The sequence below is a fragment of the Mycobacterium neumannii genome (genome assembly GCF_048452905.1).
In the GTDB taxonomy this organism is placed as follows: Bacteria; Actinomycetota; Actinomycetes; order Mycobacteriales; family Mycobacteriaceae; genus Mycobacterium; species Mycobacterium neumannii_B.
In genome coordinates this window covers 1-57239 of the sequence record NZ_JBCGVF010000004.1, presented here as the reverse complement: position 1 = coordinate 57239, position 57239 = coordinate 1, and the positions used below count along the sequence as shown (strand labels likewise).

Annotated in this window: 52 protein-coding genes and 3 pseudogenes (1 of these 55 running past the window's edge); 33 read left to right on the top strand and 22 right to left on the bottom strand. The window is 66.6% G+C overall.

Features of this window, described 5'->3' with window-relative positions; genetic code table 11:
• Window positions 1-3570: pseudogene (locus AAHH99_RS16590) on the top strand (non-ribosomal peptide synthase/polyketide synthase) (its annotated part extends 28734 nt beyond the left edge of the window); the annotation flags it as partial.
• Window positions 3571-3679: 109 nt separating this feature from the next.
• Here AAHH99_RS16590 and AAHH99_RS16585 read toward each other — a convergent pair.
• From AAHH99_RS16585 to AAHH99_RS16570, 4 genes are all read right to left on the bottom strand, one after another.
• A complete protein-coding gene (locus tag AAHH99_RS16585; RefSeq protein WP_418769706.1) occupies window positions 3680-4333 on the bottom strand; it encodes a methyltransferase family protein in 654 nt (217 codons plus the stop codon).
• Between the two features lie 158 nt (window positions 4334-4491).
• Window positions 4492-4845 carry a hemophore-related protein gene (locus AAHH99_RS16580; protein WP_418769705.1) on the bottom strand — a complete coding sequence of 118 codons (354 nt, stop codon included), beginning with the start codon at window positions 4843-4845 and terminating at the stop codon, window positions 4492-4494.
• A gap of 379 nt (window positions 4846-5224) precedes the next feature.
• Window positions 5225-6604, bottom strand: a complete 1380-nt coding sequence (locus AAHH99_RS16575) for an NAD(P)-binding protein (protein WP_418769704.1) — start codon at window positions 6602-6604, stop codon at window positions 5225-5227.
• On the bottom strand, window positions 6605-7738 hold the full coding sequence (locus tag AAHH99_RS16570; protein WP_418769703.1) for an epoxide hydrolase family protein: 1134 nt from the start codon (window positions 7736-7738) through the stop codon (window positions 6605-6607).
• Between the two features lie 53 nt (window positions 7739-7791).
• Here AAHH99_RS16570 and AAHH99_RS16565 point away from each other — a divergent pair, with 53 nt between their 5' ends.
• Window positions 7792-8187 (top strand): hypothetical protein, encoded by a 396-nt coding sequence (locus tag AAHH99_RS16565; protein ID WP_418769702.1) that lies wholly within the window; start codon window positions 7792-7794, stop codon window positions 8185-8187.
• Here the strand turns inward: AAHH99_RS16565 and AAHH99_RS16560 are convergent.
• Complete coding sequence (locus tag AAHH99_RS16560; RefSeq protein ID WP_418769701.1) at window positions 8165-9307, bottom strand: FAD-dependent monooxygenase; 1143 nt, start codon at window positions 9305-9307, stop codon at window positions 8165-8167. The two genes, AAHH99_RS16565 and AAHH99_RS16560, sit on opposite strands and share 23 nt — an antisense overlap.
• 104 nt (window positions 9308-9411) lie before the next feature.
• On the opposite strand from AAHH99_RS16560, the gene AAHH99_RS16555 reads away from it, so the two are divergent.
• The 3 genes from AAHH99_RS16555 to AAHH99_RS16545 all read left to right on the top strand — a co-directional run bounded on the left by AAHH99_RS16555 (window position 9412) and on the right by AAHH99_RS16545 (window position 10780).
• Window positions 9412-9954, top strand: coding sequence for a TetR family transcriptional regulator (locus AAHH99_RS16555; RefSeq protein ID WP_418769700.1), 543 nt, complete (start codon window positions 9412-9414; stop codon window positions 9952-9954).
• 12 nt (window positions 9955-9966) lie between these two features.
• Window positions 9967-10413 (top strand): hypothetical protein, encoded by a 447-nt coding sequence (locus tag AAHH99_RS16550; protein ID WP_066807763.1) that lies wholly within the window; start codon window positions 9967-9969, stop codon window positions 10411-10413.
• Between the two features lie 121 nt (window positions 10414-10534).
• Entirely contained in the window at window positions 10535-10780 is a 246-nt protein-coding gene (locus AAHH99_RS16545) for a hypothetical protein (RefSeq protein ID WP_418769699.1), read from the top strand.
• A gap of 16 nt (window positions 10781-10796) precedes the next feature.
• On the opposite strand, the gene AAHH99_RS16540 is transcribed toward AAHH99_RS16545, so the two are convergent.
• Window positions 10797-11492, bottom strand: a complete 696-nt coding sequence (locus AAHH99_RS16540) for a hypothetical protein (RefSeq protein WP_418769698.1) — start codon at window positions 11490-11492, stop codon at window positions 10797-10799.
• Between the two features lie 37 nt (window positions 11493-11529).
• Window positions 11530-12999, bottom strand: coding sequence for a carboxyl transferase domain-containing protein (locus AAHH99_RS16535; protein WP_418769697.1), 1470 nt, complete (start codon window positions 12997-12999; stop codon window positions 11530-11532).
• Between the two features lie 26 nt (window positions 13000-13025).
• Between AAHH99_RS16535 and AAHH99_RS16530 the strand changes: the two genes are divergently transcribed.
• The 6 genes from AAHH99_RS16530 (at window position 13026) to AAHH99_RS16505 (ending at window position 19733) form a co-directional block, all read left to right on the top strand.
• Window positions 13026-13760: an enoyl-CoA hydratase gene (locus tag AAHH99_RS16530; protein ID WP_066807767.1), complete on the top strand. Its 735-nt coding sequence runs from the start codon at window positions 13026-13028 to the stop codon at window positions 13758-13760.
• The gene (locus tag AAHH99_RS16525) at window positions 13760-14878 is read left to right on the top strand and encodes an MBL fold metallo-hydrolase (protein ID WP_418769696.1); all 1119 of its coding nucleotides are present in this window, start codon (window positions 13760-13762) and stop codon (window positions 14876-14878) included. Before AAHH99_RS16530 ends, AAHH99_RS16525 begins: the two co-directional genes overlap by 1 nt.
• Window positions 14879-14963: 85 nt before the next feature.
• A complete protein-coding gene (locus AAHH99_RS16520; RefSeq protein ID WP_418769695.1) occupies window positions 14964-16568 on the top strand; it encodes a serine hydrolase in 1605 nt (534 codons plus the stop codon).
• Window positions 16569-16582: 14 nt separating this feature from the next.
• On the top strand, window positions 16583-18988 hold the full coding sequence (locus tag AAHH99_RS16515) for a cation-translocating P-type ATPase (RefSeq protein ID WP_418769739.1): 2406 nt from the start codon (window positions 16583-16585) through the stop codon (window positions 18986-18988).
• Window positions 18989-18998: 10 nt separating this feature from the next.
• Window positions 18999-19280, top strand: coding sequence for an antitoxin (locus AAHH99_RS16510; protein ID WP_066807773.1), 282 nt, complete (start codon window positions 18999-19001; stop codon window positions 19278-19280).
• A 3-nt stretch (window positions 19281-19283) separates the two neighbouring features.
• On the top strand, window positions 19284-19733 hold the full coding sequence (locus AAHH99_RS16505; protein ID WP_418769694.1) for an SRPBCC family protein: 450 nt from the start codon (window positions 19284-19286) through the stop codon (window positions 19731-19733).
• Window positions 19734-19748: 15 nt separating this feature from the next.
• Here AAHH99_RS16505 and AAHH99_RS16500 read toward each other — a convergent pair whose 3' ends face one another.
• The 6 genes from AAHH99_RS16500 to AAHH99_RS16475 form a co-directional block, all read right to left on the bottom strand.
• Window positions 19749-20036: a hypothetical protein gene (locus AAHH99_RS16500; protein ID WP_418769693.1), complete on the bottom strand. Its 288-nt coding sequence runs from the start codon at window positions 20034-20036 to the stop codon at window positions 19749-19751.
• An 86-nt stretch (window positions 20037-20122) separates the two neighbouring features.
• Window positions 20123-21607, bottom strand: coding sequence for an acyl-CoA synthetase (locus tag AAHH99_RS16495; RefSeq protein ID WP_418769692.1), 1485 nt, complete (start codon window positions 21605-21607; stop codon window positions 20123-20125).
• On the bottom strand, window positions 21604-22383 hold the full coding sequence (locus tag AAHH99_RS16490; protein ID WP_418769691.1) for an SDR family NAD(P)-dependent oxidoreductase: 780 nt from the start codon (window positions 22381-22383) through the stop codon (window positions 21604-21606). Before AAHH99_RS16490 ends, AAHH99_RS16495 begins: the two co-directional genes overlap by 4 nt.
• Window positions 22384-22404: 21 nt before the next feature.
• Window positions 22405-23949: an AMP-binding protein gene (locus AAHH99_RS16485; RefSeq protein ID WP_418769690.1), complete on the bottom strand. Its 1545-nt coding sequence runs from the start codon at window positions 23947-23949 to the stop codon at window positions 22405-22407.
• Between the two features lie 8 nt (window positions 23950-23957).
• Window positions 23958-24695 (bottom strand): GntR family transcriptional regulator, encoded by a 738-nt coding sequence (locus AAHH99_RS16480; RefSeq protein WP_418769689.1) that lies wholly within the window; start codon window positions 24693-24695, stop codon window positions 23958-23960.
• Complete coding sequence (locus tag AAHH99_RS16475; RefSeq protein WP_418769688.1) at window positions 24692-26308, bottom strand: SMP-30/gluconolactonase/LRE family protein; 1617 nt, start codon at window positions 26306-26308, stop codon at window positions 24692-24694. Before AAHH99_RS16475 ends, AAHH99_RS16480 begins: the two co-directional genes overlap by 4 nt.
• Window positions 26309-26446: 138 nt before the next feature.
• Here AAHH99_RS16475 and AAHH99_RS16470 point away from each other — a divergent pair, with 138 nt between their 5' ends.
• The 12 genes from AAHH99_RS16470 (at window position 26447) to AAHH99_RS16415 (ending at window position 41158) form a co-directional block, all read left to right on the top strand.
• A complete protein-coding gene (locus AAHH99_RS16470) occupies window positions 26447-27292 on the top strand; it encodes an SDR family NAD(P)-dependent oxidoreductase (RefSeq protein WP_418769687.1) in 846 nt (281 codons plus the stop codon).
• A gap of 10 nt (window positions 27293-27302) precedes the next feature.
• Window positions 27303-28673 (top strand): aromatic ring-hydroxylating oxygenase subunit alpha, encoded by a 1371-nt coding sequence (locus AAHH99_RS16465; protein ID WP_418769686.1) that lies wholly within the window; start codon window positions 27303-27305, stop codon window positions 28671-28673.
• Between the two features lie 3 nt (window positions 28674-28676).
• A complete protein-coding gene (locus tag AAHH99_RS16460; RefSeq protein ID WP_418769685.1) occupies window positions 28677-30521 on the top strand; it encodes a flavin-containing monooxygenase in 1845 nt (614 codons plus the stop codon).
• Between the two features lie 62 nt (window positions 30522-30583).
• The gene (locus AAHH99_RS16455; RefSeq protein ID WP_418769684.1) at window positions 30584-31531 is read left to right on the top strand and encodes an SDR family NAD(P)-dependent oxidoreductase; all 948 of its coding nucleotides are present in this window, start codon (window positions 30584-30586) and stop codon (window positions 31529-31531) included.
• Between the two features lie 7 nt (window positions 31532-31538).
• Window positions 31539-32744, top strand: a complete 1206-nt coding sequence (locus AAHH99_RS16450; protein WP_418769738.1) for a CaiB/BaiF CoA transferase family protein — start codon at window positions 31539-31541, stop codon at window positions 32742-32744.
• Window positions 32745-32758: 14 nt separating this feature from the next.
• Window positions 32759-33898 carry an acyl-CoA dehydrogenase family protein gene (locus tag AAHH99_RS16445; RefSeq protein WP_418769737.1) on the top strand — a complete coding sequence of 380 codons (1140 nt, stop codon included), beginning with the start codon at window positions 32759-32761 and terminating at the stop codon, window positions 33896-33898.
• Window positions 33895-34812, top strand: coding sequence for an acyl-CoA dehydrogenase family protein (locus tag AAHH99_RS16440; protein ID WP_418769683.1), 918 nt, complete (start codon window positions 33895-33897; stop codon window positions 34810-34812). The genes AAHH99_RS16445 and AAHH99_RS16440 overlap by 4 nt, the downstream gene beginning before the upstream one ends.
• Complete coding sequence (locus AAHH99_RS16435; protein ID WP_418769682.1) at window positions 34809-35735, top strand: Gfo/Idh/MocA family protein; 927 nt, start codon at window positions 34809-34811, stop codon at window positions 35733-35735. Before AAHH99_RS16440 ends, AAHH99_RS16435 begins: the two co-directional genes overlap by 4 nt.
• Window positions 35732-36982 carry an acyl-CoA dehydrogenase family protein gene (locus AAHH99_RS16430; protein ID WP_418769681.1) on the top strand — a complete coding sequence of 417 codons (1251 nt, stop codon included), beginning with the start codon at window positions 35732-35734 and terminating at the stop codon, window positions 36980-36982. Before AAHH99_RS16435 ends, AAHH99_RS16430 begins: the two co-directional genes overlap by 4 nt.
• Complete coding sequence (locus tag AAHH99_RS16425; RefSeq protein ID WP_418769680.1) at window positions 36982-37935, top strand: acyl-CoA dehydrogenase family protein; 954 nt, start codon at window positions 36982-36984, stop codon at window positions 37933-37935. Before AAHH99_RS16430 ends, AAHH99_RS16425 begins: the two co-directional genes overlap by 1 nt.
• Window positions 37936-37954: 19 nt before the next feature.
• A complete protein-coding gene (locus AAHH99_RS16420) occupies window positions 37955-39670 on the top strand; it encodes a thiamine pyrophosphate-binding protein (RefSeq protein WP_418769679.1) in 1716 nt (571 codons plus the stop codon).
• A gap of 51 nt (window positions 39671-39721) precedes the next feature.
• A complete protein-coding gene (locus AAHH99_RS16415) occupies window positions 39722-41158 on the top strand; it encodes an aldehyde dehydrogenase family protein (protein ID WP_418769678.1) in 1437 nt (478 codons plus the stop codon).
• Between the two features lie 108 nt (window positions 41159-41266).
• Here AAHH99_RS16415 and AAHH99_RS16410 read toward each other — a convergent pair whose 3' ends face one another.
• Entirely contained in the window at window positions 41267-41587 is a 321-nt protein-coding gene (locus AAHH99_RS16410; protein WP_418769677.1) for a DUF1330 domain-containing protein, read from the bottom strand.
• 4 nt (window positions 41588-41591) lie between these two features.
• Between AAHH99_RS16410 and AAHH99_RS16405 the strand changes: the two genes are divergently transcribed.
• Together AAHH99_RS16405 and AAHH99_RS16400 are read left to right on the top strand one after the other, a co-directional pair.
• The gene (locus AAHH99_RS16405; protein ID WP_418769676.1) at window positions 41592-42494 is read left to right on the top strand and encodes an amidohydrolase family protein; all 903 of its coding nucleotides are present in this window, start codon (window positions 41592-41594) and stop codon (window positions 42492-42494) included.
• Between the two features lie 68 nt (window positions 42495-42562).
• Complete coding sequence (locus AAHH99_RS16400) at window positions 42563-43336, top strand: VOC family protein (RefSeq protein ID WP_418769675.1); 774 nt, start codon at window positions 42563-42565, stop codon at window positions 43334-43336.
• A gap of 7 nt (window positions 43337-43343) precedes the next feature.
• Here AAHH99_RS16400 and AAHH99_RS16395 read toward each other — a convergent pair whose 3' ends face one another.
• Window positions 43344-43922: an SDR family oxidoreductase gene (locus AAHH99_RS16395; protein ID WP_418769674.1), complete on the bottom strand. Its 579-nt coding sequence runs from the start codon at window positions 43920-43922 to the stop codon at window positions 43344-43346.
• Window positions 43923-44041: 119 nt separating this feature from the next.
• On the opposite strand from AAHH99_RS16395, the gene AAHH99_RS16390 reads away from it, so the two are divergent.
• Window positions 44042-44407 carry an RNA-binding S4 domain-containing protein gene (locus AAHH99_RS16390; protein WP_418769673.1) on the top strand — a complete coding sequence of 122 codons (366 nt, stop codon included), beginning with the start codon at window positions 44042-44044 and terminating at the stop codon, window positions 44405-44407.
• Window positions 44408-44409: 2 nt separating this feature from the next.
• Here AAHH99_RS16390 and AAHH99_RS16385 read toward each other — a convergent pair whose 3' ends face one another.
• A complete protein-coding gene (locus AAHH99_RS16385) occupies window positions 44410-44856 on the bottom strand; it encodes a cupin domain-containing protein (protein WP_418769672.1) in 447 nt (148 codons plus the stop codon).
• Window positions 44857-44934: 78 nt separating this feature from the next.
• Here AAHH99_RS16385 and AAHH99_RS16380 point away from each other — a divergent pair, with 78 nt between their 5' ends.
• Both AAHH99_RS16380 and AAHH99_RS16375 read left to right on the top strand, forming a co-directional pair.
• Window positions 44935-45351, top strand: coding sequence for a hypothetical protein (locus tag AAHH99_RS16380; RefSeq protein WP_418769671.1), 417 nt, complete (start codon window positions 44935-44937; stop codon window positions 45349-45351).
• A complete protein-coding gene (locus AAHH99_RS16375; RefSeq protein ID WP_418769670.1) occupies window positions 45333-45953 on the top strand; it encodes a GNAT family N-acetyltransferase in 621 nt (206 codons plus the stop codon). The genes AAHH99_RS16380 and AAHH99_RS16375 overlap by 19 nt, the downstream gene beginning before the upstream one ends.
• A 68-nt stretch (window positions 45954-46021) precedes the next feature.
• Here AAHH99_RS16375 and AAHH99_RS16370 read toward each other — a convergent pair whose 3' ends face one another.
• From AAHH99_RS16370 to AAHH99_RS16355, 4 genes are all read right to left on the bottom strand, one after another.
• Window positions 46022-46471 (bottom strand): Hsp20/alpha crystallin family protein, encoded by a 450-nt coding sequence (locus tag AAHH99_RS16370; RefSeq protein ID WP_418769669.1) that lies wholly within the window; start codon window positions 46469-46471, stop codon window positions 46022-46024.
• A gap of 108 nt (window positions 46472-46579) precedes the next feature.
• On the bottom strand, window positions 46580-47446 hold the full coding sequence (locus AAHH99_RS16365) for a winged helix-turn-helix transcriptional regulator (protein WP_418769736.1): 867 nt from the start codon (window positions 47444-47446) through the stop codon (window positions 46580-46582).
• A 45-nt stretch (window positions 47447-47491) separates the two neighbouring features.
• A complete protein-coding gene (locus AAHH99_RS16360; protein WP_418769668.1) occupies window positions 47492-49045 on the bottom strand; it encodes a carotenoid oxygenase family protein in 1554 nt (517 codons plus the stop codon).
• A 1-nt stretch (window position 49046) separates the two neighbouring features.
• The gene (locus tag AAHH99_RS16355; RefSeq protein ID WP_418769735.1) at window positions 49047-50246 is read right to left on the bottom strand and encodes an acetyl-CoA acetyltransferase; all 1200 of its coding nucleotides are present in this window, start codon (window positions 50244-50246) and stop codon (window positions 49047-49049) included.
• Window positions 50247-50458: 212 nt separating this feature from the next.
• Between AAHH99_RS16355 and AAHH99_RS16350 the strand changes: the two genes are divergently transcribed.
• On the top strand, window positions 50459-51151 hold the full coding sequence (locus AAHH99_RS16350; RefSeq protein ID WP_418769667.1) for a GAF and ANTAR domain-containing protein: 693 nt from the start codon (window positions 50459-50461) through the stop codon (window positions 51149-51151).
• Between the two features lie 2 nt (window positions 51152-51153).
• Here the strand turns inward: AAHH99_RS16350 and AAHH99_RS16345 are convergent.
• Window positions 51154-51499 (bottom strand): annotated as a pseudogene (locus AAHH99_RS16345) (STAS/SEC14 domain-containing protein); the annotation flags it as partial.
• A 212-nt stretch (window positions 51500-51711) separates the two neighbouring features.
• On the opposite strand from AAHH99_RS16345, the gene AAHH99_RS16340 reads away from it, so the two are divergent.
• The 4 genes from AAHH99_RS16340 to AAHH99_RS16325 all read left to right on the top strand — a co-directional run bounded on the left by AAHH99_RS16340 (window position 51712) and on the right by AAHH99_RS16325 (window position 56967).
• The gene (locus AAHH99_RS16340; protein WP_418769666.1) at window positions 51712-52599 is read left to right on the top strand and encodes a universal stress protein; all 888 of its coding nucleotides are present in this window, start codon (window positions 51712-51714) and stop codon (window positions 52597-52599) included.
• 97 nt (window positions 52600-52696) lie between these two features.
• A complete protein-coding gene (locus AAHH99_RS16335) occupies window positions 52697-53581 on the top strand; it encodes a universal stress protein (RefSeq protein ID WP_418769665.1) in 885 nt (294 codons plus the stop codon).
• A gap of 73 nt (window positions 53582-53654) precedes the next feature.
• Window positions 53655-55202 (top strand): AAA family ATPase, encoded by a 1548-nt coding sequence (locus AAHH99_RS16330; RefSeq protein ID WP_418769664.1) that lies wholly within the window; start codon window positions 53655-53657, stop codon window positions 55200-55202.
• A gap of 88 nt (window positions 55203-55290) precedes the next feature.
• Entirely contained in the window at window positions 55291-56967 is a 1677-nt protein-coding gene (locus AAHH99_RS16325) for a GAF domain-containing protein (RefSeq protein WP_418769663.1), read from the top strand.
• A gap of 105 nt (window positions 56968-57072) precedes the next feature.
• On the opposite strand, the pseudogene AAHH99_RS16320 reads toward AAHH99_RS16325, so the two are convergent.
• Window positions 57073-57239: pseudogene (locus tag AAHH99_RS16320) on the bottom strand (IS481 family transposase); the annotation flags it as partial.

Sequence of the window (57239 nt, the reverse complement as noted above, 5' to 3'; positions counted from 1 at the left end):
GAGCTGAGATACCTGGGGCGCGCCGACGAGCAGGTCAAGATTCGCGGCTACCGCATCGAGCTCGGCGAAATCCAGGCGGCCCTGGCCGAACTGGACGGCGTCGAGCAGGCGGTGGTGATTGCCCGCGAGGACCGCCCTGGCGACAAACGTCTGGTGGGGTATGTGACCGGCAAAGACGACCCGGCCGGACTGCGCGCACAGCTCGCCGAGCGGCTGCCCGCCTACATGGTGCCGGCCACGATCGTGACGCTGGACGCGCTGCCGCTGACGGTCAACGGCAAGCTCGACAATCGCGCCCTGCCGGCACCGGAGTATTCCGACGTCGATCACTACCGCGCCCCGGCCAACCCTGTCGAGGAGATCCTCGCCGACATCTACGCCGAGGTTCTCGGCCTGGAGCGGGTCGGGGTGGATGACTCGTTCTTCGACCTCGGCGGCGACAGCATTTCCGCCATTCAAGTGATCATGCGTGGCCAGGCTGCGGGTCTGATCGGTCGCCCGCGCGACATCTTCGTCCAACAGACCGTGGCCCGGCTGGCCCGAGTGGTCAGGTTGGCCGACGGCTCCGAGGACGAGATCGACGAGGGCACCGGTCCGGTGATCGCGACTCCGATCATGCATTGGCTCAAAGCGATTGACGGCCCGGTCGATGAGTTCAACCAGACGGTACTGCTGCAGGCTCCTGCGCGGGTGACAGAAGCTGATGTGGTGGTGGTGCTTCAGGCCCTCCTGGATCGCCACGCCATGCTGCGGCTACGGGCCGCCGACGACGGCGCCGGGGCGTGGGCTTTGACGGTGCCCGAGCCCGGCTCAGTGGACGCGCGCAAGTGCCTGCAACCGGTGGACGTGTTGACGAACGAGACGTTGGTCGCGGCTCGGTCGCGGTTGAATCCCGCCGACGGGGTGATGCTCAGCGCCGTATGGGCCGCCTCCACCGGTCAACTGGCGTTGATCATTCATCACCTGGCCGTCGACGGGGTGTCGTGGCGGATTGTGTTGGAGGACATCAACATCGCGTTCACCCAGCATCGTGGCGGTCAGCCGGTGCTGTTGCCGCCAGCGGGGACCTCGTTCGCCCGGTGGGCCGAGCTGCTGGATGAGCAGGCGCGCCATCCGGGCGTGGTCGACCACGCGGATGCGTGGCGGCAGGTGGCGGCGATTCCTGCGGCGCTGCCCGCGCCCCAGCCGGCGGTGGATACGTTCGCCACTGCCGGGTACACGACGGAACTGCTGGATGCCGAGACCACTCACATGCTCCTCGGTGAGGTGCCCGCTGCGTTCCACGCTGGCGTGCACGAGATTCTGTTGATCGCCTTCGGATTGGCGTGGGCGCAGTTCCTGGGGGCCGAGGGTGCTCCGATCGCCATCGATGTGGAGGGACACGGTCGCCAGGAGGACTTCGACGCGCTGGGTGCCGATGTGGACCTATCGCGCACAGTGGGGTGGTTCACCGCCAAGTACCCCGTTTCGTTGGCGCTGGACGGGGTGAGCTGGACGCAGGTGGTGACCGGCGACACGGCGCTGGGGGCGGTGCTCAAAGACGCCAAGGAGCAGCTTCGTTCCCTGCCCGACGGCTTGACCTACGGTTTACTGCGTTATCTGAATAACGATGTGGATCTTGGCGGGTGCGACCCCACGATCGGCTTCAATTACTTCGGCCGGCTGGGCTCGCCTGCGGCCTATGCATCGGGGGACGTCTGGCGGTTCAGCCAGGACGGCTTGTCACTGACCGGTGCCGTCGCGGCGACGCCCACCGCTCTGACGCACACCGTCGAGCTCAACGCGGTCACCATCGACACCGACACCGGCCCGCACCTGAACGCGACCTGGACGTGGGCGCCCTCGGTGCTGGATCGCGCGGCGGTCACCCGGATCAGCCGATTGTGGTTCGACGCCCTGGCCGGCATCTGCGCGCATGTCCGACGCGGTGGGGGCGGACTTACCCCGTCGGATATCGCCCCAGTCCGGCTGAGCCAGCAGCAGATCGACGAGCTGCACGGCCAGTTCCCGATCGCCGACGTGCTGCCACTGACCCCCTTGCAGCAGGGACTGCTCTACCACGCCAGCATCGCCAAAGCCTCCGGCGACGATGCGTATGCGGTGCAGCTGGATATCGAATTGAGCGGCCCGCTGGACGTGCACCGCCTGCACGAAGCCGTGCAGGCGGTGATCGACCGGCATCCTCACCTCGCCGCCCGGTTCAGCGCACAGTTCGACCAACCCGTGCAGCTGATTCCCGCTAATCCCATTGCCGCCTGGCGGTACGTCGAATTCGACGACGGGGCCGCTGATTTCGGCATCGACGCGCGGGTGGAAGGAATCTGTGCCAACGAACGCGCCGCAGTGTGCGATCTCGACAACCAGCCGCCCTTCCGGGTGACGCTCATCCGTGTCGCCGACAACCGGCACCGCTTCGTGCTGACCAACCACCACATCGTGCTCGACGGCTGGTCGATGCCGATCCTTCTGCAGGAGATCTTCGCCGGCTACCACGGCCACCGGCTGCCCGCGGCCTCGCCGTATCGCAGCTTCATGACTTGGCTTGCAGAACGGGACCACTCCGCTGCCCGAGCGGCGTGGCGCGAAGTGTTCGCCGATTTCGAGACCCCGATTCTCGTCGGCCCGCCGCAGGAGCTCGGGTTTCGTCGGCGGAGCGTCGAATCTTTCCGCGTGCCGGCGAAGACGACCAGGGCGCTTATCAAGCTGGCGCGCACCCACCACACCACCGTCAACACCGTGTTGCAGGGCGCGTGGGCGTTACTTCTCTCCTCGCTGACCGGCCAGCGGGATGTGGCCTTCGGCACCGTGGTGTCGGGCCGGCCGGCCGAGGTCGTCGGCGCGGAATCGATGGTGGGGCTGTTGATCAACACGGTGCCGGTGCGCGCGCACATAGCGCCGAACGCCACAACATCGGACTTGTTGAACCAGCTGCAAAGTGCCCACAACGACACCCTCGAGCACCAGCACCTGGCGCTCAGCGAGATCCACCGCATCACCGGTCAGGACAGACTCTTCGACACCGTTTTCGTATACGAGAACTATCCGACCGACACGGGCGGGCAGCCGGCCGTCGACGGCTTGGCCATCACCGGCTTCACCAGCCGCGACTTCTATCACTACCCGCTGACGGTGCAAGCCGGACCCGGTCGTGAACTGGAACTTCGCGTCCAATACCGCACGGACGTTTTCGACCGCGCCACCGTCCGAGCACTTATCGAGCGGTATACGCAGGTGCTGGTGGAGATGACAACGCATCCGACGCGGCCGTTGTCGACGATCGATGTCCTCGATGCGACCGAACACGCCCGGTTGAACGAGATAGGGAAGCGGGCGGTGTCGGCGATCCAGCGGGCGAGCGCCTCAGAACCGGCATACGGAGGCGCCGGGGGCAGCGCCGATGGTCATCTCGCCCCGACGACTCTGGTGGAGCAGATCCTGACCGGTATCTACGCCCAAGTGCTGGGGTTGGACCGCGTCGGGGTCGACGAGTCGTTCTTCGACCTGGGCGGGGATTCGATATCGGCCATGCGGGCGATCACGGCGATCAACACTGCCCTCGATGCCGACTTCGGGGTGTCGGTCCTGGTCGATGCGCCGACCGTCAGAAGCTTGAGCGAGCACGTGGACAGCCAGATGATTCAGGACGGGAAGCACACGCGATAGGCACTGCCGACAGCGGTCACCACACCCCGGGGACGAGGCGGTGGCGGACTGCCTGGGTGTATTCGGTGTAGCCGTCCAATTCGTCCTGGAGAAGTTTCTCCTCATCGCGAATCCGCAGGCCAAGCACCATGACAGCGGGTAAGACGACAAGCAGCCCCCAAAAGCTGCCCAGGGCAAGCGAGATGCCCACCACCAAGATGACATTGGCGGTGTACATGGGATGGCGCACCAGCCCATACAGCCCCGTGGAGACGACCTTCTGACCCTCCTCGACCTGCACGGTTGCTGCGGCGTAGTTGTTTTGGATCACGACCAGCATTACCCCACCGAGCGCGGCGACGACCAAGACATCTCCGAGCAAGCAGATCGCGGCGGGCACTTGCGACCAACCGAAACGGTGGTCAAGGGCGCTGATAATGAATGCTGACAGCAGCGTGAGGTACCAGCCAGCGATAAAGAGCTTTTGCTTGGTTCGAGTTTCGCCTGTCGGACCCGCGCGCATCCGGCGCTTCAGTGCATCGGGATTGGTGCGCAGCAAATACAACCCGAGGATCCAGGTCGTCAGGGCGAACACCGCGAGGAAAAGCCACGCCTGCCAGTAGTCAACCGTGCCTGCCATTAGGAAAACGATCAACCCGAACAAGACAGGCTCGACAAGACCGACCGCCATCGCCTTTAGAACAGGTATCAACTCACTCTCCTAACAGTCCGCCGGACGCACGCTACCAGCAACGCGTATGGGGCTGATCTGGTCGGAGAGCAGATCAGCCCCATCAGTGCGGGCTATCGGGACCGGCCATCATCCGCTTGGCATGGCCGACACGTAGGTTAGAAATTCTGGCAGGTGTCGAAGATCTGTTGGTAGATCGGGAGGAAGGGCTGGTTCGCCGGCATGCTCACGATCTGCTCAGCCATCATGCGACGTTGAGCAGGCGGTGATGCGAGGAACTGCTGCACGCCGGCGGACGTCATCGGGTCGCTGAGCACTGCCGCAGCCCTCGGATCCGCAGCGTTTGCCGCTGCTTGAACTTGCTGGTAACTGCACGTCGTGTTGACAGCCGAATCCAGATTGGGCTGTGCCGACGCAATTCCCGCCCCAGCGGTCAACGCCAACGCGAGACCGCCGAAACCGACAGCCATCTTCCCCGACGAAATCTTGATCATATGCAGCCTCTCTTCCACGCAAATTCCCACTGAAACGCAGTTACTCGACCTTAATCGCTCGGCTCGGGCCGAGCGTTACATTGGTCGATACCCGAATCAGTGAAGTTCGCAACATTGCTTTTCGATCTCGAGCGAGTTCGGCGGCGCCAGCTCTAGGGTAGTACCGCCGCCTCGAACGTTGCTCGAGTGACAAGAATGTGCGCAGCTCCGCATTCCGGATGCAATTGACGTGCTAGACGAGGGGGCTTTCGCCTGCCACTCAGTCATGCGAGAGAGCCCCGGCTTTGCTCTCGAATGCGACGGCGACTGATAACGAAACGGCCGTCCTGGATGGGAAGGGGCAGCGCCCTCTGCGGAAAGGCGCTTTGATGGAATCGTTGCCTTAAACGGACGCTAGTTAAGCCTGCGCCAGCAAAACCTTCAATTTCTCGTTGACCGCCGGCAGTTCCGACGTGAGCATCGAGATGATCCGGTCGCGTGCCCGCTCGCTGACGTTGGCGGTCACATGGTGCAACGCGTTGAGCCGCGCCGCGTCGACCCACTCCATCATGTCCGGGTCGGAGAACCACTGCAGTTGGTTCTCGTTGAAGATCAACATCATCCGCAGCCAGTCGATCGGGACGTGCGGGTAGGGCACCGGTCTGCAGAGCCGATTGCGCGCGGCGTCGTCGGAATACGCCGTCTCGACGTGGGCGATGACGGCCGCACTGAACGCCGGCTGGCACGTGCGCACCGTCTGCAGCGCGATGTGGTCGCCGTCGAAGATCGTCGTCACCGGCTCCTTGCCCAAACCGTCTGCGGTGCAGTCGATGTAGAGCACCGAGTCGCCGACCTCACGCACCCCGTCGTCGAGCGTGATCCGCCCCGGCTCGATCGCCCGGACGTGGCCCATCCGCACGACGTCGGCGATGCGGCGCAGCTCGGACAGCTCGGCCTGCGACAGGATCGCGCACCGATACATCGTCGGATCGACGGAGCGGTCGATACGTTGCAGGCAGCCCTTGTCCTCGAGTCGATCGAACAGATCCGGAAGCGACTCCGCCTCCCGCACCGCGAGCAACTGGTTGGCGAAATCCCCGATCGTGTGCTTCGCGAACTGCCGGCCGGGTTGAATGGCCGCCCGGTCCAGCACCCACGACTCGCGGGGTTTGATCCACGTCATCCGCTCCGGCGTGATGCCGTGCCGCAACAGCCACAGGCATGAGTCCATCGCCGTCTTCCCCGCTCCGACAACGACATAGCGGTCACGCGGGTCCGGCAGCCGCGGCAAGCTGTTGGGCGGCACGACATGGACGCCGTCCGCGATGTCATAGGACGGGCGCCGCATCGACGGCACGACGACCTCGACCCGCGTCGTCACCACCCGCCGCGCCGTCACCTCGATGTCCTCGCCACCGAATGTTCGCACCCGCCCGTCGCCGAGATACTCGCTCATCGGCAGATACGTCACCCGACCGGTCGGCAGCAGGTGCTGGGTCATCACCGCGTCGAAGTATGCGCACACCTCGGCACCGGTGGCCAGCTCGTAATAGCCTGCGTTGAGCCCGAATTGGTCGACGTTGTCGCTGCCGAGCCCTCTCGAGTTCACTCCGTAGTAGGCCGACGGCTGGTGCAGCCGCACGAATGGGTACGTCGTCGTCCAATGACCGCCGGGCTGGTCGTTGCGGTCGACCATCACGACCGTCGCATCCGACTCGTGGACCAACGTGTCGGTGAACGCGAGCCCCATCGCGCCCGCCCCAACGACCAAGTAGTCGGCCTCCAACGTCCTGCCCATCTATCGCACGCTATCGAAGAACTTCGAGACGTCGTCGACGTACAGGTCGGGCTGCTCGAATGCCGCGAAGTGACCGCCGCGCGGCATCGTCGTCCAATGGGTGATGTTGTATCCGTTCTCGCACCAGTCGCGGGGGGCCTGCAGGATCTCTTTGGGAAAGGACGCGACACCGGTCGGGAGTTCGACTCGGTCGAACCCGCCGAACGCGTTGAAGCTCTCCCAGTAGAGCCGGGCCGACGACGCGCCCGATGCGGTCAGCCAGTACAGCATCACGTTGTCAAGGAGCTCGTCTTTGGTCAGCACATTCTCCGGATGGCCGTCGCAGTCCATCCACGACCAAAACTTCTCCACGATCCACGCGAGCTGCCCGACCGGGGAGTCGACGAGGCCGTAGCCGAGGGTCTGCGGACGGGTGGACTGCTGTTTGGAATAACCCGAATCCCACTTCTGGTAGTACGCGCCACGTTCCAGCGCCCGCTTCTCCTCTTCGGTCGGGTTCTCGAGCTTGCCGGGTGGGAACCCGAGCGGCATGTTCAGGTGGATCGCCCGGCATCGGCTGATGTCGCCGCCGGAGCGGCTCCGGCGGCCCCCGTTTCGGCCGATCTGCGTCGTGACCGCCGCGCCCCAGTCGCCGCCCTGCGCGCCGAACCGGTCGTAGCCCAGTTCGCCCATCAGGGTGTTCCAGGCCGAGGCGATCTTCTCGATGCCCCAACCTGTTTCGGTGGGCTTTCCGGAGAAGCCGTAACCCGGCAGCGACGGGCAGATCACGTCGAAGCCGCGCTCGGTGAGCGGTTCGATCACCTTGTGGAACTCGACGATCGACCCCGGCCAGCCGTGGGTGATCAGCAACGGGAACGCATCGGCCTGCGACGAGCGCTGATGGATGAAGTGGATGTCGAGCCCGTCGATCTCGGTGGTGTAGTGGTCGAACCGGTTCAACGCCGCCTCGCGGGCCCGCCAGTCGTAACACTCGGCCCAGTACTCGGCCAGTTCGCGGGTGTAGGCCAGCGGAATGCCCTGGCTCCAGTCGTCGACGCATTCGGCCTCGGCCCACCGCGTTCGGCGCAGCCGCGATTGCAGGTCGGCGAGGTCGTCGTCGGGGATCGCGATGCGGAACGGGCGGATGGCTGCCATGTCCGGATCCTGTCACGGGATGAATTCCTGCGACCGCGGGAGTCGGTATCTACGTGACGACGATCGGAACGGCGGGGCGACGGGCGTGCGCCGTACTCGCGGCGGGATCGGCCCTGTTACACGCGGCCATGCTCGGCCACGCGGAACGTCCGTTCACCGCCGCGGTATTGGCCGCGATGGTCGGGGCATGCCTGTACTGCGCGCGTGACCTGTGGCGCGACGGGCGGCAGCGCACGTGGGTAGCCGTCGCGCTGATGAACCTGGCGATGATCGCGCTGCATCTGCCCGGGCCCGGCCATCACCACGGTGCGGCGGCGACCAACGGCCCGCCGACCGTGATGGCCGTGGCCACAGTGGTCGCCATGGTCGAGGCGGGCATCGCCGCGGCCGTGCTGTACGTGCACAGCCGGGCCACGGCGGTGGAGTTCAGCGGTAGACCAGACCGCTGAGCCTGCGCGCCAGGCCGTTGCGGACGGCGGGTACGAGCCCGGTGAGTTGGATCGCCGTGTTGCGGATCGGCCGCGCGGCGCGGGGGAGGGTGGCCAGGCGGGTGAGGCGATCGGTCATCTCGACGACCTCCTGCGCGATGGGGCGCCGCGACTCGCTGTAGCCGTCGAGCCGGGTGTCGGGTTCGCCTGCGAGAACAGCGGTCAGCGCGTCGGCGAGTGCCACCGCGTCCTGGATGCCGAGGTTCATGCCCTGCCCGCCGGCGGGACTGTGCACATGGGCGGCGTCACCGGCCAGCAGCAGCCGGCCCACGCGGAAGGTGTCGGCGACCCGGTGGTGAACGCGGAAGCGTGAACCCCAGATCACCGCGTTCACCGTCGGTGCCGCGGCGCCGATACGGGCGTCGAGGATCTGCTGAATGAACGCCCGAGATGGTTCCTCGGGTGCCTCGGCGACCGGCGCGACGATCCGATGAATGCCGTCGGGCAGCGGTGCCACCACCGTCAAACCCTCCTTGGCCCAGTACAGGATGACCTCGTCGGAGGGCGCGCAGCCGGTGAGCCGGACGTCGGCGAGTACGAACGACTCGTCGTACACGCTGCCCTCGAACCCGATCTGAGCCTGCTCCCGCACGAGGCTGCGCATTCCGTCGGCGCCGACGACGTAGCGCGCGCGGACGGTGTCGCCGTCGTCGAACGTCGCGGTGACGCCGGTCCGATCCTCGCCGAGCGCGGTCAGGGTCTTCGGGCGCAGCACACGACCGCCAACTTCCGCCAGTCGCTCGAGCAACAGGCGTTCGGTGGTGGCCTGCGACACCATCAACGAATACGGATACTCGGTCGGCAGCCCGCTGAAGTCGACCGGGATCAGCGTGCGCCCGCGGTCGCGGATCGTGAACCGCGACGCCTGCACGCCCTCCTTGACCAGCCGCCTGGCCACGTCGAACCCTTCGAGCACCTCGAGTGTGCGGGCATTGACCACCGCTGCGCGCGACGTGTTGGCGCCCGCGGCCTGGCGATCGACCACCGTTGTTGCCACGCCGTGCGAGACCAACGCGACCGCCGCTGCCAGTCCGGTCGGGCCCGCCCCGACGATCAGGACGTCGGTGTCGTGCGTGTTCATCGTCTTCTCCTTCCGCCGGGGCCCATCTATGCCAACGCTTGTTGGCATCACTATGCGCCGGAGTTCAGCCTCTTGTCAACACTTGTTGGCCTACACTTGTTGGCATGCGGAGATCCTCGGAGCAGACCAAGGCGGTCATCCTGGCGGCAGCACGCGACCGGTTCGCTCGATCGGGTTTCGAACGGGCCACCATCCGGGCCATTGCCGCGGACGCCGGCATCGACCCGTCGATGGTGATGCGGTACTTCGGCAACAAGAACCAGTTGTTCGCGGCGGCCGCCGACTTCGACCTGCAGATCCCCGACCTGTCCGGTGTCGATCCCGGTGAAGTCGGGGCCAGCCTGGTGTCCCACTTCATGAACCGGTGGGAGCGCGATGAGGCACTGATCGTACTGCTGCGGTCGAGCGCGACGAACAATGGTGCGGCACAACGGATGAGCGATATCTTCACCCGGCAGCTGCTGCCCGTCGTCGCCACGATCAACCCCGTCGCACCGGAGCGGCGGGCGGTGTTGATCGCGACGCAGACGCTGGGGTTGGCGCTGTGCCGGTACGTGCTGCAGTTACCACCGGTCGTCGCGATGTCGCACGAGGAGATCATCGCGGCGGTGGGACCGACGGTGCAGCGTTATCTGGACGCCCCGTAATAATCGGCGGTGATGTGGACCCCGACGCTTCTTTCGATTGCCGCCGCCACGCTGCTGGCCTGTGTCGTGTTCGGAGGCGGCCTTTATGAGACCGTCGTCGTTGATCCCGCCTGGCCCAAGCGGCCCGGCATCATTCAGGCGCACAATGGCGGTCTCTCGCGCCGCCGATTCTGGATCCCGGCGCACACCTCATTCGAGGTGCTGCTCGTCGTCGCGCTCATCGCCGCGTGGTCCTACGCCGACGTGCGTACCGCGTTGCTGGTGGCGCTGGCCAGCCATGCGGTGATGCGGGTGTGGTCGCTGGTCGACTTCATACCGAAGGCGGTGGCGTTCGAGAGGGGCGATCCTGCGGAGGTCGACGAGGCCGCGGCGGTGCGTTGGACCCGGCGAAGTTGGCTGCGGTTGCCGCTTGACCTCGTCACCTGCATCGCGATGCTCACCGCGCTGGCGCTCGCATAGACCGGTTGATCAACGGGCATAGCTAGGCCATGAGTGAGGACGCCGGCCGCGCGCCGCAGGAGACTCCGCAGGCCTCCGAGATGATCGACCGGCTGCAACAACAGACAGGACGGAACCAATCATGATCTCGACCGAGGATGTACGCACGCTGCTGCAGTCCGAAGAAAGCAATGCCATCCTGGTCGTCGTCGAAGGCCGGGTGGAGGTGATCAGTGCGGGCCGGCTCGCCTCGGCCGACTACCGCGGCGCCCTTGAGGTGGCGGCCCGCGACGACCTGGTGCAACGCATCGGTGAGGCGCCATCCGACCGCGAAATCGAAGAGCAGGCAGCACAACTCGACACCGCGGTCTCCGAGCTGGGCGGCTGATTGCCCCGAAGCTGGGTCAAGCCTCGATCTCGCCGACGATCTTGCGTTCGATGCTCGCCCGGGTCGTCGGGGGCAGCACGATGAGGCCATCGAGTTCTTTCTGCGCCCGGGCGTAGGCCGCTTTCCGCTCGTCGGAGGTCGCCGCGTCGTCGGATGCGAGCCGAAGCAAATGCTGGGCCCTTTCGATGCGAGCCTGGTCTTCGGTCGAGAAATCGCTGCGGCGCCTGCGAATCGCGTCGGCCTCGGCGATGTCGAACGCCGTCACATACTCGTTCACCGCGTCGCGGTAGTCGATCTGCGTGGCGCGGTCGGCGATGATGTCGTCGACGGATTCGGGGCGCAGCAGATCCGCGCGACTCCTGGCCTTGTGAAATGCGATCGTCAACGGCGCGCTCATGTCGGTCATCAGCGGAAAGTCCAACAGCTTCGCGACGTCGATCTCGTACTCGAGCCAGCGGGCGTCGGTGTCGGCGTGACGCTGCATCACCGTGGCCATCTCGCGCCGGTTCGCCCCTTCATGGCTACGTGCTCGGCCCGACGCCTCGGCCAGCGCCACCTTGGTCTCCTGCTTGATCCGATAGCGCTCGAGTCGGCGTTGCGCACGACGTTCGTTGGCGGCCGCCGCGACCGCGCGCACACCGCCCGCGATCACGCCCCCGAAGGGAAAGATCAGCCACCAGAAGTTTCCGGCGAAATGGAGCAGGGCTTCCATCCCACCCAGCATGCCATCGGATGGTGGCCGCTCGGTGTCACAGGCCGATGCTCCGGTAGCGCTGCAGCCGCGTCCGCAGCCGTTCCTCTCCGGGAACCGACCGCAGCGAGTGCAGTTCGTTGGCGACGACGGCCGACAGCCGCCGCGTGAACTGCATGGGTTCGTCGGCGGCATCGGGGTTTTCGGGGACGATCACGTCGACGATGCCGTTGCGCAGCAGGTCTGCTGACCGAATGCCTTGGGCCGCAGCCAGTTCCGGGGCATGGTCGAGGTCCCGGAACACGATCGCACTGGCTCCTTCAGGCGGAAGCGGGGCCAGCCAGCCGTGCAGCGCCGCCAACACCCGGTCGGCGGGCACCATTGCCAGCGCGGGCCCGCCGCTGCCCTGACCCAGCAGCACCGACACCGTCGGCGTGTCCAGGATGACCAGTTCGGCCAGGCAGCGCGCGATCTCGCCGGCCAGCCCGCCTTGCTCGGCCTCGACGGTCAATGCGGGCCCGGCCGTGTCAATCACGAGGACCAGCGGCAGTTGCAGACCTTCGGCCAGCGCCATGCCCCGACGCGCCTCAAGAAGCGCTGCAGGCCCGACCATCCCGCCGACCACGCGTTGTTGTCCGAGCACCACCGCCGGTTGCCCGCCGAACCGCGCCAGCGCCAACAGCGTCGTCGCCGCCTCACCCTGTCCGGTGCCCGACAACAGCACCCGCTCGGTCGTTCCGTGCCGCAGCAGATACCCCACACCGGGCCGGTCCGGGCGCCGCGAGGCCTCTACGGATTCCCACGCCGACACGTCGGGCAACGGCCCGAGTTCGGGTGCGGACGGCGGCGAGCCCGGTGGATCGGCGACCACCGTCAGCGTCCGGTCCAACGTGGTGCGCAGCGCCTCGAGCGGGACCACCCCGTCGATGACGCCGTGGCGGTGCAGGTTCTCGGCGGTCTGAATGCCCTCGGGAAACGGTTCACCGTAGAGGTGTTCGTACACCCGCGGACCGAGGAAGCCGATCAGCGCGCCGGGCTCGGCGCCGGTCACATGGCCCAGCGATCCCCACGACGCGAACACCCCGCCGGTCGTGGGATGCCGCAGGTACACCAGATAGAGCAGATGCGCGCGTTTGTGCAGTTCGAAGGCCGCGGCGATCTTGACCATCTGCAGGAACGCGACCGTGCCCTCCTGCATCCGGGTGCCACCCGAACTGGGCGACGCCAGCAGCGGCAGCTGTTCTGTCGTCGCCCGTTGCACCGCAGCGGTGATCCGCTCGGCCGCCGCCACCCCTATCGAGCCCGCCAGGAAGTCGAATTCGCACAGCACCAGCGCGACGCGGCGACCGAAGACCGTCCCCTCGCCGGTCACCACCGACTCGTCCAAGCCCGTCTTGGCGGCCGCGGCGGTCAGCGCCCGCTGATAGTCCTCGCCGGCCCCGACGTCCAGTGGAGGGCCGTCCCAGCTGCGGAACGACCCGGGGTCAAGCACGGCATCGCGCACCTCGAGGGCACCGATCCGGCTCATCAGATGAGCCTATATACGCTTGCCCCATGATTGGTGTGACCCGCGACGGCCACGTGATGACCCTGGAGATGCAGCGCGCCGAGCGCCGCAACGCGCTCAACGCCGAACTCGTCGACGGGCTTCGCGAAGCGATCGAGAAGGCCGGCGCCGAGGACGTCCGCGCGATCGTGCTGACCGGGCAGGGCCACGTCTTCAGCTCCGGCGCCGATCTCTCCGGCGGCCAGGGGGTCGCCGACGAACTGCCCGATAAGGCGCGGGCGCTCAACCTGGCCATCGACGCGGCGCCGGTGCCGGTCATCGGCGCCATCAACGGACCCGCGATCGGCGCCGGGGTCATCCTGTCCATGATCTGCGACCTGCGGGTCGTCGCTCCCGAGGCGTACTTCCAGTTTCCCGTCGCGAAATACGGGATAGCGCTGGACAACTGGAGCATCCGGCGGTTGACGTCGCTGGTTGGGGCTGGCAGGGCGCGCGGCATGCTGATGGCGGCCGAGCGGCTCACCGCCGACGTCGCACTGCAGACCGGGATGGCCAACCGCATCGGCACGCTGCAAGACGCGCAGGCTTGGGCACAGGAGATCGCGGGCTTCGCGCCGCTGGCCCTGCAGCACGCCAAGCGGGTGCTCAACGACGATGGCGCCTACGAGGAGCCGTGGCCGGCGCACAAGGATCTGTTCGATCGGGCGTGGGCGAGCCAGGACATCATCGAGGCGCAGGTGGCCCGCATCGAGAAGCGACCCCCGAGGTTCAAGGGGGCCTGATGATCCGGTCGGCGCTGCGCATCGGCTTCGGCACGGCCTCACTGTTGGCCGGCGGTTGGCTTCTGCGCGCTCTGCAGGGTGCACCCGCGGCACTGGGCGCGTCGCCCACGGAGATCGGACGCGTCGCGCGACGCTCCCCGAACTACCGCGACGGGGTGTTCGTCAACCTCGAGCCGGCGTCGATGATGAGCATCGACGCCGAACAGCAGCGGCTGCTGGTGCGCGAGTTGATCGGGTCACGCGGCGTCGCCCGACCGGACGGCCCGATTCCGGTCGTCACACCGTCACCCACCGAACCCGACTGCACACCGGTGTCGACGTGCTGGTTCGGGCACTCGTCGGCGCTCGTCGAACTCGACGGCTACCGCGTGCTGGCCGACCCGGTGTGGAGCCGCCGGTGCTCACCGTCCCAAACGGTCGGTCCGGAGCGGATGCACGAGGTGCCCGCTCCGCTCGAGGCGCTGGCCGCCGTCGACGCGATCATAGTCAGCCACGACCACTACGACCACCTCGACATGGACACGATCGTCGGCCTCGTTCACACCCAGCGGGCGCCGTTCGTCGTTCCGCTCGGCATCGGCGCGCACCTGCGCAAATGGGGGATACCGGAGAGCCGGATCGTCGAACTCGACTGGAACGAGAGCCACACGATCGGCGAGCTCACTTTGGTGTGCACGCCGGCGCGGCACTTCTCCGGTCGACTGATGTCGCGCAACACCACGCTGTGGGCGTCGTGGGTGATCATCGGGCCCCGTCACCGTGCGTTCTTCGGCGGTGACACCGGATACACCAAGAGCTTCGCCCAGATCGGCATGGACCACGGGCCGTTCGACCTGACGCTGCTGCCCGTCGGTGCCTACCACCCAGCGTGGCCGGACATCCACATGAACCCCGAAGAGGCGGTCAAGGCGCACCTCGACGTCGCCGAAGCCGACCGGGGGCTGCTGGTACCGATCCATTGGGCCACCTTCCGGCTCGCGCCCCACCCGTGGGCCGAACCGGTCGAGCGGCTGCTGCGGGCAGCCGACGCGGAGAAGGTGCAGATAGCGGTGCCCAAACCGGGGCAGCGGGTCCGGTTGGACGCGACACCGCCGCTCGACCCGTGGTGGCGGTTCTAGCCCCGCCTTCCAGCGCATACTTTTTGCCGACGCGCTCGCGGTTCGAGTACCCCAACAGTGCGCTCGTCGGGTTACCGTTCAGCTCATGAAAGCACTGGCCAGGGTGGCTGTCGTCGGGTTGCTGCTCGTTGCGGGCTGCGGCGCCGACCGCCCAGAACCCGCCCCGCCGTCCCCGTCGGGCGCGCAGGGCGCGCAGGCCGACGTCCCGCCCCCACTGGTGCCCGCGATGCCCCTGCCGGAGAACGCGGTCGACAACGCGGTGGCCGAACTCGACGGCATGGCCGAGGACCTGATGCGCAAGTCGGGAATCCCGGGTATGGCTGTGGCCGTCGTGCACGGCGGAAAGACCGTGTACGCCAAGGGGTTCGGCGTCAAGGACGCCACCAAACCGGAGGAGGAGGAGGAGAACCGCGTCGACCCCGACACGGTGTTCCAACTCGCCTCGGTGTCGAAGTCTCTTGCGGCGACCGTGGTCGCCCACCAGGTCGGTGTCGGCGCCGTCAGCTGGGACACCCCGATCGTGTCCGAGCTGCCCTGGTTCGCGCTGTCCAATCCCGTGGTCACCTCGATGGTCACCGTCGGGGACATGATGTCGCACCGTTCCGGGTTGCCCGACCACGCCGGCGACATGCTCGAGGACCTCGGATACGACCGCAGGCAGGTGCTGGACCGGATGCGCCAGCTTCCGCTGGACCCGTTCCGGATCTCGTACGCGTACACGAACTTCGGGTACACCGCGGGCGCCGAGGCGGTCGCGGTCGGCGCGGGCAAGCCGTGGGAGGTGTTGGCCGACGAGGTGCTGTTCCGTCCACTGGGTATGGGGCAGTCCAGCTACCGGTTCACCGACTATCGCGCGCGACCCAACCGCGCGGCCGGCCACATCCATATGGACGGGCGCTACGAACCGGCCTTCGTCCGTGACGCCGACCCGGAAGCACCGGCGGGCGGGGCGAGTTCGTCGGTCAACGACATGACCCGATGGCTGGCCATGGTGCTGGCCAACGGAAGCCATGACGGCAAACAGATCGTCGCCCCGAAGGCTCTGCTGCCTGCCCTCACACCGCAGATCGTGTCGAGCCCGGCGAGCGAGCCCGCGGCCCGGTCGGGCTTCTACGGGTTCGGTTTCAACGTCAGCTCGACCTCGGCGGCACGCATGGAGCTGAGCCATTCGGGCGCCTTCGAATTGGGCACCGGAACGACCTTCCTGATCCTGCCGTCGGCCGACGTCGCGATCGTCGCGCTCACCAACGCCACCCCATCGGGTGTGTCGGAGGCACTGACCGCGCAGTTCGCCGACCTGGTGCAGTTCGGCGAGGTGCGCGAGGACTGGTACGGCCTTTACAACGCGGCGTTCGCCGACATGGAGAAGCCGGTCGGGTCCCTGGTCGGCAAGCAGCCGCCGTCCAATCCTGTACCCGCTGCGCCGCTCGCGTCGTACGTCGGCACCTACCGCAACGACTACTGGGGGCCTGCCCGGATCACCGAACGCGACGGCGAGCTGCGGTTGGCACTGGGCTCCAAGCTCGATGTGCCGCTCAAACACTGGGACGCCAACACCTTCACGTTCTCCTTCATCACCGAGAACGCACCGCCGGGAACGGTTTCCACCGCGGTGTTCGATGGGGTCGATCGTGACAAGCTCACGCTGGAGTATTTCGACACGTTCAAGAAGGGCACGTTCGTCAAGTGACCGCCGCACCGGAGATCCAGGCCACCGGGCTGACCGAAGCCGAGGTCGCGCAACGCATCGCCGAAGGCAAGACCAACGACGTCCCGACACGGGCGGCGCGCAGCGTGTCCGACATCGTGCGGGCCAACGTGTTCACCCGCATCAACGCGATCCTCGGGGTGCTGCTGATCATCGTGCTGTCCACCGGCTCGATCATCAACGGCGCCTTCGGGTTACTCATCATCGCCAACAGCGGCATCGGCATCATCCAGGAGCTGCGGGCCAAGCGGACGCTGGACAAGCTCGCGATCGTCGGTCAGACGAAACCGTTGGTGCGCAGGCAGACCGGCGCCGGATCGGCTGCCCAACAGCTCAGCCCCAGCGACATCGTCCTCGACGACATCATCGAACTCGGACCCGGCGACCAGATCGTGGTCGACGGCGAGGTGCTCGAGGAGGCCAACCTCGAAGTTGACGAATCGCTGCTCACCGGGGAAGCCGATCCGATCGCGAAAGACGCAGGCGACCGGGTAATGTCGGGTAGCTTCGTCGTCGCGGGCACCGGCGCCTACCGCGCCACCAAGGTCGGTAGGGAGGCGTACGCGGCCAAACTCGCAGAGGAGGCCAGCAAGTTCACACTGGTGAACTCCGAACTGCGCAGCGGCATCAACAAGATCCTGCAGTTCATCACATACCTGTTGATTCCCGCCGGGCTGCTGACCATCTACACCCAGCTGTTCACCACGGAGTCCGGATGGAAGCGGTCGGTGCTGGCGATGGTCGGCGCGCTGGTGCCGATGGTGCCCGAGGGCCTCGTATTGATGACGTCGATCGCGTTTGCCGTCGGCGTGATTCGGCTGGGCCGCAGACAGTGCCTGGTCAACGAACTACCCGCGATCGAAGGCCTAGCGCGCGTGGACGTCGTCTGCGCCGACAAGACCGGCACGTTGACCGAGAACGGTATGCGCGTCTCGGATCTCGAGCAGCTCGACGAGGCTGGGCCCACGCGCGAGCTGGGGAACGTCGGAAACATCCTCGCACAGCTCGCCGCCGACGACGCCCGCCCCAACGCGAGCATGCAGGCCATCGCCGAGGCGTACAAAATGCCGCCCGGCTGGACAGCGACGGCCACCGCGCCGTTCAAGTCAGCCACCAAGTGGAGCGGCGCGTCCTATGGGGAGCACGGCAACTGGGTGATCGGCGCCCCTGACGTGCTGTGCGCACCGGGCTCGCCGATCGCCGAACAGGCCGAACGGATCGGCTCCTCCGGCCTGCGGGTGCTGTTGCTCGGGGCCAGCGACCTGCCCGTCGACCACCCCGACGCCCCCGGCTGCGTGACCCCGGCCGCGCTCGTCGTCCTCGAGCAGCGCGTGCGGCCCGACGCGCACGAGACCCTCGATTACTTTGCCTCCCAGAAGGTCTCGATCAAGGTCATCTCCGGAGACAACGCGGTGTCCGTGGGCGCGGTCGCGGGATCGCTGGGCCTGCACGGCGAGTGCATGGATGCCAGGAACCTGCCGGAGGCCACCGACGCGCTGGCCGACGCGCTCGAATCGCACACCACCTTCGGCCGAGTCCGCCCCGACCAGAAGCGAGCGATGGTGCACGCCCTGCAGTCCCGGGGGCACACGGTCGCGATGACCGGTGACGGGGTCAACGACGTACTCGCGCTCAAGGATGCCGACATCGGTGTCGCGATGGGGTCGGGAAGCTCGGCGTCGCGCGCCGTGGCTCAAATCGTATTGTTGGACAACAAGTTTGCGACGCTGCCGTATGTCGTCGGCGAAGGTCGCCGTGTGATCGGCAACATCGAACGCGTCTCGAACCTGTTTCTGACCAAGACCGTGTACTCGGTGCTGTTGGCGACGTTCGTCGGCCTGGCCGGTCTGGCGTCGAAGTTCTTCGGCACCGATCCGCTGCTGTTCCCGTTTCAGCCGATCCACGTCACGATCGCGGCGTGGTTCACGATCGGCATCCCGGCGTTCATCCTGTCGCTGGCCCCGAACAAGGAGCGCGCCCATCCGGGGTTCGTGCGGCGGGTGATGACGGCGGCCCTGCCGTCGGGTCTGGTCATCGGCGTCGCGACGTTCACCTCGTATCTGGCCGCATATCAGGGTCGCGAGGCCACGGCCGTCGAGCAGACCCAGGCGTCGACCGCGGCGCTGATCACCTTGCTGGTCGGGGCAATCTGGGTGTTGGCAGTGGTGGCGCGGCCCTACGAGTGGTGGCGGGTCGCGTTGGTCGCCCTCTCCGGCCTGGCCTATGTCGTGATCTTCTCCATACCGCTGGCGCAGGAGTTGTTCATGCTCGACATCTCCAACGTCAAGACGACGTCGATCGCGTTGGCCATCGGCGTGGTCACGGCCGCCGCGATCGAGGTGATCTGGTGGGTGCAGGGCGCAGTACTGGGAGAGCGGCGTCGGCTCTGGCGCGCCGAGTAGCCTTGGACGCATGGCATTTCTCGACAAGGTGAAGAATCTGCTGGCCCGCAACGCCGACAAGGTGGACACCGCGATCGACAAGGCCGGTGACATCGTCGACCGCAAGACGCAGGGCAAATACGCTCAGCACGTCGACAAGGTCCAGGACGCGGCGCGCAACTACGTCAACAAGGACAACCCGTCGGCGCAGGGCGCACCGCAGCAGCCGCCCCAGGCTCCGCCGCAGCAGCATCAGGCGCCCCAGGCCCCGCCGCAGCAGCAGCCACCGCAGGCTCCGCCCCAGCAGAGCTGACACATGGCCAAACTCTCGGTATCCGTCGACGTACCCCTGCCGCCGGAGCAGGCCTGGTCGTGCGCATCCGACCTCGCCCGCTACAAGGAGTGGCTGAGCATCCACCGGGTATGGCGCAGCAAGTTGCCCGAAACGCTGGAGAAGGGCACGACGCTCGAGTCGATCGTCGAGGTCAAGGGCATGCCGAACCGGATCAAGTGGACCATCGTGCACTACCGTCCGCCGGAGTCGATGACGCTCAACGGCGACGGCAAGGGCGGCGTCAAGGTCAAGCTGATAGGCAAGGTGCGCCCTGCCCAGAAGGACCCCGCCGGATCGACGGTCACGTTCGACGTGCATCTCGGCGGTCCCGCGCTGTTCGGCCCCATCGGCATGGTGGTCGCCGGAGCGCTCAAGGGCGACATCCAGGAGTCACTGCACCGGTTCAAGTCGGTGTTCGCGCCGGCCCAGTAGGCGGGTTTTGACGCGTCAGAGTGAGCCGCCGGCGAGGGCGTACTCGCCGAACGGCCCGGCCGATGCCCCCCGGCCGAGGCGGCGCTTCTCGAGGCTGCCGTCGAGGAAAAGGGTGGCCCTGGCGCCGACGAGGTGAAGTACCGCCAGAACTCCGGCGGTCAGGGCAACGGTCGAATGCCCGATGAGGAACGCGGCGAAGCAAACGGTCGAGGCGAACAACGCCGCCGCATGCAGAAGCAGCGCCAGCGTGGCCAGCCCGTCGGAGGCAGGCGACCCGTCGGCGGTCGGCATGTGGTTGGTCATTGTCATCCTTCGCAAAGAGCAACCCGCTTCATATCCCTGCGGAATCAGCACCAAACCAGGATGACCTGTGACACCAGACACATGCGTCACCGCGGCACTGATCGCACCCGGTCGCGCAGCTCCCGCTTGAGCACCTTGCCGTAGCTGTTCTTCGGCAGTTCGTCGATGAACTCGTAGCGTTTCGGGCGCTTGAACCGGGCGATGCGGTCGAGCAGATGCGCATCCAACTCGCCGGCCGACGCCGACCCGACGATGAACGCCACCACCACCTCGCCCCACTCCTCGTCCGGCGCGCCGACCACGCCGGCCTCGACGACACCGGGATGTTCGAGCAGCACCTCTTCGACCTCGCGGGGGTAAATGTTGCTGCCGCCGCTGATCACGACGTCCTTGGACCGATCCCGCAACGTGAGCAAGCCGCGGTCGTCGAACGAACCCATGTCGCCGGTGTGCAGCCAGCCGTTCTGCAGCGTCGCGGCGGTCGCCTGCGGGTTCTGCCAGTAGCCCGACATGACAACATCGCCGCGGCACACGATCTCGCCGATCTCGCCGACCTCGGCGGGTGTCCCGTCGGCCCTGCGCACCGCCACGTCCACCCCGGACCGGGCGTAGCCGACCGATCCCAGAACCGCATCGTCGGCCCATTCCTCTCCGTCGACGTGATCGCTCTGGCGCAGCCCGGTGATGGTCATCGGCGCCTCCCCCTGGCCGTACAGCTGCACGAAGACCGGGCCGAACGCGGCCATCGCCTTCTTCAGACTCTCGACGTACATCGGGCCACCGCCGTAGACGATGGTTCGCAGGTTGTCCGGGCGGGCGCGGCCGGTCTGCACCAGGCGCTGGACCATGGTGGGCGCGAGGAATGCGCTGCAGCCGGGATGGCGCTCGCACAGGTCGAGGAACTCGTTCGGCTCGAACGCCCCGGACTCGGGGATCACCTGGCGCGCCGCGCGCAGCACGTACGGCGGAATGTAGAGCCCCGAGCCGTGCGACATCGGCGCGCCGTGCACCAGGGTGCAGTTGTCGTCGGGGGAGTCGAAGTCGGCCAGGTGTGACACCGTCATCGCCATCAGGTTGCGGTGCGACAGCATCGCGCCCTTGGACTTCCCGGTTGTGCCGCTGGTGTAGAACAGCCAGGCCAGGGTCTCGGGATCGGTGGTCGGCGGTTCAGAAAGCCCTGCGCTGAACCAGGTTTCGTAACCGTCGGTGCCGACGATCGCTATCGGGACCCCCGTTTCCGGTGCGAGCGCTGACGCGATCTTGGACGAGGCGAACACCTGCCCGGCGCCGGAATCCTCGAGAATCTGCACCATCTCCCGCGGGTGCAGCTTGTAGTTGATGGGAACGTACACACATTCGGCCGCCCACACCCCGAACATCAGCTCGATGATCTCCGGACAGTTCTCGCTGGCGACGGCGATCCTCTGGCCGGGTGTGCGCAGCATGGTGGCCAACCGCAGGGACCGTTCCCGCAGCTGTGCCCACGTTTGGTGTTGGCGCTCACCTTGATACACCGCACCTCGGTCACCGAAGCGGCTGGCGGCCTGATCGAGCAGCGCGAACAGGTTCACTGCCGGGCCACCCACTCGGAGGTCAGCGCGAAGTCCGACAAGTACTTCGTCGAACTCCAGCCGCCGTCGACGACGATCGTCTGGCCGTTGATGAAGCTCGCACCCTCCGAGCACAGGAACGCCACGGTGCTGGCGATGTCGTTCACCTCACCCAACCGCGGGTACGGGGTCATCTCGGTGTTGATCTTGCGGAACCGCTCGTCTTCGAGGCGTGTCGCCACCATCGGTGTCAGCGTAACCCCGGGAGCCACTGCGTTACAACGGATTCCCAGCGGGCCGTACTGGCATGCGATGTGCTGGGTCAGCGAGGTCAAGCCGCCCTTGGCCGCTGAGTACGCACCACCGCGAAGGCCGCCGACGACGGCGAACGTCGATGTCACGTTGACGATCCCCGAGCCGGACTCCATGTGTTCGATCACGTCGCGGGCCAACCGGAACGGTGCCCGCAGCATCAATCCCAGGAAGTAGTCCAGGGATTCGTCGTCGGTTTCGTGCAACGGCTTGGGGCTTCCGACGCCGGCGTTGTTGACCAGGAAGTCGATGCGGCCCCAACGGTCCAGCGCGGCTTGCACGATCGTCTGTGGCGCCTCGTCGGCGGTGAGGTCGACGGCGACCGTTGCGACGCGGTCGGTGTCACCGATCGCCTTCTCCAGCCCGGCGAGCCGGGTGTCGTCGCGGCCGGTGCCGAGCACCGCCATGCCCGCCTCGGCCAGTTTGGTCGCGCAACCGAATCCGATGCCGCTGCTCGCCCCGGTCACGATCGCTACCTGAACCATTTTTGCTCCTCGTGTCCGCGGTCATGTCAGGGCCGCTCGTATCCGATGCTTCAACACTTTTCCGGCGTCGTTCTTGGGCAACGCCTCCCACACCACCACCTGCTCGGGTGCTTTGAAGCGGGCCACGCCGTGCTCCTCCAGAAGCGTGCGCATGCCCGCCACGTCGGGAGTCGGCTGATCGGTCGCGACGACGACGGCACACGCCCGCTCGCCGGTGCGCTCGTCGGGTATGCCGACGACAGCGATCTCTGCGACGCCGGGATGGCCGATGAGAATGTCCTCGATTTCCTTGGGCGAGATGTTCTCTCCGTTGCGGATGATGATGTCCTTGGCGCGACCGGTGACGACGAGAAAGCCGTCGTCGACCCACCGACCGAGGTCACCGGTGCGGAAGTAGCCGTCGCCGTCGAACGCGTCGGTTTCGTCTTCGGGATGCAGGTAGCCCACGAGCATCTGCGGCCCGCGAGCGCGGATCTCGCCGTCCGTTAATTCGATGTCTGCGATACCCGGCCTGCCGTCGGTGTCGGCGGCGTGCTCGGCGTCGTCGAGTGAGCCGACCGTGGTCACCGGGACCTCGGTCGAACCGTAAACGCGGGACACCGCCGCCTTCTCGAAATAGGCGGTGGCGCTTCGGATCAGCGACGGCGGGACCGACGCGCCACCGCAGATGAACACCTTCAGCTCCGGTAGTCGTGTTCCGGCCCGCTCGGCGGCGGCGAGTAACCCGTCGAGGAAAGGCGTGGCCCCCGCCATGTGCGTGACCCGCTCGTCGAGCATCAACGTCACCGCTGCATCCGGATCCCAGCGCTGCATCAGCACCGCGGTGCTGCCCAGTAGGAGGGGGCACTCGAACGCATAGATCGACCCGCCGATGTGCGCGATCGGGGACGGTACGAGGAACGTGTCGCCCGCCGCGACGCGCCAGTGCTCGCCGATCTGGCGGATCAGCGCGTGGATCGAGTTGTGGTTGTGCAGCACGCCTTTCGGCCGGCCGGTGGTCCCCGACGTGTAGAGGATCATGCGCACAGTGTCGGCGTTCAACACCGGCAGGACGCCCGTGCCCCCGCCAGCAAAGAGGGTTTCGAACGGTGTGTGGTCGCCCGCGTCGCCTCGCACGACGACGACTTCGGGCGGGGCGGACATCGCGCCGGTGAGCCGGTCGAGCATCGCGACATAGTCGAATTTGTTGAACACGGATGGCACAAAGATCGCCCGGACGTCCGCATCGTGCAGGATGAACGTCAGCTCGTGGTCCCGTAGCGAGGGCAGGATCGGGTTGACCACCATGCCCGCCAATGTCGCCCCGTGGTAGATGACCGCGGCCTCGTGCCAGTTCGGCAGCATGAACGACACCACGCTGCCGGCGGGCATGCGGGACATCAACGTGTGCGCCAGCGCCACTGCGCGGTCATACAGCTCACGACACGTGAGCCGGATGTCACCGTCCACCAACACGGTCCGGTCGGGAGTCGAGGTGGCCGCGTCGCGCAGCGCCTCGGCCAGCGTGTCGTGCACCCACAGGCCGCGCCGGTAGGCGTCGGCGCTGCGCTTCTCGTCGACACGCACCGCCCGGCCTAACCCTTGATCCGGCGCATCGTCATCGAGTGCCGGTACCGCGACGACGGATGGGTGTTGATGGTCACCTGCGCGACCTCGCCGTCGGAGGTGGTGTAGGCGCGGCGCATCTCCAGAGCGGCGCTGCCCGCATCGACCTTGAGCGCCTTGGCGAGATCCGGCGACGCGGTGATGGCCGCCATCTCCTGGTGCACCTCGACGATGCTGACCCCGAACAGGTCCTCGATCAGCGGGAAGATCGGTCCCGAATGGCGTTGCAACAGACGGCCAACCGCCGCGAACGCCCGATTGATGTAGTACTCGGTGGTGCAGACGGGTGTGTCGCTGCCCTCGTTCTGTCGGCATCCGCGGACCGCCAGCCATTGCGTACCTGCCTCCAACCCTGTGCGGTCGGCCAGTTCGTCGTCGACGGTGACCATCGCGTTGGACTCGATCGTGAGCTGGGCGCCGGCGGCGAACGCCAGCAGGTCGTCGATCGAAACGACGTCTTGCGCATATGAATTGGATGCGGGACGAGGGACCACCAGGGTGCCTGCCCGTGGCCGCGACGCGATCAGGTTGTCCTCCCGCAGCCGGCGCAGCGCCTCGCGGACGGTGTAGCGGCTGACCGCGAAGCGTTCGCACAGTTGCTGTTCGGTCGGCAGCTGTGAGCCGACGGGGTAGATCCCGTCGACGATCTCCTTACGCAGGGTGCGCGCCACCTGCAGGTAGCGATGGTCCGTGGGGCTGACGGTCATGTCCGCCGCAGCGCAAGCACGCTGCCCTCGCCGTCGGCCGACACGTACAAGGTGCCGTCACGGCCGACGGTGATACCCGCGAACGGCCCCTGCGGTCCGGAGAACGGCGGCATCCCCTTGAGCGGCTTGGGCTCCACACCCGGCGGCGGCCCCACCGGCAGATCCGAGGCGATCGTGGTGCGCACGTTGGTGTTCAGGTTCACCGCGAGCACCTCCTTGGCGCCCGCGTCGACGATATAGAGCGCACCGTCGACGACCGCGATGCCTTGCGGGCGCGACAGACCGTCGACCACGGTTTCCGTCGTATCGCCGACCGCGATCACCCGTCCCGCCCCGGACTCCGCGACCAGCGGCCTACCGTCATCGTCGAATGCGACGCCGACCGGATCCCGCAGATCCGAGGCCAGCACCTCGGCGCTGCCCGACGCCAGCGCATGCACCCGCCCCGCGCCGAGCTCGGTGAACACAATCCGCTCACCCGGCCCGACGGCCACTCCGTAGAGCTGGTCGAAACCGTCTGCCAGGTGCTCGGTTTCGCCGTCGGCGGGGCGGTACCGAGCGATCTGGCCACCCGAGGTGGCCACCACGAACGCATTGCCTGCAACCGGTGCCAGCCCGCGGAGGAAGCCCGGGTACCCGGGGGAGAACAGCATGCCGACGGTCTGCAGCGATCCGTCATCGCCGACGGCGTAGAAGTAGGTGCCGTCAGCAACGTAGAGCCGGCCGTCCTCGCCCACCGCCAGATCGAGCGGCCAGTTCAACCCGCCGCCGAGCAGCGTGCGGGTTTCGCCAACGCCGACAATCTCGGTGATCTCACCGGTGAAGTTCGAGACGAACAGGCGGTCCCCGACGAAGGTCAGGTTGTCCAATCCCGGGTTGAGCTGAGCCAGAAGGGTTTTCTCGCCGCTTCGCGGATCGATACGCAGCACCTGGCCGCTGGCCACCTGCGTCGAGACCAGATTGCCCTGCGGGTCGAACTTCACCGCGTCGGGCACACCGAGGTCGGCGGCCACCCGTTGCGGCTCACTGTGCTTGTCTAAGGTGGGGTCTACTCGCCAGATCTCATTGGCCGTCATCAGCGGGTAGTACAGAAAACCGTCCGGGCCGACTTCCATGGCGTTCGGTGAAGGCAGGCCCTCCAACAGGATCCGCTCGGCGCCCGAGGCGCGGTCGAGCTCCATCAGCCGCCCGCCGTCGCGGCACTCGTTGACGAACAAGCGATCCTGGTGCACGGTGATGCCGTTCGCGGACGGCAGGTCGTCGCGCAGCACTCGCGTGCGGCCCGCGGCGTCGCGCACGCTGACCCGTCCGTCCATCACCTCGGTTGCGAACAGGTTGCCGTCGCTGTCGAAGGCGACGTCGTCGGGGCCGATGATGTCACCGCCCTTGGCGCTGACCGTCTCCAGATTCCCCGTGGCCAGGTCCAGCGCGCTGATCTGGCTGCCCGTCACCTGGGCGACGTAGACGCGGCCGTCCGGGCCGGTGCGCAGACCGTTCGCACCGAACAGCCGGCTCGGGGCGGTGATCCGCTCGAGACGCCACCCGCCCGCCGCGGTCGGATTTCCGCCCGGATAGCGAGACTGCTGCAGGGATCCCGTCGCCGATTGCGTCATGACCTGGCACGTTAGCAACTCCGCTTAGTCCAGACAATAGGCCGCGAAAGAGCTTGTTACGCCCTTGACGGGCCGATTAGCGCTGGGGAATAGTGTTCTGCAACATGGAGAGCAACACTCGTTGTCCGGACAAATAGCATGGACGACCTTTTGAGGCTGGACGGCCGGATCGTCGTGGTGTCCGGTGCGGGCGGCGGCGGAATCGGCACCACCGTGACCCGGATGGCGGCCGAGGCCGGTGCCACGGTGGTGGCCGTCAGCCGGTCCAAAGCGAACCTCGACGAACACATCGGCCCACTGGCCGATCAGGGCCTGCCCGTCGTTGCGGTGTCGGCCGACGCCTCAACCGACGAGGGCATCGCCACCGTGATGGAGCAGGTCCGGCGAACCGAGGGCGATCTCTACGGCTTGGTGAACATCGCGGGCGGTGCCGCACCGTCGACGTGGATGCCGTCGACCCGGGTGACGCGCGCGGACTGGCGGGAGTTGTTCACCGCGAACCTCGAGACGGCGTTCTTCATGAGCCAGGCCATATGCGGAGAACTCCGTGCCCACGGCCTGAAGGGTTCGGTTGTCTCCGTGTCGTCGATCAGCGGGATGAACACCGCGCCGTTCCACATCGCCTACGGCACGGCGAAGGCGGCGGTGGTCGCGATGACGCGCACCATGGCCGCCGAGTTGGCCCACGACGACATCCGCGTCAACGCGGTGGCGCCCGGGGTGACCGAGACCGCCGCGTCGCGCACCTACGTCGACGTCGATCCGGACCGGGACCGGCGCGCGATCGCGATGGGCAGGCGGGGTCGGCCCGAAGAGCAGGCGGGGGCGATCCTGTTTCTGCTGTCGGACCTGTCGAGCTACATCACCGGGCAGACGCTTCTCGTCGACGGTGGACTCAACCTGAAGTGGACGCACCTCGGTGCCGACAACACGTCGCTGTTCCTCAAAGACGAAACCTTCCGCGCAGAGATCAGTCGGTTCTAAGGAGTTTGAGATGACCGATACGCAGCCCAGGATTGAAGCGCCAGAAGAACTCTGCGAACCGATGACGATCCCGGTGGAAGCGTACGTCTCAGAGGAGTATGCGCGCGCCGAGCGGGACAAGTTGTGGCGCAAGGTGTGGCAGCAGGTCGGCCGCGTCGAGGAGCTTCCCGAGGTCGGCAGCTACCTGACCTACGACGTCCTCGACGACTCGATCATCATTGTACGAACGGGCGCGAACACCTTCGCTGCGCACCACAACGTGTGCATGCACCGCGGCCGCCGCCTCGTCGACACCCCCGACGGCGACAAGAACGCCGTCGGCCGTGCCCGCAAGTCGTTCGTCTGCGGATTCCACGGCTGGACATACGGACTCGACGGTGCCTGCACCCACATTCGTGAACAGGATGACTGGAACGGCGCGCTCACCCCGCAGAACACCCGCCTCGTCCCCGTTCAGGTCGACACGTGGGGCGGCTGGCTGTTCATCAACATGGACCCCGACTGCGAACCCCTTGCCGACTACCTGTTCCCGGCCGCCAAGATCCTCGACCCGTTCGGGCTGGAGAACATGCGCTACAAGTGGCGCAAATGGCTGTATTTCGACTGCAATTGGAAGGTCGCGCTCGAGGCCTTCAACGAGACCTACCACGTGTTCACCACCCATCCGGAGTTCAACAAGTTCGGCGAGTTCAAGGGTTGGGCCAAGGCGCAGGGCAGGCACAGCAACATCGGATACGACGCGCCGAAAGACATGGAGGCCACCAAGTCCAAGATCCGGTTGGGCACCGGTGACGATCCCCGTGTCTCCACCGCGGAGATGCAGATGTACACGTGGGAGCAGACCAACGCCACCACCACCGAGACGCTGGTAAACGCGGCCAAGAGACTGGTCGACGAGCTGCCCGAGGGCACACCTCCGGACAAGGTTCTCGAGCACTGGTTGACGTCGGCCAGGCGTGACGACGAGGCCCGCGGCGTCGTGTGGCCGACCATTCCGCCCGACATTCTCGGACAGGCGGGCACGGCGTGGCAGATCTTCCCGAACTTCCAGGTCGGCCAAGGCCTGACCACCGCGCTGTGCTACAGCGCCAGGCCGCATCCGAGCTACGATCCGAACAAGTGCATCTTCGAAGTGGCGACCTTGGAGCTGTTCCCGAAGGGCCAAGAGCCGCAGACGCATTGGGAGTACACACCCAAGGACAGCCCGAACTGGCTGTCCGTACTTCCCCAGGATTTCTCGAACATGGCCGCGGTGCAGCAGGGGATGAAGTCGCTGGGCTTCCCCGGCACCAGGCCCAACCCGTACCGCGAACGCAGCACCGTGAACCTTCACTATCAGTTGTCCAAGTACATGGGCACCGGCGAACCGAAAGAGCTCTGAGCTATGACAATGTCCGACACCTGCGGGCCCACGGAGACGCCCGACGACATCGACATCGATGCGCTGCGGGAGAAGTACGCCCAGGAGCGGGCGAAAAGGCTTCGGCCCGAGGGCTCCAAGCAGTACGTCGAGTTGAGCGACGATTTTGCCGGCTACTACGAGGTCGACCCCTACACGCCGGTGGCGCCGCGTGACCCGATCGTCGAGGACATCGACGTCGCGGTGCTCGGCGGCGGCTTCGGTGGTCTGCTGTCGGCGGCGCATCTGAAGAAGGCCGGCGTCGAGGACGTCCGGATCATCGAGCTGGGCGGCGACTTCGGCGGGGTCTGGTACTGGAACCGGTATCCGGGCATCCAGTGCGACAACGAGTCCTATTGCTACATCCCGCTTCTGGAAGAGCTCGACTACATCCCTAGCAAGAAGTTCGCCGACGGACCCGAGATCTACGAGCACTGCAGGCGCATCGGTAAGCACTTCGGCCTCTACGACTCGGCGATCTTCTCCACCCAGGTGCGCGATATGCGCTGGGACGAGGAGATCAAACGGTGGCGCCTGGCCACCAACCGCGGCGACGACATCCGCGCACGGTTCGTGGTGTTGGCGTCGGGGCCGTTCCACCGACCGAAGCTGCCAGGCATCCCGGGCATGAAGGAATTCAAGGGCCACAGCTTCCACTCCTCGCGGTGGGACTACGACTACACCGGCGGTGACTACACCGGCGGCATGGACAAGCTCGCCGACAAGCGCGTCGCGATCATCGGCACCGGCGCCACCAGCATTCAGGTGGTGCCGTTTTTGGCCCGAGATGCCAAGCACCTGTATGTCGTTCAGCGCACCCCCTCGACGGTCGACGCGCGCAACAACACCCCGACCAACCCCGATTGGGTTAAGACGCTCCAGCCCGGCTGGCAGAAGGAACGCCAGCGCAACTTCCACTCGTGGACGTTCGAGGGGATGGCCCCCGGGCAGCCGGATCTGGTGTGCGACTTCTGGACCGAACTCGGCCGCAACACCGCCGCGCGGGTGCTCTCGCTCGAGGACCCGTCGACGCTGACGCCCGAGCAGTTCATGGCGATCCGCGAGGAAGAGGACTACAAGATCATGGAGCGGCTGCGCCGCCGGATCGCCGGGACCGTCGACGACCCCGATACGGCAGAGGCGCTCAAGCCCTACTACCGCTTCCTGTGCAAGCGTCCGCTGTCCAACGACGACTACCTGCCCACCTTCAACCGGCCCAACGTGACGCTGGTCGACGTTTCCGACACCAAAGGGGTCGAGCGGATCACCGAGAAGGGCTTCGTCGCCAACGGCCAGGAGTACGAGGTCGACTGCATCATCTACGCCAGCGGCTTCGAGATCACGACCGAGATCAGCAGGCGCTACTCGATCGACGCGATCGAAGGCCGCGACGGTCTGTCGCTCTACGACTATTGGCACGACGGCTACAAGACGCTGCACGGCATGACCAGCCGCGGCTTCCCAAACCAGTTCTTCACCGGCTTCACCCAGGTCGGAATCTCGGCCAACATCGCGGCCAACTACGAACTGCAGGGTGAGCACATCGCCTACATCGTCGCCGAGGCGTTGAAGCGGGGCGCGACGGTCGTCGAGCCGACCGACGATGCGCAGGAGCAGTGGTGCCAGACCATCCGCGAATCCGCGGTCGACAACTCGGCTTTCGACGCATCCTGCACTCCGGGTTATTACAACAACGAGGGCGGCGGTGGTGGGGAGGGCATCCGCTCACACCTCGGCGAGCCCTACGGCCCGGGCTTCTACGCGTTCGGCGATCTGCTCAAAGAGTGGCGCGACAAGGGCGACCTCGATGGCCTGGTACTCGAGAAGTAGCGATTTGTGTGCGTTTAGGAGCGGTGAGCGCTCCTCATCGCACACAGATCGCAGGTACGTCGATGGGTGAGTTGCGCTTCGACGGTCAGGTGGCCGTCGTGACCGGCGGCGGCAGAGGGCTGGGCCGCGAGTACGCCATGCTGCTCGCCCAGCGCGGCGCCAAGGTCGTCGTCAACGATCCGGGCGGGAGCCTCGCCGGTGACGACTACGATCCCGTCCACCCGCCGTCTGAGGCGCCCGGCCCCGCCGAGGAAGTGGTGCGCGAGATCACCGCTGCCGGAGGCGAAGCCACGGCGAACACCGATTCGGTGGCCACCCCGGCCGGCGGCAAGGCGATCGTGCAATCGGCTCTCGACCGCTACGGGCGCATCGACGTCCTGATCCACAACGCGGGCATCGTGCGCCGAGCCCCACTCGCAGAGATGACGTACGACGACTTCGAGGTGGTGCTCGACGTCCACCTTCGCGGCGCGTTTCACGTGGTGCGCCCGGCGTTTCCGTCGATGTGCGACGCCGGTTACGGCCGCATCGTGCTGACGTCCTCAATCGGTGGCCTGTACGGCAATCACGGCGTCGCCAACTACGCGGTGGCCAAGGCGGGCGTGATCGGACTGTCCAACGTGGCGGCCATGGAGGGCGCCGCGCACGGCGTCAAGAGCAACGTGATCGTGCCCGCCGCGGTGACACGGATGGCCGAGGGCATCGATACGTCGGCGTACCCGCCGATGGGCGCGGAGCTGGTCGCACCGGCGGTGGGATGGCTGGCACACGAATCATGTTCGATCACCGGCGAAGCGCTGATCGCGCTGGCCGGCCGGATCGCGCGGGCCGTACTCGCGGAGACCCCCGGCGTCTACCGGCCGTCGTGGTCGATCGAGGAGGTCGGCGCGCAGATCGCCGCGATCCGCGACCTGTCCGAACCCGTGGTGTTCCCTGTGGTGCCCGACGGGCACAACGACCACATCAAGTACAGCTTCGCGATGGCTCAAAAGGGCGGTGTCCATGCCTAGCGGGCCGCTGACCGGCGTGCGCGTCGTCGACCTCACCGCGATGGTGATGGGGCCGTACTGCACCCAGATCATGGCGGACATGGGCGCAGACGTCATCAAAGTCGAACCGCCGCAGGGTGATAACACCCGCTTCATCTCCGTTGGCCCCTCGCCGGGGATGAGTGGGGTGTTCGTCAACGTCAACCGTGGTAAGCGCAGCGTGGTGCTTGACCTGCAGACCGAACCCGGAAAGGCGGCGATGCGGGCGCTCATCGAGCGCTCCGACGTGTTCATCCACTCCATGCGCGCCAAGGCAGTCGCCAAGCTGGGCTTCGGCTACGACGACGTCGCGGCCGTCAACCCCGCGATCATCTACACCAACTGCTACGGCTACGGCCGCCGCGGGCCCGACCGCGACCGTCCCGCCTACGACGACACCATCCAGGCAGAGGTCGGATTGCCCGCGGTACAACAGCAATTGACCGGTGAGGCCGATTTCGTCGGCACGATCATGGCCGACAAGGTCGGCGGGCTAACGGCCCTCTACGCGACGATGATGGCGTTGTTTCATCGCGAGCGGACCGGGGAGGGGCAAGAGGTCGAGGTCGCCATGTTCGAGACGATGGCGTCGTTCATGCTGGTCGAACATGCCAACGGCGCCATGTTCGACCCCCCACTGGGGCCCGCGGTGTACCCGCGCACGGTCGCGCCCAACCGCAGGCCGTACCGCACCAGCGACGGTTACATCGCCGCGCTGATCTACAACGACAAACACTGGAACGCGTTCATCAGCGCGGTGCGTCCAGCGTGGAACGACGAGTCCTACGCCACCCTCGAGAAGCGTGCGCACAACATCGATGTCGTCTACGGGCTGCTGGCCGAGACCATGAAGGAGCGCACCACCGCCGAATGGCTGGACCTGTTCCGAAAACTCGAGATTCCCGCCGCGCCGCTGAACACCCCCGACGCGCTCTTCGATAACGAACACCTGAACGCGGTCGGACTCTTCGAGACCGTTGAGACCGCGGACGGACCGGTGCGCTTTCCTGGTGTGCCGACGTGGTTCTCGCGCACACCCGGCAAGGTCGCGGGCCCCGCCCCGACGCTGGGCGCCGACACCGATGACGTGCTCGCGGAACTCGGGCTCATCGACTCCGCCGAGACTGCGGTTTCTGACGAAAGCGGGGCGGATTTCGTCAAAAACCGTAGCGTCGGCGCCTCGGAGGTGGGGTAGGCGTGGATTTCGCGATGGGCGCTAAGGCTGCGGAGTTGCGCGGCGAGTTGCGGACTCTTGTCAAAGAGCATGTGCCCGAGAACTATCTGGGTGCGTTCACCGACAACCCCGCTGATCTCGAGATCGCACAACGGTTCTGCCGCATGCTGGCCGAACGCGAACTGCTGTGCCTGTCCTGGCCGAAGGAGTTCGGCGGTGGTGGGGCGTCGGTGTGGGAGCAAACCGTGGTCCGCGAGGAAATGTGGGCGCATCACGAACCGCGTGGTGCCCAATACATGGGGGTCAACTGGGTCGGACCGATCATCATGCGCCACGGCACCGAGGAGCAGCAGCGCAAACACCTGCCGCCGATCGCGCGCGGTGAGGTCATCTGGTGCCAGGGCTTCTCCGAACCCGAGGCCGGCTCGGACCTGGCGTCGCTGCGCACCACCGCCCGCCCCGATGACGACGGCTGGCTGGTCAGCGGGCAGAAGATCTGGACGTCCTACGCGACGATGGCGCAGTGGTGCTTCCTGCTCGCCAGGACGTCACGCGGTGAGAAAAAACAACAGGGCCTCACGATTTTCCTTGTCCAGATGGATGATCCGGCGATCCAAGTCCGGCCCATCCGCTGCATGATGGGCCCGCACCACCTCAACGAGGTGTTCTTCGACGACCTGCGTGTCACCGAGGCCGACGTGCTCGGCACCGTCGATCAGGGTTGGTCCGTCGTACAGGACGTGATGGCCTTCGAACGCGTCGGCATCGCCCGCTACGCACGCTGCGAACGACTGCTGGCCGCGGCGCCCACCGTGCTCGGCGACCGCTGGGATGACCTGCCGGGAGAACTACGCGGCCGGTGGATCCGGATGCTGACCCACTGCCGCCGGGCCCGGTTGATGGCGTACCGCGTGGTGTCCCTGCAGAGCAGTGGCCGCATCCAACCGGGTGACGCCGCGGCCTACCGGATCGCGGTCACCAAGCTCGACCAGGACAGCGCCGAGGTGCTGATGGACGTCGCCGCCGAGGTGTCCCACGACGACCCGCGGGCCGCCTGGTTCCTCGGCGAGGTCGAAGACCACTGGAAGTACTCGCAGGCCTCGACCGTCTCGTCGGGAAGCATTGAGATGCAACGAATCCTGCTGTCACGTGCAATGCTGGCGGTCGCGCGGTGAATCTCGAGCTGTCCGAGGACGCCCAGGAGTACGGCCGCCAGGCGCTGCGCGCGTTCGAGGCCGCCGGAGGCGATGAACTGGTCCAGCAGGCCGAGGCCAAACCTGAGGCGCGGGAGTCGTTGGTCGGCGCGAGCCTGGTGGGGATCGGCGCCTGGGACCTCGACGCCCGCAACGACGCCGACGGCCTGGAAGCGGCCGCGGCGCTGTGCCGCAGCGCGGGATACTGGGCCCTGCCGTACCCGGTCGCCGAACGGCTGGCCGCCCCGACCGGCCTCGACACCGACGGCCTGATCGTGGTGGCCGGCAACCGGCCCGCGGCGGCGGTCGGCGGGCTCGAGAACCGTTGGACCACAGTCACCCTGGACGGCGCCCGCAGCACCGTGACCGGGATTGGTCCCGTCGGGCCGGGCTTCGTCTCCGAATTGCGGACGGCTGTCGTAGACGACCAGGGCGCCGCCGAGGTCGCGCTCGGAGTGGTGCTGCCGTGCTGGACACTGCTCGGCATGCTCGACAGGGCGATCGAACTGACGGTGGCGCACGTCAGCCTGCGCAAGCAGTTCGGACAGACGCTGTCGTCGTTCCAGGGTGTGCAGTTCCAGCTGACCGACGCCGAGGTGGAGCGCAGCGGACTCGACATTCTCGCCAAATACGCGTTGTGGAGCATCGCCACCGCGCGTCCCGAGGCGCTCACCGACGCACTCGCGCTGCGGTTGTCGGCACTCGAAGCCGCCGAAGTCGTGTTCCGCGTCTGCCACCAGCTGCACGGCGCGGTCGGCTTCTGCGACGAGACCACCCTGTCGTGGCTGTCGCGCTACAGCCAACCGCTGCGGCGGCTTCCGCTCGGGCTGTCCGCGACCCGAGATGCTCTGACCCGCAGAGCCGGCCGCGCGGGACTGACGGGACTCTACGCATGAGGGTCGCGGTGATCGGCACCGGTTTCGGCAAGCACGCGGCGGCTCCCGCGTACGCCGAAGCCGGCTTCGACGTCGAGGTCGTCAGCCCCCGCGACGACGCCGCGGTCAAGGCCGCGCTGGCTTCGGACGTCGACCTGATCTCCGTGCACTCCCCGCCGTTCCTGCACCTTGAGCACGTCACTGGCGCGGTCGAGCACGGGCATGCGGTGGTGTGCGACAAACCGTTCGGTCGCAACGCCGACGAGGCGGCCCAGATGCGCGACATGGCCCACGATGCCGGTGTGCTGCACTTCCTGAACTTCGAGTTCCGGTTCAACGAGTCGTGGACGCGGCTCAAGGAACTGGCCGACAGCGGGGAGATCGGCACACCGCGGCACCTGCACTGGACGTTCTTCGGAAGCGGGCTGCGCGGCCGCAAGCTCGGCTGGATCAACGACCGCGACCTCGGCGGCGGCTGGATCGGCGCTTACGGCTCGCATCTGATCGACTTCACCCGGTGGCTCTTCGGCAGCGAGATCACCGACTGCGGCGGCGTCACCCGCATCGACGGATCGGCCGAGCAGGCCACCGCCGAGGACGCGTACGCGGCGTGGTTCGCAATGGCCAACGGCTGCACCGCTACTCACGACACCGGGTTCGCGGCCGCCGTCCCCTCCCCGCCGTCGGTCACGCTGCTGGGTAGCGAGGCAACCATCGAACTGACGGCCGACACCACGCTTGTCGTTCGTCGACAAGGCGCCGATCCCGAGACCGCCGAGTTCGCACCGCCGCCGCGGCGCTCACCCCCGCCCGCGCTGTCGACGTTCTTCGGACGCGTCGCCGACGCGCTGCGCACCGGCACCCAGATCGCCCCGTCCTTCGACGACGGTCTGGCCGTCGCGCGCGCCATGGACCACCTGCGGGCCAGGGCGGTGCGGCTATGAGCGCCGAATCTGAAGATATGCCTCAAGAAGCGTCCGAAAGTCGAGCATTAGCTCAGTTTCGGCACCAGGTCCGGCAGTGGTGCGCCGAGCACATCCCATCGGACTGGCGCGAAACCCAGACCGGCGCAAGCGATGAGCAGTTCGTGGCCTTCCAGAAGCAGTGGTTCACCGAACTGCACAAGGCCGGCTACGCCGTCCCGCACTGGCCCGCCGAGTGGGGCGGCGGCATGTCGGTGGCCGAGCAGGTGGTGTTATACCAGGAACTGGCTGCCCACGACGCGCCACGGCTGGTTCTCGCGTTCGTCGGCATCCACCATGCCGCGTCGACGCTGCTGGTCGCAGGCACCGAAGAGCAGAGGCGACGGCACCTGCCCGCCATCATCGACGGCGAGATCTGGGTGCAGGGCTTCTCCGAACCCGAGGCAGGATCCGACCTGGCCAGCCTGCGCACCACCGCGCGTAAAGACGGTGACTCTTACATCGCCAACGGACAGAAGCTGTGGGCCAGCGGAGGCAAGCACGCCGACTGGTGCCTGCTGCTGGCCCGCACCGACCCCGATGCGCCCAAGCGGAAGGGGATCTCCTACTTCCTGCTCGACATGACCACACCCGGCGTCGAGGTGCGTCCTATCCGCAATGCGATCGGCGACTCCCACTTCTGCGAGATCTTCCTCAACGACGTGTCGATCCCGGCCGCCAACCTGATTGGTGCGGAGAACGACGGCTGGCGGGTCGCGCAGGCCACCCTCGGCGCCGAGCGCGGCATGACCATGCTGGAACTCGCCGAGCGCCTCGGCAACGCGGGATTCCGATGGCTGGTCCGCAGCGCGCCGACCGACGACCCGATCGTTGCCGACCGGCTCGCCCAGTTCGAAACCGAGATCACCGGACTACGCGGGCTGTGCCGAAAGGTGGTCGAGTCCGCAGAGAATCCAGCGAGAGGTACCACCAGTCCGGCCGACGCATCGATCGTCAAGCTGTTCTACAGCGAACTTCTGCAGCGCATGACCGACTTCGGTGCGGAGATCGGCGGGTTGGCCGGCCATACCGAACTCGCCAAGCCGGCCTCGAGTGGCTGGGAGTCCGGTGCGTGGGTGCTCGACTTCATCGGATCGTGGGAATGGACTATCCCCGGCGGTGCGAGCGAGATCCAACGCACGATCATCGGCGAGCGCGGCCTGGGCCTGCCGCGAGAACCGATGCCCGAGCGGGACCTTGTGTCACCGCGAGAATCGGGTGGAGCCTGATGACCGACTTCACCGAATTCCACGACGAACTACGCTCCGTGGCAGGCGATTTGCTCGCGAAGGACCGCAGCGTCGAATGGTCCACATTGGTCGAAGCCGGTTGGGTCGGGCTCGAGGTGCCCGAACAGCTCGGCGGGGCGGGCGCGTCGTTCGCCGAAGTCGCGGTCATCTGCGAGGAGATCGGCCGCACCGCCGCCGCCACCGACTTCCTCGGCAGCGCGGTGCTCGCCGTCGGAGCGCTCAACGCGGTGCAGCCCAGCGATACCCGCGACACGATGCTCGCCGAACTGGCCAGCGGTGCAACGCGGGTCGTCGTCGCGCTGGAACCGTACGACTTCGTGCCCGACGCCGAAGGCGCGGACCGCATCCTGATCGTCACCGACCGCGGCATCGCCGTGGCCGAGCAGCAGGCCACGCCGCGGCCCGTCGTCGACGAGACGCGCAACCTTGCCGCGCTCGATCCGGACGCTGCGATCGCCGAAACCCTGCCGTTCACCGACGATCCCGCGGTTACGGTGCAGCGGTTACACGACCGGGCCGCCGCGGCGGTCGCCTGCGACAGCCTTGGCCTGAGTGAGGCGATGCTCGCCGCAACCGTCGGATATGTGAAGGTGCGTCACCAATTCGGCAGGGCCATCGGCTCCTTCCAAGCCGTCAAACACGCCTGCGCGGACATGCTCGTCAGCATCTCCGTGTCGCGCCAACTCGTCGATGCCGCGGTCCGCGCCGTCGCCGAGGACGCGCCGGATGCCGGGGTCGCCGTCTCGATGGCCAAGTCGTACACGTGCGCCGCGGCCGTCGACATCGCCGGCAAGGCCATGCAATTGCACGGCGGCATCGGATACACGTGGGAGAGCGGTATCCACGTCTACCTGAAGCGCGCCACCCTCAACCGATCACTGTTCGGCTCTCCGTCAGCACACCGAAAACGACTAGCGCAACGCTATCTGTAGAGAAATCAAGGAGTTTCCCGTGGGTGTACCCGTATACAAGCGCATTCTCGATCTCTTCGAGGCCGAGGGCGTCAACACGTTGTTCGGCATCCCCGATCCCAACTTCGTGCACATGTTCACCGAGGCCGACGCCCGCGGCTGGTCGGTGGTCGCACCGCACCACGAGCTGAGCGCCGGGTTCATGGCCGAGGCGGCATCGCGGATGACGGGCGCGCCGGGGCTGTGCATCGGAACCCTCGGACCGGGCATGGCCAACATCGCGGGTGCGATCCAGTGCGCGCTGGTAGAGAACTCACCGGTCATCTTCCTCGGCGGCCAGCGCGCCCGCATCACCGAACGCAGGGTGCGGCGCGGGCGCATCCAGTTCGTCCAGCAGGAGGACCTGTTCAAGAACTCGGTCAAGTTCAGCAGCTCGATCGAGTACGCCGACCAGACCGACGAGATCATCCGCGAAGCCATCCGCCAGTCCATGTCCGGCACCCCCGGCCCCTGCTACATCGAGTACCCGTCCCACATCATCCTCGAAGAGCTCGACGTGCCGGATCCGTTGCCGCCGCACCGGTATCGGCTCGTCAACCAGGGCGCGGGTGAACGTGAGGTCGCCGAGGCGGTCAGACTGATCCGCGAGGCGAAGGGCCCAGTCTTGCTGGTGGGTCACGGAGTTCACACCTCGCGCACCCAGGAGCAGGTCAGGGAGTTGGCCGAGCTGATGGCGTGCCCGGTGATCCAGACGTCGGGCGGCACCTCGTTCATCCCCGGCCTGCAAGACCGCACCTTCCCGTACCTGTTCTCTCCGGCGGCGAACGAGGCCGTCGAGAAGTCCGATCTGTGCGTGGCGCTGGGAACCGAGCTGGGTGAACCCATGCACTACGGCAGGACCCAGCACTGGGCGGGCAACGATGCCAACCGCAAATGGGTTCTCGTGGAACAGGATCCGACCGCAATCGGGGTGAACCGCCCGATCGATGTGCCGCTGGTCGGCGATCTACGCGGCGTGGTGCCGCAGCTGGTCGCGGCGCTGCGCGAAAACCCGCGCACCCCGTCAGCCGACTTCGAGGCTCTGATCAAGGCCGACGCCGCCGAGATCGCCCGGGTGGCCGCGGAAGCGCCGAGTGGTCGCGCGCCGATCCATCCGGCCCGCTACGTCGTAGAGGCCACGAAGGCCTTCGACGAATGCACCGAGGACGGCATCCTGGTCCGCGACGGTGGCGCGACGGTGATCTTTCAGTGGACGTACTCGCAGACCAAGCCTCGAGACGTGATCTGGAATCAGAACTTCGGTCATCTCGGCACCGGTCTGCCGTATGCGGTCGGCGCGTCGGTCGCCGAGGGGCGCAAACGTCCGGTCATGCTGCTCACCAGCGACTCGGCGTTCCTGTTCCACATCGCCGAACTCGAGACCGCGGTCCGGGAGAACGTGCCGCTGGTCTGTGTCGTCGGCGTGGACCACCAATGGGGATTAGAGGTGGGCGTCTACAAGCGCACATTCGAGCAGCCGTCCCCGCAGCCGGGTGTGCACTGGAGCAAGGACGTCCGGCTCGACAAGGTCGCCGAGGGTTTCGGGTGCCACGGCGAGTACGTCGAAAAGGACGACGAGATCGGCCCGGCGATCAAGCGGGCGTTCGCCAGCGGCAAGACCGCCGTCGTCCACGTCTGCATCGACCCGAAAGCCAACTCCGAGGAGATGCCGAAGTACGACCGATTCCGCACCTGGTATGCAGAAGGCACGCAGTAGCGCCCGCGGTCGAACCGCGAATAGGGTCAAGTTCTAGGGAAGAGTGGGGACATGCGCGAGTATCTCAAGTTCTACATCGACGGCCAGTGGGTCGACCCGATCCGGCCCAACAGCCTCGAGGTCGACAACCCGACCACCGAGGAGGTCTCCGGCAAGATCGCGATCGGTTCCGCGGCCGACGTCGACGTGGCCGTGCAGGCCGCCCGCCGGGCCTTCGCGAGCTGGTCGCAGACGAGCCGCGACGAGCGCCTCGAGTTGTTGCAGGCGATCATGGGCGAGTACCAGAAGCGAGCCGGTGACCTCGCCGACGCGGTGAACGAGGAGATGGGCGCCCCGGCGTCGCTGGCGGCAGGCCCCCAGGTCAATCTCGGACTCGGCCACCTCGCCACGGCCATCGACGTGCTGAAGAACTTCGAGTTCGAGGAGCAGCACGGGGCCACGCTGGTGGTCAAGGAACCGATCGGGGTGTGCGGGTTGATCACGCCGTGGAACTGGCCGATCAACCAGATCGCCTGCAAGGTGTTCCCCGCGCTGGCGACGGGCTGCACGATGGTGCTCAAACCGTCGGAGGTCGCACCGTATTCGGGTCAGATCTTCACCGAGATCCTCGACTCGGCAGGCATTCCCGCCGGGGTGTACAACATGGTGTTCGGCGACGGGCCGGGGGTCGGGGCGGCGTTGTCGGCCCATCCCGATATCGACATGGTGTCGTTCACCGGGTCGACGCGGGCCGGCGTCGACGTCGCCAAGAACGCCGCGCTGACCGTCAAACGCGTCACTCAGGAACTCGGCGGCAAAAGCCCGAACATCGTGCTCGACGACGACGACTTCGCCAAGAGCGTGACCGCGGGCGTCTCGGTGATGATGATGAACAGCGGTCAGAGCTGCAACGCGCCGTCGCGCATGTTGGTGCCCAACACCCGCATGGACGAGGCGATCGAGATCGCCCGCCAGGTGGCGGGCGGGGTCAAGGTCGGCGATCCCGACGAGAAGACCGCGATCGGCCCGGTCGCGTCCAAGGCGCAGTTCGACAAGATCCAGGGCCTGATCCAGACGGGCATCGACGAGGGCGCGACCGTCGCCATCGGCGGCACCGGTCGACCGGAGGGTCTGAGCAAGGGCTACTACGTCAAGCCGACAGTGTTCGCCAACGTCACCAACGACATGACGATCGCCCGCGAGGAGATCTTCGGCCCGGTGCTGTGCATCCTCGGATACGACGACCTCGACCAGGCGCTCGAAATCGCCAACGACACGGAATACGGTCTGGCGGGCTATGTCTCGGGTGCTGACCTGGAGAAGGCCCGCGCGGTGGCGCGGCGGATCCGGGCCGGCTCGGTCGCGATCAACCACGGCTTCGACATGGCCGCTCCGTTCGGCGGCTACAAGCGCAGCGGCAACGGCCGCGAGTGGGGACACTTCGCGTTCGACGAGTTCCTGGAGATCAAGGCCGCGCTGGGCTATGCGCCGGAGGCGGCCGCCGGGTAAGCGCCCGGTGGCGCGGCGCCACCTCCGTACGCCACCACCTTTGCCGAGAGTGCAGTTTGTGACGGATTTCGGCCGATTTTCGTCAGAAACCGCACTCTCGGCGCTGCGTTAAGGCTTGAGCAGCGGCCGCAGGTCGTCCAAGCGGTCGAACAGGTGCCAGATGTACGACGACGACCCGTTCTCCCGATGCGCGTGCAGGTCGGCCAGATCAGGGTCGTTGCAGTAACCGTCGAACGCGTCCTTGGAGTCCCACTCGACGAGGATCAGCACCTTCCGTGGCTCGATGTCGCCGAGGACGGCCTCGCTGAATTGTCCGAGCGCGACGACGCGACCGCCGTGCTTGGCGACCTCCGCGGGCGAGCGTTTCGAATAGGCGAGATACTCGTCGCGGTCGGCGACGTCGAAGAGGTTCAGCGCATATATCGTCACGTGGGTGACGGTACGCGGTGAGAAGTACGAATACGGCATCGATTTCGACCGCATCGCGGCGATCGACATCCACACCCACGTCGAGATCGACTGCCACGGCCACAAGGCCTACGTCGACGAGCTCGTGGAGGCGACCGAGAAGTACTTCAAGATGCCACCGGGCGCGACGGCAGGCGTCGACGCGGTTGCCGACCTGTACCGGCAGCACAACACCGCCGCCGTCGTGTTCACCATCGACGCGCGGACAGCGATGCGCCACTTGCCGAACTCGATCGAGGACCTCGTCGCAGGCGCCGCGCGCAACAACGACGTGCTGATCCCGTTCGGCAGCGTCGACCCGTGGCACGAGCGCCGGGCGGTGCACCGGGTCCACGAGCTCGTCCGCGACTACGGGGTCAAGGGCTTCAAGTTCCATCCGAGCATGCAGGCGTTCGAACCCAACGACCGTCGCTTCTACCCGATCTACGAGGCGATCACCGAGGCCGGGCTGCCCGCGTTGTTCCACACCGGGCAGACGGGCATGGGGTCGGGGCTGCCGGGTGGGCACCGGATCAAGCTGCGCTACTCCGATCCGATGCTGCTTGACGACGTCGCCGCCGACTTCCCGGATCTGACGATCGTGATGGCCCACCCCGCGGTGCCGTGGGTCGACTCGCAGATCGCGATCGCTACACACAAGGCCAACGTGTACGTCGACTTGTCCGGGTGGAGCCCGAAGTACTTCCCGCCGCAGCTGGTCCGCGCCATGAGCAGGCAGCTGCGCACCAAGGTCCTGTTCGGCACCGACTTCCCCTACATCCAGATCGACCGGTGGCGCGCCGACTTCGACACCCTCGACATCCATCCGGCGGTGCAGGCGCTGATCTACAAGGAGAACGCGCTGCGGGTCCTGGGGGTCACGCGCTAGTCCGATGAGTTTTCGGGCGGACGACGGTCTGCACCGGTGACTGAGCACTCACCGACAAGGAGCCCGTCGTGCCCATCCGCAATTCCGCCCCTGTGGGCGCCCCGACCTGGATCGACCTGGCGTCCTCGGATGTCGAACGCTCACAAGCCTTCTACGGCGAGGTGTTCGGCTGGACGTTCGAGACGGCGGGCGCCGAATACGGCGGCTACGTCACCGCGTCCAAGGACGGCAGGCCGGTCGCCGGCCTGATGTTCAACGATCCGCAGTGGAACAGCCCGGACGGCTGGACCACCTATTTCCACACCACCGACGCCAAGGCCACCCTCGACGCGGCGATCGCCGCGGGCGCGACGACGTGCGGAGCACCCGTGATGGAGATCAAGGACAAGGGCTGGATGGGAATGCTGTCCGACCCCAGCGGCGCGTTCGTCGGGCTGTGGCAGCCAAGCAAACACCGCGGATTCGAGGTCGTCAACGAGCACGGCGCGCCGGTGTACTTCCAGTGGACCGGCCGCGACTACGCCACGTCGCAGCAGTTCTACCGTGACCTTTTCGGCTGGCAGATCGAGACCGTGTCCGACACCGACGAATTCCGCTACAGCACGGCGAACTTCGACGGCGAGGCGTTGCTCGGACTGATGGACGGCGGCGCCTTCCTGCCGGAAGAAGAGCCGTCGAACTGGAACTTCTTCCTGGGCGCCGACGACGTCGACAAGGCCGTGCAGTTGGTCCTCGACAACGGCGGCAGCGTGATCCGCGGCGCCGAAGACACGCCCTACGGGCGGTTGGCCGCGGTGGCCGACTGCACCGGGGCGGCCTTCAACTTGTCGTCGCTGCAGTAGGCGATCATCAGGCCGTCATCAGGTAGTCGGTCCTGCCGACGAAGACGATGCTCGCCGGGTTCGGCGTGGTGGCCGCGTCGACGACGGCGTCGGCGAAGGTCATGTGGCTCATGTCACCGGACACCACCGTGAGCTGCACGCCGGCCTGGCGGAACTCCGAACGCCTTGTCAGCAGGGCTGTTTCGCCGGCCCGCATGCTCGCCGCGACGGCCGTGTAGCCCTTGGGCACCGCCTTGTCGGGGAAGAAGTGGGCCTGGTGACTGGTGACGAAGACGATCCGTCCGCCGACGGGCATCAGCGGCAGGGCCGCCAGGGCGAGCCGGCGTTGGGCGTCGCGGTTGAGGCGCATCGCGCACTCGGGACCGGCGCCGGTGTCCAGCGCATCCGACGAGTTGAGGATCAAGGTGTCCAACCGACCGAAGCGCGACGCGATGCCGTCGATCACCTCCGCGGATTCGACCTCGTCGGAGATGTCGCGCGTCACGACGACGTGGGTGTCCACGCTGCCGAGCTGGCGCGCGACCCGCGCGCCGAGGCCCCTCGAGCCTCCGGTGACCAGGACGATTCGTTCGGGTTGGTGATCCATGTCGGGCTCCTTCCGTCGCCGCGCGCCCGCGTGGCCCCAACCGTACACCTATTTCTAAGAAAAATAAGGTCTATCTAAGGTCACAATAAGGTAGCCGTCGGAGGGCTCATGATGGTGACGTGGAATCGACCCGCATAGACAGGTGGTTGTGGTCGGTCCGGTTGGCCAAGACCAGGTCCGATGCGGCCGAGGCATGCCGGGGCGGGCACGTCCGGATCAACGGGCGGACCGCTAAGCCGGCCACTGCGGTAACGCCCGGCGACGAGGTGCGGGCCCGCATCGGTCAGACCACACGGGTCGTCGAGGTTCTGCGGGTGATCCAGAAGCGGGTGGGCGCGGCTGACGCGTCGACGTGTTATCTCGACCGGACACCCAAACCTGCGGTCACCGAAACGGTGCAGTTCGCGGCCCGCGACCGCGGTGCGGGCCGACCGACCAAGCGGGACCGCCGGATGCTCGACAGGCTGAGGGCGGGCCGGTTGTGATTTCAGGCGGTCGGAGCGGCGAGCTCGAAGTCGGCGAAGTCGAACCCCGGCACAACCACACAGCTGACCAGGCTCGGCTCGTCGTCGCGAGGGCGGGCGCGCTGCCAGTGGCCCGGCGGCACGACGAACTGGGGCTGCTCGCCGGCGAGAATGTCGACACCCAGAAGATGCGTTGTGGCACTGCTTTGTTCGCGCCCAGTCTCGAGCAGTAGCGGGCTGCCCGCGTGGAACAGCCACAGCTCGGCGCTGCGCACGGTGTGCCAGGCCGACTGCTGACCGGGCATCAGCAGGAACAGGATCGCCGTACCCGCGCTGCGCGGGCCCGTGTAGTCCGGCGGCAGCGCGGACTGCGGGACGATCAGGTCGCTGCGCCACGTCTCCCTGTACCAGCCGCCCTCCGGATGCGGGGACAGGTCGAGGCGCTGTGCCCATTCCGGAAGATCGGTCATCCCAGTACCTGCCTTTTCAGTGTCGGACACTCCAGACTAGAGACCGGTGCCCTGCGATCCAGCCGATAGGCTCGTGACATGTCGCGAGTGCGCCCCGGATGGCTGGTCGCATTGTGCGGGGCGATCGTCTCGGTGAGCGCATGGCTGCCGTGGCTGACCGCCAACGGCGGCCGGGTCAGCGCGATCGGCGGGATCTTCGGCGACCTGCCTGCGCCGAACCCCGGATTCGGGGTGGGCCAGTTGATCGTGCTGCTGGCGTCGTTGCTGATCGTCGCCGGTGCGATGTCGGCCAGGGGGTTCTCGGCTCGCATCGCATCGACTGCAGCGTTGGCGATTTCGGTGCTTCTGGTGGTCCTGTCCCTTTGGTACTACCGGCTTTACGTGTACTCACCGGTGTCCGCTGGCTACGGGCTCTACCTCGGCGCCACCGTCGCCGTGGTCGCGGCGGTCTTGTCGGTGTGGGCGATGGTGGCCTCGTGGGCGACGGTCTCGTAGGCGGCGCGCCCGGGTTCGCCGAACCGGTTGTTCTGACCGGCGACCGATGGGTGACGTTGGAACCGCTGCGCCGTGAACACATTTCGGAGATCGTGGCTGCCGCGTCCGACGGTGAACTCGGGCGTCTGTGGTTCACCGCGGCGCCGGCACCCGACGCCGTCGAGCGGTGGGTGGACGCCAGGCTTGCGGTGCAGGCGCCCGACACCGGGCTGACCTTCGTGGTGCGCCGCCACGACGGAACACTGGTCGGGTCGTCGAGTTATATGAACGTCGACGGCGTCAATTGGCGACTCGAGATCGGCAACACGTGGTACGTGGCGGCCGCACGGCGCAGCGGCGTCAACTCCGAGACCAAGCTGTTGATGCTCGGCCACGCGTTCGACGAGTTGGGTTGCGTCGCAGTCGAGTTCCGCACCCACTTCTTCAACGCGGCGAGCCGCGCAGCGATCGAGCGCCTCGGCGCGAAACTGGACGGGATCCTGCGCAGCCACCAGGTGCTGCCCGACGGGTCACGCCGCGACACCGCGGTCTACTCGATCCTCGACATCGAATGGCCCGCCGTGCGCAACAACCTGCGGTACCGGTTGGACCGTCACGCGTGACGTGCGTATGCACGCCGAAACTGCGACCAGATCGCAGGCGATCTGACCGCAGTTTCGACTAGGTGCGGTTACCCGGCTTCGACTGTCGTGGTCTGGATCGACTTCTGGCCGCCGCCGTGGGCGACGTCGATCTTGCGCGGCTTGGCGCGTTCGGCCATCGGGATGGTCACGGACAGCACGCCGTTCTCGTAGGTCGCCGAGATAGCCGACGTGTCAATACCTTCGCCGAGGGACAGCTGCCTGCGGTAGGTGCCGAAGAACCGCTCGTTGGCCAGCCACTGCACGCCGTCGTCCGACCGTGCGGTGCGGTGTGCCGAGATGGTCAGCGTGCCGTTGTCGACGTTGACGTCCACTGAGCCGGGATCAACGCCGGGCAGATCGGCGGTCAGCAGGTAGTGGTCGTCGACCTTGCACAGGTCCATCGGCATGAACCGGGGGGAACGATTTGATCCGGTCTGGTTCGTCAGAAGACCCCGGGTCAGAGCATCAAGTTCGGTGAACGGATCAAAGCGAAGCACAGCAATTCACCTCCTATGTCACTCAGGGCCCGCCACCCTGGCGGGCAGCCAAATCACTGTGCGCACCTGCTAGGTTAGCACTCGATACCAGAGAGTGCTAGAAAATTTTCACGAGATTTCGACGGCTGAGACCTGCGCGCCGGTCAGTGGTCGGCCGCATCGATCGCATGCGAAGACGGCGGTGAAGCGCTGCCCGCAGGCGGTGTGCGTCAGCAGGACCGCGGGGCCGTCGGGGTCGGTGAACCAGCGCTGGGCCCACTGCAGGGCGGAGATCAGAATCGGGAACAGGGCCCGGCCCTTGCCGGTCAGTTCATACCGGTCGCCGACGTCGGCGAGTACCCCGTTGGCGGTGAACGTGGCCAGCCGGTCGGCGATCGATCCGGGTGGCGCTCCGAGTTGAGTTTGGAAGTCGGTAAATCGCCGAACTCCGACAAATGCCGCCACCAGCAGTGCAAACCCCCAGCGGTTCCCCATGACGCTCATCGTCTGCGGGAACAGACCCGCGGCCGTGTGCTGATCGGCTTCCGAGCGCCTGCGCGTTGCGGTGGCCGAGGGCACCGACCGCTCCCACGACCCACTTGGACCCCATTGTGGGACAACGTCTTTCTCGCCGGCGGTCTCGCCGCACGAGCGGCACGTCACCATCGGTGTGAAATCGGCGCCGCATGCGGTATGGCGCATGGTGGGCAGCGGCTCGGCGTGGTCGGGGACCCAGTGGCGCTCCCACTCCCAAATCGACAGCAGCACCGGCCACAGCAACCGGCCGCGCGGTGTGCCGATGTACTCGAAACGCTGTGGCCCTTCCTGGTATTGGCGACGCTCGAGCAGTCCCGCGGCGGTCAGCGTTCGGAGCCGGGTTGTCAGCACATTGTTGGAGATCGGCAGGCGAGACTTGAAGTCGCCGAAACGGGTCGCCCCCAGCAGCGACTGCTGCATGACGAGCAGAGTCCACTCGTCGCCGAGCAAGCCGAGCATGCGGGCGACGGCGTTCGGCTCGGGCACGGACTCGGGCGGGGCCACCTACAGGCCGACGGCCTCGGCCGCCGAATCGGTTTCCCGCCACCGCCGCAGTTCCGAACCTGGAGCCCACGTCGAGTGTGTCCCGCTGGAGATGCGTTCCGGCAGAGCCAGTTTGCACACCGGGCCGTCGTCGACCCGGGCCGCGTCGAACACCAGGCAGTAGGAGGCGTCGGCGTTCATGTCGGTGGTGAGCGTGACGAGGTAGCCGTCGTCTTCGGCGGTGCCGTCGATTCCCGGAGCCGGGACGGCGACATTCGACCTGGGCGCCATCGCGGTCTCGCTGCCGTACACACCGTCGGGGAGGGTGAAACGCTGTTCGGTGCCGGTGCGCAGATCGTGTTTGACCAACCCGTCGAACAGGAACCAGCCCGGCTTACCGGTGGCCGCGTACGTGTAGCGGTAGGGGAGCCCTGCGTAACCGCCGTTGATCGTGCCGAATTCGGTGATGGAGTCGGTCAGCTGCTCCTCGGTGGTCTGCCCGGTGACGAGATTGAACCGCCAGCGGTGCAACCGGGTCTGCAACCGGTCCAACGCCAGGAACCGAAACGCCCGCTGCCAGCGGTCGCCTGCCCTCGTGTCGACCGGGGACGGGTCGCCTTCGAAGAAGCCGTCGAGGACGATCTCGTCACCGTCCTCGTAGGCGTTGGTGAAGTGCAGCACGAACGTCGGGTCGGCCTCGAACCACCGGATGTCGGAAGACCCACCGCGGCGGGGAACCACGGCGAACCGCGACGGCATGTCGGGGTGGAAGCCAGGGAAGTGGATGCCGGCTTTGAGCAGCTCCGGATCCCAGAACATCGGGAAGTCGTTGAGGATCGCGTAGTTCTGGGTGAACGCCATGTCGTGCGGCAGCCGCGGGCCGGGCAGCGGGACGTCGGTGAGGTGGACGAGGTTGCCGCCGTCGTCGACGACGCCGTAGCGCATGTACGGGTCCTGTTTGCTGTACGAGAAGAACAACAGCTCGCCGGTGCGATCGTCGACCTTCGGGTGCGCCGAAACGCCCCAGTCCGCGGGGAACCGGCCGTGCCAGTCCTCCTTGCCGAGGGTGTCGCCGGAGAACGGGTCGATGCGGTACAGATCACCGCACTGATAGTGGCTGGTGAGCGCGACACCGCGATGGACGATGACGTCGGTGCTCGACGCGTCTTTCATCAAAGTCCGTGCGCCCCAGCCGTGATCACGCTTGGCCAGCTCGATCGGCTCGGCCAGCCCAGGCCACAGCGGGCCGCCTGCATCGTTTTCGGCGAGCAGGCCGTCGGTGCGGACAAAGCGGTTGCGGTAGAACGCCTTTCCGTCGCGGAAACCGACGACGTGCACCATCCCGTCACCGTCGAAGGGGTGATAGAACTTCAGCGCCGGGTGCAGCGGATTCTCGGTGTTGCGCAGGTAGACACCGTCCAGGTCCGACGGGATCTCGCCCTCGACCACCGCGAGATCGTCGGCGTCCCATTCGGTGTTCTGGGGTCGCCACGGTCCGGTGCGGTACGGGTGGTCGTCGTCGTCCGGCAGCGTTGACAGGTACTTGCCGACGATCTCCACGTTCGCGCTACCCATGTCAGGCCCTTTCGACGATGAAGCTGACGGTGGTGGCGGTGCTACCGCCGAAGTTCAAGGTGCCGAACGCCGTTGCGCCCTCGACCTGGTAGTCGCCGGCGCCGCCGCTGACCTGCTTGGCCGCATCGAGCAGCATCCGCACCCCGGAGGCGCCGACCGGATGGCCGCCACCGATCAGGCCGCCGCTGGGGTTGATCGGCAGCCGTCCGCCGATCTCGATCTCGCCGTTCTCGATGGCCTTCCACGATTCGCCAGGCCCGGTGATACCGAGGTGATCGATCGCGAGGTACTCGCTGGGGGTGAAACAGTCGTGGACCTCGAACCCGTCGACGTCGTCGAGCGTGACGCCTGCGCGATCGAAAGCGTCGAGCACCACACCTCGGACATGCGGCAGCACGTACGGATCGTCGGCGGCACGGTCGAGTTTCTGCTGCAGGCCCAACCCCACTGTCCGGTGGCCCCAGCCGGCGATGCGGCCGAGCGGACGCAAGCCCGGATGGTCGCGAAGGAACTCGTCGGTGGCCAGGACGACGCCGGCGCCGCCGTCGGTCATCTGGCTGCAATCGAATCGGCGCAACCGTCCCTCCACGGCGGGGTTGGTGGCGTCGTCGTCGGTCAGCGGATCCGGCACGTTCCATCCGCGAGTCTGCGCGTTCGGGTTCGCGCGCGCGTTGGTGAAGTTCAGTGCCGCGATGGCGCGCAGGTGCGACTCGTCGATGCCGTAGCGCCGGTCGTACTCGGCGGCCACCCGGTCGAACATGTGAGGCCACATGAACGTCGCATCAGCGCCCTCGTGACCGGTCCACGCGGCGGCGCCGAGGTGCCGAGCGCCGGTATCCCCTGCGACGGTCTTCTCCAGCTCGACACCGAGCACCAGCGCCGACCGGTAGGCCCCCGACCGTAGATCCGCGATGGCAGACAGTGCTGCGACGCTGCCCGAAGCACACGCGGCTTCGTGCCGTGTCGCCGGTTTGCCCCACAACCCGTCGTGCACCGATGCGGGCATCGCCCCCAGGTGCCCCTGGAACGCGAAGAGTTCGCCGAATGCGTTGCCGACGTGCACCACCTCGACATCGCGGGCGTCGACCTTGGCCACCGCCAGCGTCGACTCGACAACTTCGCTGCTCAAGTCCGCGAAATCCCTGCCCTCACGCGTGAGATTCCTGGCGAAGTCGCTCTGATAGCCGCCGAGGATCCACACATCGGGTGCACGCACAACCGGAATGCTACTACAGCTAAGAGAGTGACTCTGCGGGAACGGCTATAGGGTCGGCCCCGTCGGCTGCTGTCTTAACCGACGAGACCTCAGCGCGAGAAACGGTCGACCGTCACCCGAGCTTGTCCAGGACATGCCCAATGACCCGAGAAGCAAACAATCGTGTAATCAGGCGACCGATAGGGAAGACTTTCAGGATGACCCCGTCCTCCCGCACCCAGGACCTGGCCGAACGAATGGCCGAGTTGGCGCGGGCTTCCGCCCCGCCGAGCACGGTCGACGACGTGCTGAAAGACGTCACCGAGACCGCGCGTGAGCTGATTCCTGGCGCGGACACCGTAGGTGTGCTCTTGATCGGCAGGGGAGGGAAGTTCGAATCGCTCGCGGGGACGTCGGAGCTGCCTCACACGCTGGACGAAATCCAGATGCAGTTCAGCGAGGGTCCCTGCGTGGAGGCCGCGCTGAACGAATCGATTCTTCGGACCGATGACTTCCGCGTGGAGGACCGTTGGCCGCTGTATTCGGCCGCCGCGGTCGAGCACGGTGTGCTCAGCGGACTGTCGATCAAGCTGTACACGGCCGATCGCACCGCCGGAGCGCTGAACATGTTCAGCCTCAAGGCGCGCGCTTTCGACGCTGACGACGAGATGATCGGCACAGTTCTGGCAGCGCATGCCGCCGCAGCGCTCCTGGCCAGCCGGGAAGGCGAACAGCTGAAGTCGGCGATGGCCACCAGGGATCGCATCGGCCAGGCCAAGGGCATCATCATGGAGCGATACGGCGTCGACGAGGTGCGGGCGTTCGAGATGCTCAAACAGCTCTCCCAGGACAGCAACGTCAAGCTCGCGGACGTCGCGCAGCGCGTCATCGAAACGCGCAGCGGTATCTGAGTCCCGAAAAGCTTGATCTCGCCGGGCACCATCCATGCCAACGCGTGCAGAGTATGGGCGACCCACTCCTTATCGGTCACCACCGCGGTCCGTTTGAGAGACTCGTGATGCCCTAACAAGGCGCCGAAGCCCATCTTCAGGTCCTCGACCAGTCCACCGGGACCGAAACCTTCATATGTAGGTGCGATGACCATATGTAGGTGCGATGACCTCGACGATCCGCACCTCGCCGCCCTGCAGCAGCTTCTCCATGTCCGGTTTGAAGTTGCGCAGATCGTCGCCGCTGACCCGGCCGGACACGCGGAAGCCGACCACACCTTCTGGCATCTCCGCCAGCACTTCGATCATCCGTGTCATCTCCTTTCCCGGCACGTGAGGGCGGTATGTCCGCACGATACAAACGCTACGACCAACTGCTGCCCGATGCGGAGGGACCATCGCCCCGGGCGTCTGGGGCCTTTGGTCCTCAGCCGCAGCGGGTGACTTTCGGCCCTTCGGGATCTCCCGTACACCGACGATCCTGAGGATGTGGCTCTGTAAACAACGCCGAGGAGGGCGAAATGGGCTCCACCACAGGCGCAGCGAATTCGAGACCGCACGGCGTCGTGGTCGGTGTGGACGGGTCCCCGCCCTCCCGGGTGGCGACCGACTGGGCAGCGCGCGACGCAGCGCTGCGCGGTGTGCCCTTGACAGTCGTCCATGTGCTGCCGTCCAACGCGAACGGAGCATGGGTGGACCTCCCGATGTCGGGTCAGTTCGCCGTCGAGCGGGAGCGCCGCGGGAAGGCCGTGATCGACGACGCAATCGGGCTCGTTCGTGATGCCATCGGCGCCACACCCGACGTCGAGGTCGACCATCGCATTCTCACCGGCGCCACGGTCTCCTCGCTCGTCGACTTGTCCGAAGGCGCCGAGCTGATCGTCGTCGGCTGCCGCGGTCTGGGAGGTGTCAAAGGTTTGCTTCTCGGCTCGGTCAGCTCAGGTCTTGTGCACCATGCACACTGTCCGGTCGCGGTGATCCATGACGAGGACCCCCTGATGGATCATCCGGCGACGGCCCCGGTAGCGGTCGGCATCGACGGCTCGCCCGCCTCGGAATTGGCGACGGAGATCGCCTTCGACGAGGCCGATCGTCGCGGGGTAGGGCTGCTCGCCGTTCACACATGGACGGGCACCGGAGATTCCGGCGTCCGAGAAGGCGGTGCTCGGGCAGAAGAGGAGCTCGCGCGACGCGTTGCCGGCTGGAACGAGCGTTATCCCGATGTCGTCGTTCAGCGCATCGTCGGCCCAGGCAATCCGGCTCGGCGATTGCTCGAAGAATCCGAACGAGCCCAGCTTCTCGTGGTGGGCAGCCGGGGCCTCGGCGGATTCGCCGGGATGTTGCTCGGATCGGTGAGTTCGGCCGTCGCGCAGGCCTCACGCATGCCGGTCATCATCGCTCGGCGCTGAAGCCCAGGGACTTTCGCCTCTACACCGGAGCACGCGAGACCGATCATCATCATTTTCGCGGGCGAAACGAATCCCGATGGTGACGACAGGAGTTCCCATGCGCACAGGTGCGGTTGTGGTCGGAGTGGACGGCAGCGATGCCGCGGTCAACGCGGCACGGTGGGCGGCCGCGGTGGCGGCGAGGTACGAGACGTCGTTGCACATCGTGCATGCGTTACCGGCCGTCGGGCACAACGTGACGGACACCGTCGCCGCGATGCGAGCGGCCGTCCTCGAGCACCAGCGCGAGAGTGCCGATGCCATTCTGCGCCGAGCAGACGAGACCGTGCGCTCACAGAACCACGAACTCGAGGTGACGACCCTTTCCACCGATGTTCCGGTCACCGAGGTTCTGGTGGAACTCAGCAAGGCCGCGCGGATGATCGTGGTCGGCAACGACGAAGTCACCGCTGCGGGTGCGCTGTTGCTGGGTTCGACGACACTGGCTGTGGCCACGCGCGCCGACTGCCCCGTTGTCGCTTGGCGAGGGTCGAACGTCGTGCCGACGGACGATCCGGTAGTCGTCGGGGTGGACGGGACACCGTCGTCTCTGGCCGCTCTGGAGAACGCGTTCGAGTTCGCCGAACGGTTCAATGCGAAGTTGGCGGCCGTACGGTCGTGGTCGTCGCCGCTGCGCGCGGTGGCCACGCGACTACCACTGCTGATCGACTGGGATGCACTCGAGACGGCAGAGTGGGCGCAGTTGACGAACGATGTCGACGGTATAAATCAGCGCTACACACAGGTTTCCGCACCGTGCTTCGTTGAACACACGAAACCGGCTGCAGCACTGATGGATCGGTGTCGCGCTGATGGTGCGCAGCTGTTGGTGGTCGGAAGCCACGGGAAGCCCGCCCTGGCCAGCGCCATCCTGGGGTCGACGGCGTTGAATCTGTTGCAACACGCCACCGTTCCGGTGATGGTCTGCCGACCGAGCCGGTGACGCGTGGGCGGTATTTCGCGGTAAGGGTCTTCCGACCCTGTTACCGAGAGCGTCGCTGCGAGAGGGTTGAGGTATGACGACCGCATCGGTTACCGCGATCACCCGCCGAGATCCGTCCAGCAACGTGAATCTCCACGCCGAGATCCATGAGACGCACACAGGGCTGGTTGCTCTCATCGGGGACCGCGCATACAAAACGAAAAAAGCGATCGTCACGGACTTCCTCGACTTCAGCACCCGCGAACGTCGCGAGCAGACGTGCCAACGCGAAGTGGCGCTGAATCGCAGGTTGGCGCCGGAAAGCTATTTCGGCGTGGGTCACTTCGCCACGCCGGGTGAACCCGCCGAGCCCGTCATCGTGATGCGCCGCTACCCGGAATCCGCCCGGCTTGCCGCGCTCGTAGGCAACGGCGATCCCGTCGACGGATGCCTCACCGCCATCGCGGACCGATTGGCGCGCTTCCACCGGAACGCGTTACGCGGCAGACATATTGACGAACAGGCGACGGCTGCCGTGATTTCCGAGCGCTGGCACCAGAATCTCGGTGAACTGGAGCGATATGTCGACAGCGTCCTACCCGGGGCGACGCTGCGCGAGGTCACACGCCTGGCCGACCGGTACCTGGCCGGCCGTGGCCAGTTGTTCGCGCAGCGGATCGCGTCGGGCCGCGTCGTCGACGGTCACGGGGATCTGCAGACACAGGACATCTTCTGCATGCCCGACGGTCCGGTACTGCTGGACTGCCTCGAGTTCGACGATCGACTGCGCTACGTCGACGGTGTCGACGACGCAGCCTTTCTCGCGATGGACATGGAGTTCCTCGGCCGCAAAGACCTCGCTGATCACTTCTTCGACGAGTACCTCCGGCGGGCCGACGATCCCGCACCGAGGTCCTTGAGGGATTTCAGCGTCGCGTACCGCGCTGTGGTGCGGGCGAAGGTGGACTGCATCCGCGTGGATCAAGGGCACCCGGAAGCGGTGGCCGACGCGATACGTCATCTCGACATCGCCCTGGCCCACCTGCGATCGTGCACCGTCGGGTTGGTCATCGTCGGCGGCGGCCCGGGAACCGGCAAGACCACCGTGGCGCACGGATTGGCCGCACGGGTCGACGCCCGGGTCATTTCTACCGATGAGGTGCGGCGCGAGCTACAACGGTCCGGCGCCATCTCCGGACAGGTCGGCGAACTGTACGTGGGACTGTATGCGCCCGAGAACGTGCGCGCGGTCTACGACGAGGTGCTGCGTCGAGCCCGTACTCTGCTGTCCACCGGTGAGACCGTCATCCTCGACGGCACCTGGCGCGATGCGCAGCAACAGGAGAGGGTGTATCGACTCGCTGCCGAAACCTCATCGGCCATGGTCCATTTCGTGTGTTCGCTGTCGTCGGCGGAAGCCGCCGAACGGGTTGTGGCCAGAGGGCCGTCGAGTTCGGATGCGACACCACAGATCGCCGTTGCGCTCGGTGGCGACGCGGGCTCCGATCGATCCCACCGACTCGACACCGCCCGTCCGCTCGCGGACTCGGTGGACGAGGCGCACCGGGTATTTCGTCGGGTTGTCGATGAACATCTGACTGGTGGCGCGCAGCTGCCGAGGGCGCGCGACGGCGACGCGTAACATCGGCCCCAGCGGCTGGTGGTGAGTCGATGAGGATCGGAACGGCAGAGCGGTGACGGACAGAGCGCGATCCGGGGACGACGCAAGTATGCGATCGCTCCGGGAGACGTTGTCGCAGTTGCGCCTTCGTGAGCTTCTGTCCGAGGTCCAGGATCGCTTCGAAGAGATCGTCGAGGGACGGGACCGGTTCGACGGACTGCTCGAGGCCATGCTCGTCGTCACCTCCGGCCTCGAACTCGACGAAACGCTTCGCACCATCGTGCGAACGGCCATCGATCTGGTCGATGCGCAGTACGGAGCGTTGGGGGTTCGCGGTCGAGGTCACGAACTCGTCGAGTTCGTGTACGACGGAATCGACGACGCAGCAGCCCGAGCGATCGGCCACCTGCCGGAGGGAAGGGGCGTCCTCGGCCTGCTCCTCGACGACCCGAAGCCGATCAGGGTCGATAACATCGCGCATCACGCTGCGTCCGTTGGGTTTCCGCCGGACCACCCGCCGATGGTCACCTTCCTCGGCGTACCGGTCCGAATCCGCGACGAGGTTTTCGGCAACCTCTATCTGACCGAGAAGGCCGGTGGTCAGCCGTTCAGCGAGGACGACGAGGTCCTCGTCCAGGCGCTCGCGGCGGCCGCGGGCATCGCGATCGATAATGCGCGGCTCTACCAACAAGCCAAGCACCGGCAGTCGTGGATCGAGGCCACCCGCGATATCGGGACTGAACTTCTGTCGGGGACCGAACCGGTGAAGGTGTTCCGGCAGGTCGCCGATAAGTCGCGTCAGCTCAGCGGGGCCGGTCTGACCGCGGTGTTCGTTCCGACCGACCGCGAGGTGCTCCCTTCGGAGGCGACCGAACTCGTCGTCGCCGCCACCGCGGGCGACGTTCCAGCATTGGGCCTGGACGCGGTTTCCGTCGCGGACAGCCCGATCGGCCAGGCGTTCACGCAACGCGCGCCGATGCGGTTCGACGGACTCGGGCTCGGCGTGGATGGGCTCCAGACGGGTCCCGCGCTGTTGCTGCCGCTACGCGCGGGCGACGCCGTCGCCGGTGTGCTGGTTGCACTTCGACCGGTCGGCGCGTCGCCGTTCACCGACGAGAACATGGACATGATGGCGGCTTTCGCCGACCAGGCGGCGCTGGCGTGGCAGTTGGCCAGCACCCAGCGCCGGATGCGAGAGCTCGATGTCCTGACCGATCGCGATCGCATCGCCCGCGACTTGCACGATCACGTCATCCAGCGGCTGTTCGCCGTCGGCCTGGCATTGCAGGGGACGATCCCACGGGCGCGCACGCCGGAGGTGCAGGAGCGGCTCGCCGGATGCGTCGACGACCTTCAAGAGGTCATCCAGGAGATCCGCACCGCGATCTTCGACCTGCACCATGCGCAGCCGGGCGTCACGCTGAGGCAGCGGCTCGACGAGGCGATCGATCAGTTCGCCGACCCGGATATGCGCACCACAACAAGATTCTCGGGTCCGCTGTCTGTCGTCAGCGACAAACTGGCCGAGCACGCGGAAGCGGTGGTGCGCGAGGCGGTTAGCAACGCTGTGCGGCACGCGAACGCCAGTACGTTGCAGATCGGCGTGACCGTCGGGGACGACCTGTGTATCGAGGTCGTCGACAACGGGTGTGGCATCGCCGCCGACGTGACACCGAGCGGGTTGGCCAACCTCCGCGCCCGCGCCGAGGAGGTCGGTGGCCAGTTCTCCGTCGAGGGTGCCTCTCAGGGCGGCACCAGTCTGACGTGGTGCGCCCCGCTCACCTGAGGTAAAAACACCATCTGAACTGCGAAAACGCGAAGTGCCCCTGTTGGGCTTCGGTTGATTCTTGACGGATCTGCTGCGGTTGATCCTTGACACTCGGTGTGGTGGTTAGGGCTCTGTTTGGGTGCGCAGGGCCCGTTTGTTTCTCACCTTGCCGGTGCTGGCGCGTGCGGCGGTCTTGACCAGAACGTCGCCAATGTAAAAGCGCAGCAGGTCACCGTCGACGTGAACATCACAGCGCGAACCGGCGTAGTGCTGCCCCAGGCTGACTTGCT

Bases quoted from the DNA above. Each gene is read 5' to 3' on its own strand.
- AAHH99_RS16540 (WP_418769698.1), bottom strand. From the start codon at position 11,492: ATGGAAGCCCTGCTCCATTTCGCCGGAAACTTCTGGTGGCTGATCTTT.
- AAHH99_RS16385 (WP_418769672.1), bottom strand. From the start codon at position 44,856: ATGACCGATCTTCCGGAATGGGCACAGCGCCTCGACCTGTCCCCGCAT.
- AAHH99_RS16395 (WP_418769674.1), bottom strand. From the start codon at position 43,922: ATGGATCACCAACCCGAACGAATCGTCCTGGTCACCGGAGGCTCGAGG.
- AAHH99_RS16380 (WP_418769671.1), top strand. From the start codon at position 44,935: ATGTCGCGAGTGCGCCCCGGATGGCTGGTCGCATTGTGCGGGGCGATC.
- AAHH99_RS16415 (WP_418769678.1), top strand. From the start codon at position 39,722: ATGCGCGAGTATCTCAAGTTCTACATCGACGGCCAGTGGGTCGACCCG.
- AAHH99_RS16425 (WP_418769680.1), top strand. From the start codon at position 36,982: ATGACCGACTTCACCGAATTCCACGACGAACTACGCTCCGTGGCAGGC.
- AAHH99_RS16555 (WP_418769700.1), top strand. From the start codon at position 9,412: ATGCGGAGATCCTCGGAGCAGACCAAGGCGGTCATCCTGGCGGCAGCA.
- AAHH99_RS16325 (WP_418769663.1), top strand. From the start codon at position 55,291: ATGCGATCGCTCCGGGAGACGTTGTCGCAGTTGCGCCTTCGTGAGCTT.
- AAHH99_RS16520 (WP_418769695.1), top strand. From the start codon at position 14,964: ATGAAAGCACTGGCCAGGGTGGCTGTCGTCGGGTTGCTGCTCGTTGCG.
- AAHH99_RS16365 (WP_418769736.1), bottom strand. From the start codon at position 47,446: ATGCTCGGCTTGCTCGGCGACGAGTGGACTCTGCTCGTCATGCAGCAG.
- AAHH99_RS16460 (WP_418769685.1), top strand. From the start codon at position 28,677: ATGACAATGTCCGACACCTGCGGGCCCACGGAGACGCCCGACGACATC.
- AAHH99_RS16510 (WP_066807773.1), top strand. From the start codon at position 18,999: ATGGCATTTCTCGACAAGGTGAAGAATCTGCTGGCCCGCAACGCCGAC.
- AAHH99_RS16455 (WP_418769684.1), top strand. From the start codon at position 30,584: ATGGGTGAGTTGCGCTTCGACGGTCAGGTGGCCGTCGTGACCGGCGGC.
- AAHH99_RS16535 (WP_418769697.1), bottom strand. From the start codon at position 12,999: ATGAGCCGGATCGGTGCCCTCGAGGTGCGCGATGCCGTGCTTGACCCC.
- AAHH99_RS16340 (WP_418769666.1), top strand. From the start codon at position 51,712: ATGGGCTCCACCACAGGCGCAGCGAATTCGAGACCGCACGGCGTCGTG.
- AAHH99_RS16575 (WP_418769704.1), bottom strand. From the start codon at position 6,604: ATGGGCAGGACGTTGGAGGCCGACTACTTGGTCGTTGGGGCGGGCGCG.
- AAHH99_RS16465 (WP_418769686.1), top strand. From the start codon at position 27,303: ATGACCGATACGCAGCCCAGGATTGAAGCGCCAGAAGAACTCTGCGAA.
- AAHH99_RS16530 (WP_066807767.1), top strand. From the start codon at position 13,026: ATGATTGGTGTGACCCGCGACGGCCACGTGATGACCCTGGAGATGCAG.
- AAHH99_RS16470 (WP_418769687.1), top strand. From the start codon at position 26,447: ATGGACGACCTTTTGAGGCTGGACGGCCGGATCGTCGTGGTGTCCGGT.
- AAHH99_RS16475 (WP_418769688.1), bottom strand. From the start codon at position 26,308: ATGACGCAATCGGCGACGGGATCCCTGCAGCAGTCTCGCTATCCGGGC.
- AAHH99_RS16545 (WP_418769699.1), top strand. From the start codon at position 10,535: ATGATCTCGACCGAGGATGTACGCACGCTGCTGCAGTCCGAAGAAAGC.
- AAHH99_RS16585 (WP_418769706.1), bottom strand. From the start codon at position 4,333: ATGGCGGTCGGTCTTGTCGAGCCTGTCTTGTTCGGGTTGATCGTTTTC.
- AAHH99_RS16330 (WP_418769664.1), top strand. From the start codon at position 53,655: ATGACGACCGCATCGGTTACCGCGATCACCCGCCGAGATCCGTCCAGC.
- AAHH99_RS16570 (WP_418769703.1), bottom strand. From the start codon at position 7,738: ATGGCAGCCATCCGCCCGTTCCGCATCGCGATCCCCGACGACGACCTC.
- AAHH99_RS16500 (WP_418769693.1), bottom strand. From the start codon at position 20,036: ATGACCAACCACATGCCGACCGCCGACGGGTCGCCTGCCTCCGACGGG.
- AAHH99_RS16430 (WP_418769681.1), top strand. From the start codon at position 35,732: ATGAGCGCCGAATCTGAAGATATGCCTCAAGAAGCGTCCGAAAGTCGA.
- AAHH99_RS16525 (WP_418769696.1), top strand. From the start codon at position 13,760: ATGATCCGGTCGGCGCTGCGCATCGGCTTCGGCACGGCCTCACTGTTG.
- AAHH99_RS16480 (WP_418769689.1), bottom strand. From the start codon at position 24,695: ATGACCGTCAGCCCCACGGACCATCGCTACCTGCAGGTGGCGCGCACC.
- AAHH99_RS16505 (WP_418769694.1), top strand. From the start codon at position 19,284: ATGGCCAAACTCTCGGTATCCGTCGACGTACCCCTGCCGCCGGAGCAG.
- AAHH99_RS16445 (WP_418769737.1), top strand. From the start codon at position 32,759: ATGGGCGCTAAGGCTGCGGAGTTGCGCGGCGAGTTGCGGACTCTTGTC.
- AAHH99_RS16435 (WP_418769682.1), top strand. From the start codon at position 34,809: ATGAGGGTCGCGGTGATCGGCACCGGTTTCGGCAAGCACGCGGCGGCT.
- AAHH99_RS16350 (WP_418769667.1), top strand. From the start codon at position 50,459: ATGACCCCGTCCTCCCGCACCCAGGACCTGGCCGAACGAATGGCCGAG.
- AAHH99_RS16360 (WP_418769668.1), bottom strand. From the start codon at position 49,045: ATGGGTAGCGCGAACGTGGAGATCGTCGGCAAGTACCTGTCAACGCTG.
- AAHH99_RS16490 (WP_418769691.1), bottom strand. From the start codon at position 22,383: ATGGTTCAGGTAGCGATCGTGACCGGGGCGAGCAGCGGCATCGGATTC.
- AAHH99_RS16335 (WP_418769665.1), top strand. From the start codon at position 52,697: ATGCGCACAGGTGCGGTTGTGGTCGGAGTGGACGGCAGCGATGCCGCG.
- AAHH99_RS16550 (WP_066807763.1), top strand. From the start codon at position 9,967: ATGTGGACCCCGACGCTTCTTTCGATTGCCGCCGCCACGCTGCTGGCC.
- AAHH99_RS16560 (WP_418769701.1), bottom strand. From the start codon at position 9,307: ATGAACACGCACGACACCGACGTCCTGATCGTCGGGGCGGGCCCGACC.